Source organism: Sphingobium sp. JS3065, from assembly GCF_026427355.1.
GTDB lineage: Bacteria > Pseudomonadota > Alphaproteobacteria > Sphingomonadales > Sphingomonadaceae > Sphingobium.
This window is the reverse complement of the sequence record NZ_CP102666.1, coordinates 57672-115342: the sequence shown is the minus strand read 5'-3', so window position 1 is coordinate 115342 and position 57671 is coordinate 57672. Positions and strand designations below refer to the sequence as shown.

Sequence of the window (57671 nt, the reverse complement as noted above, 5' to 3'; positions counted from 1 at the left end):
GGTCTCTCCGCTTCAACTGCTTCAGGCGGGCGGTCATCCCTTCCGCATCGTAATTCTTCTGTCCCACAGCCACTTCACGGCACAAGACATCATGATCAAGCGCAATCCTGGCCCAAAGGAGTGAGGTTGGCACCCTGCGGTGGGACCCAATATCGAATGTATTGCACCGATTCACGATCTCGCGTAGCACGACCTCCTTTTTATCAGCTTTGACGTTTTCATCAGCGCGGAGCTTAATGAAGTTGGATCTAGTCACACCAAATGCGCTGCCGAGCCGTTGCCCCCCCTGATCGCTCATATGATAAATGAAGCCACAGATTCCGTCCGGCAGCGGCCGAGAGCAATCCGCTAAAATTTCGCGAAGGCCAGCCTCGGTTAGCGTGTCATCATCATCGTATATCATCACATATCTGCCACGTGCTATTGACAGCGCACGGGCAATCGCACTTGCCCGACCAGCATTCGGAGCAGACGATACCTTTAGGCGAGTATCCGTGATCGCGGTTAACGCTTCCGCCGATCCATCCACATCACCATCAAGGTGGATAACGATTTCAAAGTTGCCTGGGAAAGATAGGACCTCCCGTGCAAAATCACGGATAAGATCTCGTCGCCTATAGGATGGAATACAAATACTTAGCGTAGTAGGCATTGCAGCTGTAAGTCCCGATATACTCGATGCGATTTGCAGTTTTCCTATTTTGTCAGTACAATTCCACGTCAGTTTACGAAAAATCTCGACGAAGAACATTTACTCTTTTCTATGTTTTCTGCCTTATAATCTCAGATCGCTCTTCCTCGCCGGAAACACATTCTTCAAATCATAGAGAATATGACCGAGCCTCCCCCATTGCCGAATGCCATCTGCGCCAAGATTGGCAAACGTTTGATGCGCGACCGCGAGAACGATCCCGTCATAACCGCCCGCCATGGGTCTCTCGACTAGATCAATGCCATATTCGTGGCGTGCCTCATCTGCGTCAGCCCAGGGGTCATGGATATCGACTGTAATGCCATATTCCTGCAGTTCGCTCACCACATCGACGACACGGGTGTTGCGAAGATCGGGGCAATTTTCCTTGAAGGTCAGCCCCATCACCAAGACTCTTGAGCCATTCACCTGGATGCGTTGCTTGAGCATAGCTTTGACGAGCTGTTCGGCAACATAGGCCCCCATACCGTCATTCAGACGCCGCCCGGCGAGGATAATCTCCGGATGATAGCCGATCGCTTCCGCCTTGTGGGTGAGATAATAGGGATCCACCCCGATACAATGCCCTCCAACAAGCCCGGGTCGGAACGGCAGAAAGTTCCATTTCGTGCCTGCAGCGTTCAACACCGCTTCGGTGTCAATGCCCATCCTGTTAAAGATGATTGCCAGCTCGTTGATCAGTGCGATGTTAAGGTCGCGCTGGGTGTTTTCGATTACCTTAGCCGCTTCGGCAACACGGATGGTGTCCGCCTTATAGGTTCCCGCAGTAATGATTGATGCATATAGCCGATCCACCAACTCCGCCACTTCCGGGGTTGAGCCCGAGGTTACCTTGCGGATCGATGGCAGACGATGCTCCTTATCACCCGGATTGATACGTTCAGGGCTATAGCCGCAGAAAAAGTCGCGATTATAGGTCAACCCAGACCACCGCTCTAACACGGGAACGCAGTCTTCCTCTGTTGCCCCCGGATAAACGGTTGACTCATAGACAACGATATCGCCCTGCTTCAGCACCTTCCCAACTGTTTCCGACGCCTTGATAAGCGGCGTTAGGTCAGGCCGTCTATGAGCGTCAATTGGCGTTGGCACCGTTACGATAAATAGGTTGCAACCCTCGATGTCCGCTGGATCCGTCGAAAAGCGCAGGTGCCTGGCGGCAGCCAGTTCGTCACCATCGGTCTCAAGCGTGCTATCCACACCTCGCCGGAGCGCATCGATGCGCTGCTGGTTGATATCAAAGCCAACAACCGATCGAATACGACCAAACTCCACCGCTAGCGGAAGGCCGACATAACCCAGCCCAACCACCGCGATTCTGAGGTCATCCAGCGAGTTCGGGGCAACCACGTCAACCATTTCCACGTTCATTTCCCTTTATACTCCCGGAACCAAGCAACGAACTTGGCGATGCCATCGCGAAAATCTGTCGCGGGCCGGTAGCCCGTAAGCCGCTCAAGCAGCGATGCGTCAGCCCAGGTTGCGGGGACATCCCCGGTTTGCATTGGCATGTAATTGCGGATAGCTTTAATCCCGACACTCTCCTCTATAGCTTCTACGAAGTCGAGCAAACGGACCTTGTCGTTGTTCCCAATGTTGACAATACGAAATGGAGCTACGGGACTTAGCGAGTCACCTTCAATAATATCGTCACGCGATGCAGGTCGCTCTGGTACTGCATCAACCAACAACCGGATCGCGCGGACAAGATCATCGACATATGTGAAGTCGCGATACATATCGCCATGATTGTAGATATCGATTGGACGACCGTCCAACATCGCATCGACAAACTTGTATAACGCAAGGTCAGGGCGGCCCCACGGTCCGTACACGGTGAAGAAACGGAACATCGTGGTCGGCAAATTCCACAGATGCGCATACGCATGCGCCATCGACTCATTCGCCTTCTTAGTCGCCGCATAAATGGTAAGCTGCGTGTCAGCCTTTTCGGTTTCCGTAAACGGCATATCCTCATTCGCTCCATAGACCGATGAGGTTGACGCCATCAGCAGATGCTGCACGGAATTGCGGTGCGCCGCTTCCATGACATTGAATGTACCAATAACATTGCTGTCGAGATAGGCGCGGGGATTTTCAAGACTGTAGCGTACGCCCGCCTGCGCAGCGAGATGAATAATGACATTCGGTTGAAACGCATCGATGGTCGCATCGAGCAATGCCTGATCCTCGAGCATACCCTCGGTCGCAGTGAAATTATGATGTTTGCCCAAATATTCGTGGCGTGCGCGTTTCAGATTGACATCATAATAGTCCGTAATTCCGTCATAACCAGCAACAGAAAATCCTTGCTCAAGCAGGAGCTTGGAAAGATGAAATCCAATAAATCCGGCTGTTCCGGTTACGAATATTCGGCTATCGGTTGGCATGTTTTTTCGCATAAATACTACCTGATTACCAAAAATGAATTACGATGCGGACGATTGTTGTAATGAACTGTTCCAGTTATACTCTGGCACCAGATATCTAAGCATTTGAACCGATTTATTTACGTCGCCACGGCTCAAGAAGCCTTCAAGGCTTGTCAGTTCATCCGCTAGCTTTTCCCAAGGGTGAACGGCTTCGCGCGCTTGCATGATCCGTGAATGAGCAGTGGGCGCCGGATTGTCACCGATCAGGAGTTCCTCATAGAGTTTCTCTCCGGGACGCAGGCCTACCTCGACAATCTCGATGTCGCCGCCAGGCGTCACCTCATCCCTCACGGACAGCCCGGAAAGCCTCACCATCGTTTCGGCTAAATCGACGATCCGCACGGGCTGCCCCATGTCGAGGACAAACACCTCGCCGCCCAGGGCCATGCCGCCCGCCTGAATGACGAGTTGGGATGCCTCGGGTATGGTCATGAAATAGCGAGTGACCTCCCGGTGCGTGATCGTCACCGGACCGCCCGAAGCAATCTGCGCCTTGAAAAGGGGCACGACCGAACCACTCGAACCCAGCACGTTGCCGAAGCGCACCATCGTGAAGAGCGTATTCTTCTGCTCTTGCGCCCGCGCCTGGAGAATGAGCTCGCAAACCCGCTTGGAGGCGCCCATGACATTGGTCGGCCGCACTGCCTTGTCGGTGCTTACCAGGATGAAACGCTTGACCCCCACCGCTTCGGCGGCAAGCGCGCAATGCAGAGTACTGAAGATGTTATTCCGCAGACCCGCGATCGGATTGCTCTCCACCAGCGGCACATGCTTGTAGGCAGCAGCGTGATAGACGCTCTCGGGCTGCCAGCGGCGAAAGATGCGGAAAACAGAGTCTCGATCGGCGACGTCGGCAAGCTCAGGCACGATTTCGACATCATGCCCCTCCTGCGAGGCCATTTGCCGAAGTTCGCGCTCGATCGCGTACAGGAAATATTCCGACTGCTCGACGAGGATCAGGCGCCGGGGATGCGAGCGGATGATCTGACGGCAAAGTTCGCTGCCGATGGATCCCCCCGCCCCCGTCACCAGCACATTCTTGCTCAGCAAGGAGCGCCTCATCAGCATCTCGTTGGGCGCTACCGGATCGCGGCCCAGCAGATCCTCGACCTGCACGTCGCGAAGATCGCTTACCGTCACATGGCCGTCGATCAGCTGACCGATGCCGGGCAGCATCCTGACGCGGATCTTGCGCGTCTGCAGCGCCGTCACGATCTCACGGCGGCGGCCTCGCAGGGCGCTTGGAATCGCGAGCAGGACTTCATCCACCTGCCGCTCCTCCAATATGCGATCCAGCAATGACGAATGCCAGACGGTAAAACCATCAAGCTGCTGCTCGCTTAGCCGGGGATCATCGTCAACATAGCCGACCAGGACCAGGTGCGGCTCCTGCCGCAAGCTATTGGCGAGCTGTTGGCCGCCTCGCCCTGCCCCGTAGATGAGCAGCCTTCGCCTTTCTTCTCCATTTCCGCGCGCCAGATGCAGAAGATCGCTGACGACAAAACGCATGCTCAAGCGGAGGAACAGCATGAGCAGGAAGAAGATCATGGGATGGAGAAGCGATGTCGTGCGCGGAACGCCCGAAACCTGCACCCATCCGAAAATGATCGTGAGCGGCGCCGACAATAAAGCGCAGGCATAGAACAGTCTGCCGGACGCTCTGGCACCGGAAAATCGGATCAGATTGCGGTATATGCCCATCCGCCACGCCAGCGTCGCCCAGAAAAGCAACGCCGTGCCAGCCAGTGTCAGCAGCACATTTATATCATCAGGCCATTCGCCCAATCGCAGGGCGAGCGCGATCCATGCCGCGCCGAAACAAAGCACCCCATCAAGACAGAAGACCAGCCATCGCCGAGCCGAGCGCGGCAGCGACGTAAACGCCTCCAGAGCGTCAAGGATAGGATTAGCGATTTCTTTCGTCATTGCTTGCGCACCTCAGTCGATGTGCTTTCCCTGCGAAATGGATCGATGGTCAGCTGCAAGCCAGCGGCGCGGCTGAACGAAGGGCACAGATGACGCCCATCATTCGACAGTGACCGATTTTGCGAGATTGCGCGGCTGATCCACGTCCGTGCCCTTGGTGACCGCCACATGGTAGGCAAGGAGCTGGATCGGTACGCTGTACACCAGCGGTGCGATGAGCGGGTGAACCTTGGGCATGGTAATCGTCGCCAGGCAGCCGGCGCCTGCAGCCTCAATCCCGTCATAGTCGCTGATCAGCACAACCTTGCCGCCGCGCGCCTGGACTTCCTGCATATTGCTGACGGTCTTCTCGAAGAGAGGACCCGAAGGCGCGATCACAATGACCGGCACCTTTTCATCGATGAGCGCGATCGGGCCGTGCTTCATCTCGCCAGCCGCATAGCCTTCGGCATGGATGTAGCTGATTTCCTTGAGTTTGAGCGCGCCTTCGAGCGCGAGCGGATAATCGGTCCCGCGTCCCAGATAGAGAATGTCCCGCGCCGCCGCGATCTCGGCCGCAACGGTCTGGATGGTTTCCTCATAGGCGAGGGCAGCATTCAATGCCGCCGGCACTTCAGCAAGATGCCTGACGACCCCTTGCTCATCCTCCTGCGTCATGCGGCCCTTGGCGCGGGCCAGATTGGCCGCGAGCGCGGCCAGTACGGCCAGCTGGCAGGTGAAGGCCTTGGTCGAAGCAACGCCTATTTCAGGACCCGCATGGGTCGGCAGCACCAGGTCCGCCTCGCGCGCCATACTGCTCGTGGGCACGTTGACGACGACGGCGATCTTCTGCCCTTCTTCCCGGGCATGGCGCAATGCCGCCAGCGTATCGGCGGTTTCGCCCGACTGGCTGATAAAAAGCGCCAGGCCGTCGGGCTCGATCACCGGCGCGCGGTAGCGGAATTCCGATGCTACATCGAGATCCACCGGAACATGCGCGAACTGCTCGAACCAGTATTTGGCGATCATTCCTGCGTAAAAGCTGGTGCCGCACGCCACGATCGTGACACGCTTGATCCCCGACAAATCAAAGTCAGGAATCGGCAATGTGAGCGTCTCGTCAATGCGGCGCAGATAGGATCGCAAGGTTTGCGCGACGACGATCGGCTGCTCGTAAATTTCCTTGATCATGAAATGGCGGTGGTTCCCCTTGGACACCAGTTCGCCATCGACACCCGACAGGGTTACCGCCCGTTCGACAGGCTCATTATCCTGGTCGAAGATCCGCACCTCTTCGCGCGTACAGACGACCCAGTCGCCCTCCTCCAGATAGACGACACGCTGCGTCAGTGAAGCCAGCGCGAGCGCGTCAGAACCAAGATAAGTCTCTCCCTCGCCAATGCCCACCACCAGCGGAGAGCCCAGCCGGGCGCCGATCAGGAGATCGGGATGGCTGCGAAACAGGATCGCCAGCGCGAAAGCGCCCCGCAATTCGGGAAGAACTTCCCGGACCGCGTCGATGGGACTGAGGCCGGCCTCGACCTGTTCGCTGATCAGATGCGCGACGACTTCCGTATCCGTCTCGCTCGTGAACACCCGTCCGCGCGCGACAAGCATATCGCGAAGCGGCTTGAAATTCTCGATAATGCCATTGTGAACGACCGCGACCTCGGCGGTGGCATGCGGATGCGCGTTATTCGTCGTTGGACCGCCATGCGTGGCCCAGCGCGTATGCGCAATACCGATCGCGCCCTGGAGCGGAGCCGCTTCAAGCTCCCCCGACAGATTGTTGAGCTTCCCCGATGCGCGGCGCCGCTCGATCCTGCCATTGCTCAAGGTGGCAATTCCTGCGGAATCATATCCCCGATATTCCAGCCGTTTGAGGCCGTCCAGCAGTCGGGGCGCCACATCATCATGGCCTATGATACCAACGATTCCACACATGAATATTCAGCCCCAATTTGCGAGTGCTTCTTATGCACAGCATCCAATCCGATGCAAGTTGCGATTCCTTTACGGTTATTTGCGAAAACTCGGGGCCCGACCCGGTTCGTAAACAGGCATGAGGACAGCAGGGTGCAGCCTCGCCATCGCAAGAAATCTATGCCGTTGGAGCAGCCCCAACGGCTTGCGCTTCTGCTATTCCCGGCCCCTCTCCCAAGGCCTCGGCCACAAAATGAAAGGGAATCTCAATGACGACCGATCAACTATCCGCACACGCAGAAATACGGCAGCTCAGCATGACATGCAGAGCCGGATGGGCGTCCTGTTGCTTCAGCAGCTCAAATAACGACCTGCTGATGGGTCGTCGCAACATGGTAATCGACCAACGCCATTTCTGGCTGTCAGGCCGAAGCGAGAATTCCACACATCCTTTCAGTTGGGCCATCCTGGTGATGGCTTATGCGAGCCGATTGTTACAATGATAGGTAATCATGGAGGAATCGCAGCATTCATCCGTCCCCTTTGAAACATAGGCTGCGAATGCTTGTCAATTCTTCGGTTCCATACCGAACCGCTTCATAGTAGGAAGGCTCCATCCAATGACAGGGAGGTTCTCATGATTTTTCGGGATGGAGAATTTCGCCGGGCCACCAGCAACAAGCCGATGCTCTTCGACGGATGGGGATACGTCCCTTGTCCGTCGTCAGAACATTTGGCGCAACTCGCGGCGTAAATTAGCGGAGTGCGGGCCTCGTCTGGGGGTTGATGTTAGGCGGCGAGCTTGCGGTGCTGCAAGCGCCGATGTTCGATGGTCTGTCGCTTGATCCTTTCACGCTGTTGGATGATGGCCGAAGCCCTGCCGAAGTAGGCGTCGGCGGGCGTCACGTTGTTCAGGCTCTCGTGGTAACGCTGGTGGTTGTAGTGCTCGACGAAGGCTTCGATCTGGATATCGAGGTCGCCGGGCAGGAAGTAGTTTTCCAGCAGGATGCGGTTCTTGAGGGTCTGGTGCCAGCGCTCGATCTTGCCCTGGGTTTGGGGGTGCATCGGGGCGCCGCGCACATGGCTCATCTTCCGGGCCTCGATATATTCTGCCAGCTCACCGGCGATGTAGCTGGGGCCGTTATCGCTGAGCAGCCTGGGCTTGTGCAGCACCGTGGCGCTGTCGCAGCCCGAGGCCTTGAGGGCGAGGTCCAGCGTCTCGGTGACGTCCTCGGCCCGCATGTTGGTGCACAGCTTCCAGGCGACGATGTAGCGCGAGAAGTCGTCGAGCACAGTCGACAGATACATCCAACCCCACCCGATGATCTTGAAGTAGGTGAAGTCGGTCTGCCACATCTCGTTCGGGCGGGTGGTCTTGGTGTGGAACTGATCGGCCGCCTTGATCACGACATAGGCCGGGCTGGTAATCAGGTCGTGGGCCTTGAGCAGCCGGTAAACCGTGGCTTCCGACACGAAGTAGCGCTGCTCGTCGGTGAAGCGCACTGCCAGCTCCCGGGGGCTCAGCTCGGACTGTTCCAGCGCCAGCTCGATGATCTGGTCGTGGATCTCAGCCGGGATGCGGTTCCACACCCGGCTCGGCGCCGAGGGCCGATCTTCCAACGCCTCCGGTCCGCCTTCGAGGTAGCGGTCATACCAGCGATAGAACGTCCGGCGGGCGATACCGAGCTTGTCCAGTGTGCGCTTGGCGGGCAGGTGCGACTGCTCGACGATGCGGATGATCTCGAGCTTTTCGGATGCGGGATACCTCATTCGTCGTCGCCCCCATCCGCGATCATGCTTTTTTTCAGCAGACGGTTCTCAAGCGTCAGATCGGCGACGCATTCCTTCAATGCCCGGGCTTCGCGGCGCAGGTCCTGGACCTCGCCGGTGGTCGCGGCACGGGCGGTGTCACCGGCCAGGCGGCGCTTGCCAGCTTCCATGAACTCCTTCGACCAGGTGTAATACAGGCTCTGGGCGATGCCTTCCTTGCGGCATAGCTCGGCGATGCTGTCTTCCCCGCGCAGGCCATCCAGCACGATGCGGATCTTGTCCTCGGCCGAAAAGTGGCGACGGGTCTGTCGCCGGATGTCCTTCACTACCCGCTCTGCTGGGGCCTTAGCGGGCGATTTTACATTGGAGGATCTGGGCTTCATCTTCGTTCCTTCGTCACTACGACGAAGCCCAGATCCTCCTTAAATCACAACCTCAAATCTGTGCCATTGGTGCTGACGGCGGACAGGCTCGCAAAATGCGGGCAAAAGACGAATAGAGCATGATCCAAGTCAGTCTTCCGAATCATACTGTAGGAAAGCGCCAGCCGGTTCTGATCAAGATCGGCTGACCAGATGAGCCCGGCCGATCTCTGCTTACTGGTCGTAATAAGATTGAGACACGGGTTGCTGTTTCGAAGTCTTTCGCGACCCCGGCCTTTCCTTACCCGAGTCGGCCCGCTCGGGTTTGCGCCGCGAGCGTGATTCGGCAAATCAGGCGGCATTCACCCCGAAAGACAGGCAAAAAAATGGCGGCTCGCGGCCGCCACTTTTCTTACAATTGCTTAGAGGTCAGTTGCTGTCCGAGTCGTCGTCATCGGCAACCACCACGACCGCGCCGACCGCCACGGCAGCAAGACCCACCAGGGCAATCACAGGAACGCCCTGCAGCTTGCTTGCCTTCTTGGCAGGAGTCGCGGCCTTGACCTGCGTCGCCTTGGCGACAGAAAGCGCGGAAGCAGAGTTCGCCATGGCCGGTGCAGCCACCAGAGACGACGCCACCAGGCCAGCAAGAAGAATGCGGATACGCATGTCGGTTGTCCCTTTGGAAGTTGAAATTTGTGCTTTGGTATCACTGGATTCGGCATTGTGCAAGTGCGTTACCCCATTGAATGCCATTCAAACGCTTCGAATGCTGGTGCGTTGCAAGCAATCACGAATTTTGTTGCAGGATCCATCGCTCGCTACCCTCAAACCCCATGGCGCTCAGCACGCCCGAGCGATAGGCGCCTGTGTCGAGCCCGATCCGGCCCGGCCGCTCGATAATGTCCTCAAAGATCGTATGGCCATGAACGATCACCATTCCCGGTATCAGAGGCCTGGCTTCGCGGAGAAAATCATCACGAATCCAGCGCAGGTCGCCTGGTTTCTGCTCTTCAAGCGGCACCCGCGGGCGAACGCCGGCATGGACGAAGACATAGTCGCCCTCGACAATCATATCCTCAAAACTCGCGAGGAAAGCGCGATGCGCGGGTGGAACCACCTTTTCGAGCATTGCGGCCAATTCGTCATAGTCCGCCGCCTCATAGGCATTCCTCGTTATGCCATAGCTCAGGATCGTTTGCGCGCCGCCCATCCGATCGAAAAACCGTAGCGCACCGCGGTCGCCACTCAGGGCTTTGAGAAAGACCTCCTCATGGTTCCCCAGCAGGAATCGCGTCTCGGGCCGCTCTGCCTGCAACGCAATCAGATGATCGATAACTTGCGCAGACTGCGGTCCACGATTGATAAGATCGCCCAGGAAGATCAGTTCGCCTCTGGGGCCGCTGCGCGCCGCCTCGTCGGCGCCTATTTGCGTGAGGAGGCCCCCAAGCAGATCAAGATGGCCATGAATGTCGCCGATGGCGTAAAGCCTGCGTCCTTCCGGAGCGCGCACGGCAGCAGGCGGGGTCTTTGCAAATCGGGAAAGCAGTCTTTCGAGCATCAGCGGATGCTGCACCTTGATGGTTCTTAAAGGACGAGATGACAGCAATGGGTAAAGTTGACAGGGTTGCAAGCGCAAAATGGTGGAAGCGGGAAGCATTCCGCCCCATGATCATGGCAATCGCGCTTGCCGTTCCTGGTCCACTTGCCTCGGCGGACGTGTCTCCACCATTCGAAGCCATTCGCGCGGTCGATGCGGAAATGGCGCGGCTTGGCCGACGGCTCGCCGTCGCCAACGCCAGCCTGTGCGACCGGCAGGAGCCCAGCCTGGGATTGATGCTGCATACGCCTGCACAATATGCGCGCGATGTCCGCGCGGCAGCCATCCGTCATTTCCGTTTCGATGGTCCCATCGGAATAGAGGCGGTCGTGGAGGGTTCGCCGGCGGCCGCCGCAGGCATTCGCGCTGATGACACGTTGATGGCCGTGGGACCGGCGCGTTTCCCGCCTGCCGATCCTCAAGCCAGGGCGAACACCTCCGCACTGGCCGACGCCACGCGTCGCATCATGGCGCTCCCTGTCGATCGCCCGCTCACGCTTCACTTGCGTCGCGGCGGGCACGACCAGGAGCGTGTCGTCGTGCCGGAGCCCGCTTGCCGCACGCGCTTCGAGGTGGTGCTCGGCCCCGATTTCCTTGCCCAGGCGGATGGCGAAGTCGTGCAGATCGGCAGCCGCTTCTTTGCAGATTATCCCGATTGGGTCGTCGCGCCGATCGCCCATGAACTCGCGCATAATGTCCTGCGGCACCGCGAGCGGCTTGAGGCGAGAGGCGTGGACTATGGCCTGTTGTCAGGCATGGGCCGCAATGTCGGCTATTTCCGCCAGACCGAATTGGAAGCAGACATCCTCTCGGTCTCGCTCCTCGCCAATGCGGGATTCGATCCTGCTATCGCCGTCATCTTCTGGCGTGCATTCGGGCCCGCCCATGACGGGGGTATCCGCAGCCGCTCCCACCCGGCCTGGAAGGATCGCGTCAGGGTGATCGAACGCGCCATCGCAGATCTGGGGCCAGAGCGTCCGCATCGGCCCTCAATCCTGGCCGCGCGCAACAAGCCACTCGACGGCAACTGGCAGACCCTGCTGGACCATGGTCACTGAACCTCGATCGCGCGTTCGAACAATCGCGGCTTCCCGCAGGGACAATTCCTAACGCGCCATGAGGTGGATCCAAGGCCAATCCGGTAAAATCGGCCGAAGACTGGAAAACACCCTGCAAAGCAAAGGCGCCACGAACATTTTGGCCGAGGCGGCCAAATCCACAAGGAAATGACGTTTTTGCTACAAATCAGACATAATTCAGCAACGCATATGAGTCCGGGAGAGCGAGGAACATCGCTCATTCGGCCGTATGGACGTTGGCAGGACATCCTCGTCCCACGCGAAACAGTGAGGCATCCGCAACAATCAGATCGATTGTTCGCAGGCCGTGTCGGCGCTTTCGAAGCATTGGATGACTGAATGCTTGGACCCATGCGACAAATTCTTCGACATGTCCGGAACTCGCGGCTAGAATAGATCGACCCGATCCGCCTACCCCCTAGGCCCCCTTCGTGATTGGGTCCCGTGCTGGCTCCGGTCCCCCCGACGGCACGGGGAATCCCGGCGCCGGCTGCTTTCAGCGGCACTTGGCGCCGGGATTGCGACCGGGTGCCGCGACGAAACACGGCCCATTACAGGCACGGACCGGCTTCAACCACGGGCCGAGAGGCTCGCGGCGAACTGCGTAACCATCACCAGCCGCGCTCCATCGACCTCCAATATCGGGTCAACCGCGCTGCAGGCTCGGGGCTCGGTCCATCAGCAGCAAGGGGGCGACGAGACGATCGTTGAGAGCACCGAGCAAATTCGCCAGACAAGCGAGAACGAAAGGACCGCCATTCTTTCGACGGTACATGTCGACTTTCGCCGTCGGAATTGACGGCTCCTGGCTTAGCTGCAGCCCATCCTGTTCGACGTAGCTGTTGGAGCTTTCCAACGCAGAGGCATTTTCCGTCTTCCATATGCGCTCCCGCTTCCTGACTATCAGCCCAGCCTCATGCGCACGCGAGATATTGGTACCCAGCCGCTTCGCTTCGGCGACCAGCGATATATCGAGCGGCACATTGGTTGGCTTGCGAGTCTGCCCTGCAGATTCACGTTCCTACTACCCGTCGCAGCCCCCTTCACGCGCATATCTATGCCCGTGAAGGGCCATCAGCCTGCGGCCTGGCATCGAACATCCGGGATCGAATCCTTTTCAGAACCTTGACGAATGGGACATGAAGTCCTGAAATAGCGCAATGGGCAAATATGACAGCTTGGGCGCTTTCCTCAAACGCTGGAATATCCGGTACGACGCGGAAGGCGTCGAACTGACCTTCGCGCAGATCGAAGGCATCATCAACGCGCTGCTGCCCAACGCTGCGGCAAAGCCGGGCTGGTGGCAGGTCGACGGCGCCTCCGGCCGTCTGGCTCCGCATCAGCGGGCGTGGGTCGATGCAGGGTTCGACGTAATCGCCGAACCGCATGCGGAGCGCGTCTATTTCAAGAAGCGACCAAAGTGATAGTACAGGGGCTTCCGCTTGATACTGTCTCGCCGGTTGGCGTTGCGGCCCCGCGTTTCAAGGACAACAATGGTTCCAAGAAGGGTGTTGAATTGAAGAAATCGGGTATTGGCGATATCATGCGCGGTCGCGACGACCTCCTCTTCTTTTCCAGCAGCCGCTATCGCACTCACCTGTCAAATCCCTGGCGCGGCGGACAACATGTTTTCAATAGGGCAGGCTAAATGATGTTTGCGTCTCTTCTTCTCATGGCCGCAGTAACGTCATCTGAAGCGATAGGCGCGTGGAAGGTCTCAGAGAATGCGGCCGTCATGACTGACAAACGCAAATCGGAAGGGACCGTCTATTCGAAGGACGGGAACGCGATCCTATCTTTCGCTTGCTCGGATTCGAACCGCGGTAGCGCGCCAGTCCGCTTCAGGCTTATAACCGATAAATTTCTCAGTGCTCCCAGCAGCCTTCAAGGACGCGGAAAGGGGGAAATAATGTTCCAGATCGATGGAGAACCGGCGGAAACGCTTAGGTGGTATTATGGCAAGCATTCCGCCTTCACCCTGGGCATGTCCGCCGTCAATGAGTTTGGAGCCCTCCTGAACGGCGGCAAGGAGCTCCTTGCAACAGTCTCTACCTATCGCGGCCAACAAGTTCATTCGGTATTTGACATTTCCGGAGCGTCTAAAATGATTGACCGGGTCAAGCTACTGTGCCGACAGGATGCGTGATCGGGCCAATGACCCGCCTCAACGCCTGCGGTGCCGTTAGAGGCGGCGTCGGGAGCGGCTGTCCATCGGAGTGCCTGTGCAGCAGGTTCAAGATATGGGTCTTTGGTCGGAACATTCGCATCCAGCGCCATGGCCGGCCCAAAACGAATGGCGCCTGAATATCGATCAGCCGTAGCAGTGGTCGCTCGGTGATCTTTTTCCGCCCGCCACCTCTCTTAGATGCGAGCGCGCTGATGCCTCCTGGATCCGCGTGCCGAAAACGGCCAAATAGCGATCGCCGCCGTTTCATGGGGACCGCCGGCTAAGCGGTTGCAGACTGCCGCAATGCCCAAATCGGCGTCAGATCGTCGGTCGCGGACTGATAAGCCCCGGGATAGCGACTCAGCGCCGCCTCGACAGCAACCGGATCGAAGGGATTGTCAGGCTCGAAACCGTCGAACCCGCAGCGACGCATGAAAAACAGCAGATCGACCAATACGTCGCCGACCGCCCTGATCTCGCCGGTATAGCCCGCCTCCCGCAGGATGCTTGCGCTCGAGAATCCGCGGCCATCGCGGAAGCGTGGGAAATCGATCTCCACAAGACGCACGCGATCCAGCACCGGCAACAGCATCCGGACGTCGTCGCCTGCCTCGAGAAGAACCGAGGTCGCATCCTTCTGATCGAGAAACGCATCCAGGGTGACGCCGGGCTTATCTGGAGCCGGATCGTCGCGAAAACGCAAGAGATCACCCATAGATCGCCTCCTTGAACGGGTCCATTCCTACCCGGCGGTAGCAATCAAGAAAGCGTTCGCCCGGCTCGCGGATCTGACGGTAGCGCTCGATGGTACGCTCGACCGCATCGACAATGCCGGTTTCGTCGAAACCCGGACCCGTAATCCTGGCCTGGGAGGCATCTTGCGCCCCCGACCCGCCCAGGAGCAGCTGATAATGTTCGGTCCCTTTGCGATCGACGCCCAATATGCCGATATGCGCCGCATGGTGATGGCCGCAGGCGTTGATGCAGCCCGAGATCTTGATCTTGAGTTCGCCCAGATCCAGCTGCCGGTCCAGCTCGGCAAAGCGATCCGCAATCTGCTGCGCGACGGGGATCGATCGCGCATTGGCCAAAGTGCAATAATCAAGGCCAGGACAAGCGATGATGTCCGTGACGAGGTCGAGATTGATGCCCGCCAATCCTGCCGCGTCGAGCGCTTTCCAGACGGCGTGAAGATCCTGCCTGCGCACATGGGGCAGCACGAGATTCTGGACATGGGTAGAGCGCAGATCATCGAAGCTGTAGCGCTCGGCAAGATCGGCCACCACCTCCATCTGCTCCGCCGAGATGTCGCCGGCGATCCCGCCGACAGGCTTCAGGCTGATATTGACGATCGCATAACCGGGCGCCTTATGGGCCTCCACCTGCCGATCGACCCACAAAGCGAAATCCGGATCGGAGCGATCGATCGCTTCGGCGAGACCCGTCTCGAACGGCGGCGGTTCGAAATGTGCGGCGATACGGTCATATTCGGCCTGCGGGAAATCCCGGCCCAGCGTCAGGAAATGCTCGAACTCGGCCTCAACCTGGCGGCGAAACTCATCCTCGCCGAGTTCATGCACGAGAATTTTCATGCGCTGCTTGTGGATGTTGTCGCGCCGCGCATGGCGATTCCACACGCGCAGGATCGACTGGATATAGGAGAAGATCTGGCCAGCCGGGCAAAAGGGGCGAATGAGAAAGGCAATAAAGGGTGTGCGGCCCATGCCGCCGCCGGCATAGACCTCGAAGCCTCGCTCGCCCTTCTCATTCTCGACGATGCGCAGGGCGCAGTCGTGCCAGCGCAAGGCCGCGCGATCCTCCTTTGCTGCGATCACCGCGATCTTGAACTTGCGCGGCAAATAGCTGAATTCCGGATGAAAGGTGGTCGCCTGGCGGATCAGTTCAGCCCATGGGCGCGGATCGCAGATTTCGTCGGGAGCAGCGCCAGCATAATGGTCGGCCGACAGATTGCGAATGCTCTCGCCGCTGGTCTGGATCGCGTGCATTTCGACCGTCGCCAGTTCCGCGAGGATGTCGGGCGCCTCTGCGAGCTTTATCCAGTTATACTGGATGTTCTGCCGCGTTGTGAAATGCCCATATCCTCGGTCATAAGTACGCGCGATGTGCGCCAGCTTGCGCATCTGCCTGGAATTGAGCGTCCCGTAAGGAACCGCGACCCGCAGCATGTAAGCGTGGAGCTGGAGGTACAGGCCGTTCTTGAGCCGGAGCGGTTTGAACTGGTCCTCGCTCAGATGGCCCTCGATCCGGCGGCGGGTCTGGTCGCGAAACTCCTCGACACGGGCATCAACCATGGCCTGGTCATAGTCATCATATTTGTACATCAGATCGGCCTTGCGTCTGGATCAGACAACAACATGGCCTCATCAATGTCCGATAAGAAAATGAATATTAATGCGGTTATCTATAACTTTCTTTATTGCATACTCCCTGTCGCCCAGGGATCCCTGGGCAATCAACATTCCGTCTTCCGTGCTGAAACGGCGCACATTTCGTGACTGAAACAAAAGGCATTGCACCAGCCGGCCAAGCGATTAACCTGGGTTTAAAATACAATCGGAGGAGGTGTCATGATACGGAAGCTGAGTGCAGAGTTTTTCGGCACATTCTGGCTGGTATTCGGCGGCTGCGGTTCTGCGGTGCTGGCAGCGGCCTATCCCGACCTTGGCATCGGCTTTGCAGGGGTCGCGCTGGCATTTGGCCTTACGGTTCTCACCATGGCCTATGCGGTCGGCGGGATCTCAGGTGGGCATTTCAACCCGGCGGTATCCCTTGGCCTTGCGGCCGCCGGCCGCTTCGCGTGGAAGGATCTGATCCCATATTGGATCTCTCAGGTCATTGGCGCAGTGGCCGCAGGTGCGGCGATCTATGCCATCGCGTCGGGCAAGGCGAACTTCGAGGCTGGCGCGTTCGCGTCGAACGGCTTTGGCGACCTGTCTCCCGGCGGATACTCGCTGCAGGCAGCTGTGCTCACCGAAATCATTCTGACGGCGGGGTTTCTGATCGTCATCCTCGGATCCACGTCGCGGGCCGTTCCCGGAGGTTTCGCGCCCCTGGCCATCGGCCTGGCGCTCACTCTCATCCACCTGGTCTCGATTCCGGTCACAAACACTTCAGTCAATCCCGCCCGCTCCACAGGCGTAGCGCTCTTTGCCCAGACAGACGCGCTCGGTCAGCTCTGGCTGTTCTGGCTTGCGCCACTGGCCGGCGGGATCATCGGCGCCCTGATCTGGCGCCTGCTTCTTGCACCCGAAGAATCCCTGGCGAACATCGGTGGCGACAGCGCAGATCATTGAGCACAAGGGCACACACGATCTGCCTCTCGGCCTGGGATGACAGAGCCCATGCGAAACAATGCAAAGGAGTGTCCAGATGAGCCTGATAGACAGTATAATGAAGACCATTGCCGGTTCACCCGGCGATATTGCGAACCTCGCCAACTCGCTTGGGATCGATCCCAAAATGGCGGAAACAGCCATTCTGGCCCTGGCCAAGGCGCATCCCATGCAGGGGGACACGGTGGAACTTGCCTCGGCAAGCACGGGCGTGAACAGCGCGGTTCTTGGTCAAATCGTCAGCGCCATTGGCGGTGAGGGTTCGCTTGGAAATTTCGCAACCATGCTCGATGCTGATGGCGACGGCAATCCGCTTGGCGACCTGGCGGGAATGGCAGGAAAACTCTTTGGTCAAAAATAGGCCATCCCCAGACCAGACGGCGTCATCCGCCATGCCGCATGCGGGCAGCGAAAGATAGGGGGCGCATAATCAGTATCGTCCTGATCTGAATGGGCCGTGAGACGGACAAACCATAGGATGGAGGCAATTTTGGCTCACTATTTTGAAATAAAGAAGAACAAGTCTGGCGAGTTCGTTGCATATTTCAAATATAATAATGAATCCATATTCTGGACCGAAGGATATTCTTCGAAAGCTTCCGCCAGGAATGCCATTGAATCGATCCTGAAAAACGGCCCCGCCGCAGAAATTCGAGAAGCCGAATAAATCGAGCCTTGTCTCTCCCCCATCGGGGACGTCAGCAGGAGGAACATCATGGGTTGGGTCATTGCACTGATCGTGGGCGGCATTGCCGGCTGGCTTGCCAGCATGATCATGAACCGCGACGCCTCGATGGGCATTTTCTGGAACATCGTCGTCGGTTGTGTCGGATCTGTCATCGGCAACCTGATCGCCGGCGTTATCGGCATCTCCGGGACGGTCAAAGAGTTCTCGATCACGGGCCTTGTCATTGCCGTGGTCGGCGCCATTGTCCTACTCGGCATCGTGAACCTGATTCAACGCGGTAAAGTGCGATAACCCCTTCAGACTTGAGCAGCACGCGTCGAGGCAACCGCCGTACTGGCTGAAACATGGATCGCTGCTTGCCTCAGCGGCAACCCATTGGGGAGGCGCCATTCCTTCATCGGTGCTTGCAAGTTTTCAGGTTCAGCGATGGCCAGCCCTTACGGATCGCTACCCAAGGCACCCATTCCCGCACCCCGGCACGGGGAGCGCTGGCATATCTTTCGATGATCGGCGCTGCGCAACGTATCGCTCCGGTGAGGGCCGCCTTGCGGTGATCGGCTGATATTTCGAGATGGCATCGGTGCAAGCGTCGGTGTTTGCACCGATACTAAGGACGGTGCGATGAGCCAGATCACAGTAATTTCGGGGCCGGAGCGGCGGCGGGTATGGACCGACGAACAGAAGCGGCAGTTGGTCGCGGCGATTGCGGCGCCTGGGGCGAACGTGGCGGAGATCGCCCGCCGTGCTGATCTGCGGCCGAACCAGATTTACAGGTGGCGGCGACAGATAGAGCAGGCAGCGCGGGGCTTTGCCGAGGTGCAGGTGCAGGTGCACCCTGATCCGGCGCCGGCCATGGGATCGGCGATAACCGTCGAGTTCGAGCGGGCGATTGTGCGCATTCCCGCTGGTGCCTCGCCTGGACTGGTGTCGGCGGTGCTGCGGTCGGTCAAGCCGTGATCCCAGTTCCCTCTGGCGTTCGGATATGGATCGCAACGGGGCACACGGACATGCGGCGCGGCATGCGCAGCCTGGCCCTGCAAGTGCAGCAGAGTTTCGGCCGCGATCCCTTTGCCGGCGATCTCTACATTTTCAGAGGACGGCGCGGCGATCTTTGCAAGATCATCTGGCATGACGGCGTTGGCATGTCGCTTTATGCCAAGCGCTTGGAGCGCGGGAAGTACATCTGGCCCTCGGCCGTGGACGGCGTGATCGCCATTTCCCCCTCGCAGATGGCCTGCATGCTGGAGGCGATCGACTGGCGTAATCCGCAAGCCACATGGCGCCCGACATTGGCCGGATAGAAGGTCAAGATTGCCTAAAAAGCTAGGGATTCCGGCGCTTTTCTGCTATACGCGCCGGCATGGGGGACGAGGCGCAAGCACAGATCAATAGCCTTCGCGAGCGGCTCGCCGCTGCGGAAGCTGTTGCCGCTGAAGTCGCCCGCATCAAGGCGATCAACGCCGACCTGGAAGCCCGTAACGCCCTTCTCGAACTGCAGAACGAGAAGATGCGCCGCACCCTTTTCGGCCAGCGATCGGAACGCACGCGCCATCTGCTCGATCAGATGGAACTGGCCTTCGAGGAGTGCGAGACCGCTGCCAGCGAAGATGAGCTCTTGGCTGCGCTGGCAGCAGCGAAGACCAACGTCGTGCCTTTCGAGCGCAAGCGGCCCGCCCGCAAGCCCTTGCCCGAACATCTGCCACGCGAACGCGTCGTCATCGCCGCGCCCGAGGCCTGCCCCTGCTGCGGCTCGGATCGGCTGTGCAAGCTGGGCGAGGATATCACCGAGACGCTTGAGGTCGTGCCGCGCCAGTGGAAGGTGGTCCAGACCGTTCGGGAGAAGTTCTCCTGCCGCGATTGCGAGAAGATCACCCAACCGCCAGCGCCGTTCCATGTGACGCCCCGCGGGCTCTTTGGACCCAGCTTCCTGGCGATGCTGCTGTTCGAGAAGTTCGGCGCGCATCAACCGCTTAACCGCCAGCGTGATCGCTATGCCCGGGAAGGCGTGGACCTGAGCCTTTCCACTCTGGCCGATCAGGTCGGCACCTGCACCGCCGCGCTGATGCCGCTCTACCTACTGATCGAGGCCCACGTTTTGGCCGCGGAGCGGTTGCATGGCGACGATACGACGGTGCCAGTGCTGGCCAAGACCAAGACCGATACGGGCCGGATCTGGACCTATGTCCGTGATGACCGGCCTTTTGGCGGACCAGCGCCGCCAGCGGCGATCTTTCATTATTCCCGTGACCGCCGGGGCGAACATCCTGTGGGCCATCTGCGCAGTTGGAGAGGCATCCTTCAGGCTGATGCATATGCTGGCTACAACACGTTGTTCCATGCCGACCGCCTGCCGGCGCCGCTGACGCGTGCTTTATGCTGGAGCCACGCGCGCCGCTATTTCTTCGAGCTGGCCGATATCGCCGCGCAGCTCAAGAAGCGCCGCAAAAAGGCCGTCATCTCGCCACTGGCAGTCGAGGCGGTCCGCCGTATCGACGCGATCTTCGACATCGAGCGCGCCATCAACGGCAGACCGGCACAGGAGCGTCTCGCCCTTCGGCAGGAACTCAGCGCACCGCTGGTTACCGATCTGGAAGAATGGATGCGCGACAGCCGGTCGAAGCTATCGAAGAACAGCGATGTGGCCGAGGCCATGGATTACATGCTCAAGGCATGGCCCGCCTTCGCAGCCTTCCTCGACGACGGCCGTATCTGCCTCTCGAACAACGCGGCGGAACGGGCGCTCAGAGGCATAGCATTGGGAAGAAAATCCTGGCTCTTCGCTGGTTCAGATCGCGGAGGTCAGCGCACCGCCTTCATGCTGAGCCTCATTGCCACGGCGAAGCTCAACGACATCGATCCGCAGGCCTGGCTCGCCGATGTGCTCAGCCGCATCGCCGACATCCCCCAGAACCGTCTCCACGAATTGCTGCCATGGAATTGGCGCGCCGCCGAAGATCAACGCGAAGCCGCCTGATCCGCGGCCTTCACCGAATGCCTACTGCGCAACCTGTGTATAGAGACCCACGATTCCAGGCATAGCGATCGTGGCCGCCAGGCCGAATGGCACGGCTTCATCGATCGGGCTGCAGGGAGCCGGATCGTGCTGGCAATGCCTGGGCAAGGAGGCGAATTTCGGCCCGAATGTAGCTTGCTGGCGATCCCGGGGGGAAAGGCTCAGGTGGCCAGGGGAAATTTTGCCTGGCCCGCGGGGCGTTGTCTCGGCTGGTCTGGTGTCAGCCTCAGCAGGGGCTTGGTGGGATCGCTCGCCATTTACACATCCGGGCCGCACGCGCGACTTCCATGGCTCAAGGTCTCTTGCGAGCACACCATCGATACTGATCTCCCCAAACCCAATATCTGCCGGCGCTTCACGTTCTGACACAGGTCGGCGACCTCTGCTCTGTCATCATTCACCGGACCTGCCTCATACCGCGACGGTGAACGATATTCGTAGAAGCATTTTTCTGTGATAGGTATTCGCAGATCGTGAACGCTCTTCGCAACGCGGTCTAGATCAAGTCTCGCTTGAGCCTGCCCTTGCCCTGACCCGCGGCGCCTTCGCCCCTCCTGCCGGATTCGTGACAGCCCTCGTCACTTCCGAAAGTGTTCGACATGGGTCTCTGCGGTGCGCCCGAAATAGACGACGCGCCGACCCAGGAAAGAGACGAGGTATCCCGCACAGCCGGCCGCCTTCACCTTTTCGCAGAAGGCGACATAATTGTAGTCGGCAGGGTTTGCCTGCGCCCATCGCACCAGGCGCTCCACCTCGCTGGCATCGAAAGCAGCGGCGACCGGGTTGTCGGAGGGCGAAATGTCGAGCTCCAGACTATCTCCGTCAGGCAGATAGAATGTCTGCCTGTTGCGGCGATAGTCGATGGCGTACCCCTCGAAGCCGGCTGCAAGCAGTTTGCCGACGATCTCTGGAAAGCTCAGGCTTCCGTCGTGAGCAGCCTGCAGACAGGTTGCGGCAATAGACGTTCGTTCCGCGTCCATGGCGGATTCCTTTCCGGGTCATGTTGAATACGGCCGGAGGTCAGTCCACCGGGGTTGCCGTGAGACCGCGCCGTTCGGCGAGAGTTCGCAATATTTGGCCGAGCGTTTCGTGCTCATCCTCTGTCAGGACGCCGAAGAATTCGGCGTCGTTTTCATCGGCAAACGATGCCAGAACAGGAATCTTGGCTCGTCCCTCTCTTGTCAGGGAGAGGCTGTGAGCGCGCTTATCGTGTGGGCTTTCCGTCCGCTCGATCAGTCCTTTTACCAGCAGCCTATCTGCAAGCTTGCTGATCGCCCCCTTCGTCATGACCATCCTGTCGGCCAGAACCGATGGGGACGTAGGATCTCTCTCGTAAAGCGCCCGCATGAAGGACCATTCGGCCACTGTGACGCCTTCGGTCTCGACCTTCCGGGCGAACCCTTGCGAAACGGCATTCGACACCATGCGCATCCAGAACCCGGTATGATCAGCTAATTGGGAGACCGAAGGCATGAATCGCTCCATTTGTTGACTAGGAAACAATCACAATCTAGTTTCCTAGTCAACGATTATCTTGGAGCCGAAAAACATGGTCGTTTTCGCGATTGTCGCCGAGAGACGCTGTTTTACTCGCGCGCCAACCCCCTCGTTCCGTTCGATTGTCAGCCCTCAACTTTCTGACAAGGGTCGTAGCATGCGTGGACTGAGCGACGACGCATTCGGCCAAGGTGATCGAGCGTTTCGGTCCATAGCGCCTGCGTCAATTGAGCAGCGGGAAGCGGCCGGGCCATGCGAAAGGCTTCGCCAGCCCAAAGCGCCATGAAATCGGGGGATCCAGAAGGCTCCGAGGCTGCACGCAGGGGTGCGAGCGCGCCACCCGCCAGGGGAAAGGCGGGCACGTCGTTGACCATCGGGCTTTGTTCACGCATCAGGCGATTGATGATCCCTCGAGCCGGGCGGCCAGTGAACAGGTTAGTGATCGCGGTCTCGTCAGCCTGTGCGCTGCATAGCCGCTCGAGATGCACAGGCGACAGTTTCGCTTCGGGAGTGCGGAGAAAAGCCGTCCCGATCTGAACCGCCGACGCTCCCAGCGCCGCGGCGGCCACAATTCCACGCGCGTCAGCGATACCGCCCGCTGCAATGACCGGCACGGACACCGCGTCCGCTATCTGCGGTACGAGGGCCATGGTGCCGATCTGGCTGGAGACATCATCCGTCAGGAACATGCCGCGATGCCCGCCCGCCTCCGAGCCTTGGGCGATGATCGCGTCGCATCCCTGCGCCTCAAGCCATTCCGCCTCCCGAACGGTTGTCGCCGATGAAATGATCTTTGCGCCCGTCGCGCGCACGCGTTCGAGCATCGACGCCGCTGGCAGACCGAAATGGAAGCTGACCACCTGCGGGCGCCATTTCTCCACCATCTCGCAACCCTTTTCGTCAAAGGCTGCACGATGCGATGGTTTGACCTCAATGTCGGGATCGAGGCCGAGCGCCAGATAATAAGGCCTCAGCCGATCCCGCCATGCCGCCTCGCGCGCCGGATCAAGGGCTGCGGGAGCATGGCAAAAAAAGTTGAGATTGACCGGCTTGGAAGTCGCGGCGCGAATCCTGGCCAGCTCAACATCCACCTGCCCGCTGTCCAGCAGCGCGCATGGAAGCGAACCCAGCCCACCTTGCTGCGAAACGGCGATCACCATGTCGGCCATTACCGGCCCGGCCATTGGCGCCAGAATGATCGGAACGTCGATGCCGAACAATTTGGTGATCCGATTATCGGGCCAATGGGTCATATCTACCGTGCTCCTTCACGCCAGGAAAAGATCGGACGTCCTGCAAACCGGCTGATGGATCCTGCTCCTGACCCAGCCACCAGCCCGGGATCGACGAACGGGACGCCAAAAACCTTGAAAGCGGCACAAAGCTGACCGCAAACGTCGGGCACACCCGGCTTCGCTATCGGCAGTTCGGATCGCCCAGCCGTTCTGCAAGCTCGCACTGAGCCAGGAAGTCGCGCATCATGTAGATCACTGTCTCGCTATTTCCCAGGACGATTGGCGCTGGGTGGGTGGGCAGGTGCGCCCATATCAGCCCATCTTTCAGGCTGAACAGGACGGCATCGGCGAAAGGTCCAGTGCTTCTATGCATCGTTACGCTTGTTCCAGGACGGATTCCGGCACATGTTTGCGCGCTGGTTGGCCAATCACACCGTAGCTCTGGCGATACCCCATTATTCCGGCGCTTATATGATTTGTTCATTTACCTCGCAAGCCACGGGCGACCTAGACTATTTACCAGAATCGATCACCGCACTGGGCATTCGCCGCGGACGGTCAGATGAAGCGCGGGGCAGTCATTGCGCCATGGCGCATTCGACCTTTGTTGCTGCCGGGATGTCGGCGGAGCTACGATGGAAGCTCCAGCCCTTTTCCCAGGCGTCGCCGGTACAGCGAAGCGCGGACACGGCAGACTACACGCGACGTCGTGGGTCAGTCTAGACCTGGAAAAATGCCGCAGCCGTCAGCCCCTTCCATTATCCAGGACGGATCGCGCTCATCTCGCCGACGATGCGCTCCGCCAGCGCTTCGAACGGGACGGAATGACGCGGCGCCAGGCGGGACGCGGTTATCCCAAGCTCATCGGGCGATGACACAAATCCCGCGACCTTTCGGGCGAAGACGACCTTGTTTGCACCGCATTCGGTTGGCACCGCAAGGACATTCTCTCCAAAGCTTCGCCGAATGCGGGCTATCGGACCAATATAATCAGCCTCCCGGTCCCCGCAAAGATTGACCACGAGCAGGCCGCCCGGTTTCAACCGATTGTAGCAGTCGTTGTAGAAGCGCTCGGAACAAAGCTGTGGCGACTGGCCGTCCCCATCGAAACCATCGACGAGAATGACGTCGGGCCGCGACCGGTCAATCTGGACATGATCGGCGCCATCGGCACAATATATGCTAAACCGGTGATCGTCGTCAGGAATCCCGAAGCGGGCCCTCAGACCAATCACGTCAGGATCGATCTCGACGGCAACAATCCGGCTGTCGGGCAGATAATGGTAGCAGTATTTTGCAAGGGATCCGCCACCAAGGCCGATCATCTCGATCGCGCCAGGTGCCTCATGGAAGAGGAGAAATGCCATCATCATCTGCGTATAGTCGAAGATCAGCCGAACCGGATCGCTGATCCGCATCCCGCTCTGGATAATGACGGAATTGAACAACAAGGTCCGCATATCCCCAAGGTCGAAGACCAGCGGCCCGTCGGCTCCGATCGGCGCCGCCAGCGCAATGTTGATCGGCGGAGGGAACTGTCCACATTCGTCACTGTCGGGTGCTGAATAAGGCGCATAGTCACCTTGCGCGCCGCTGTCATGGGAATCAGCGAAAAGGTCGAGGACGCGCACGACATCGTCGCTGTAGACGCCCAGCCGATCCCAATCGAATTCCTGATCGGAATGGTCAGGCACGCCATCGCTCGCAGCGGCTGGTCCACGGCAAAGGACCGACGTTCACGTAGCGCAGGCGCAGGCCATTGCCAGCCGTACGGGGATATGCGACCGACCCGGTCGCCAGCGTTGTCACGGCTGAAGAACTCAGTTCCCGACGCGCTCGATAACCAGGGCTATCCCCTGGCCACCGCCGATGCACATCGTGATCAGCCCATAGCGGCCCGCTACTCGCTCCAACTCATACATCGCCTTGATGGTGATGATCGCTCCGGTCGCGCCGATCGGGTGTCCAAGGCCGATACCACTGCCGTTGGGATTGACCTTGTCGGGCGGAAAATCGAGCAGCTTGGCCACGGCGCAGGCCTGGGCCGCGAAGGCTTCATTGGCTTCGATCACATCGATGTCAGCGAGCGTCAATCCAGCGCGGCGCAGCGCGATCGGCACGGCCTCAACCGGCCCAAGTCCCATGACCTCTGGCGCGACACCGGCATGTCCCCAGCCGACGATGCGCGCCATGGGCGTGAGGCCGCGACGCCGGGCTTCCGCCCCGGATGCCAACACGAGCGCCGCGCCGCCGTCATTCAGACCGCTGGCATTTCCCGCCGTCACGGTCCCCCGGTCCTTGCGGAAAACAGGGGCCAGGGCGGCAAGATCGGCAGCGCTTACCTCGGCACGAACATGCTCGTCGCGGCTGAACGATTTGACGGTTCCGCGTCCCTTGATCTCAACCGGCACGATCTGGCTCTCGAACCGGCCTTCGCTCTGCGCCCGCGCCGCGCGCCGATGGCTCTCAATCGCCAACGCGTCCTGCATCTCGCGTGTGATATCATATCTCTCCGCGATATTCTCGGCAGTAACCCCCATATGCCCCGCGCCGAAAGGATCGGTCAGTGCCGCCGTCATCGCGTCGACCATCGCTTCATCGCCCATGCGCCGCCCCCAGCGCAGGCCTTTGACGACATGAGGCGACTGGCTCATGCTCTCCACGCCACCGGCAACGACAATCTCGCACTCCGAAAGAGCGATCATCTGCGCGGCTGAAATAACGGCCTGTACGCTCGATCCGCACAGGCGATTGAGTGTGAGAGCCGGCGTCCGGTCCGGGATGCCCGCTGCCATGGCGGCCACCCGCGAGACATACATGTCGGCAGGTTCACTTTGAATGACCTGACCAAGCACGACGTGCTGAACATCATGAGGCTGAATGGCCGCACGCCTGATCGCCGCATCTATGACAATACGTCCCAGTTCCGCAGGAGCGACGCCTTTGAGGCTTCCGCCAAAATCGCCGATCGCGGTGCGTGCTCCAGATAGAATGACGATGTCCTGCAAAATCCCGCCCCTTCCCGATTTGCCAGCGCCGCGCCGAAGCAGCGCCGCAATAAGTCATGCCAAGAATGATGTCTAAAACATCATGTTTAATCCTTAGCATTTCACAAGGCATGTGTATAGGCATGACAGCCATCGCACGGGAGCCGCCAGCAGAGCCTGGATGGTGTGCTCCCAGCCGCTCCCGCTTACGCGAGCGAACAATGATCGAAATGGAGCTGGTCGTTTCAGGCTTGGCGGCATTTGCCGCCGACGGACCAACGATCAACGTGCTGCTGCAGCATGACGGGGCTGCCCAGCGGTGCGAGGCGATGGCGCAAGTAGCCCCAATAACGCAGAGCCAAGGTCGACGAGGCCGGGAAAAAGGCGGGCGCGCGCCAACTTATACGCAGCCCAACCAGCGTTATGAAGTCGCCGACGCGAAGCACCCCAGGGATGCGACCGGGTCAGCAGCCGAGCGCCAGCCCGGCCCAACCGCGTCGCTCCCGAGCGAGCGGCCGGTCCCGCACATCAAAATATCCGGCAGCTTCACCCGCGTCTCGGAAAGAAGGCGGGCAGGGAATGCGAGCAGATTCCCGGCGCAATTTTCCGCCCTGGCGTCGCAATCACGGTGCCTTCGTGGATCCTCCGCAGAGCTGCCGCAGGGTGCTCTGCATGTAACCCAGCGTTGAAGGCGCGGCGTGTCTACGCTCCAGCTTCGAACGACCCTGAGGGGCGCAACACCTGGAACCCCTCCGGCGATGGACGCCAGTCCTCGACCATTTGGGCGGACGCCTTTCCACTCAATGGATTAGATCCGACGACCGTTGGCCAGGCACTGCCTGGGCGGCGGCGCCTGGCCTCGAGGCGCCCTATTGTCTGCGGATTACCCGGTTCGTTGGCCTGGCTCGAGAAATCAAGGGCGCGGAGCCCCTTTCTTAATAGCCAGTGTCGTTACCGTAGGTGAAACGCCGAAGCTGGCCCGAACGTTCGTTGTTCATCCGCGCCTCGCAGCGGAGACGAGTGGACTCCCGCTCAGCTGGATCGAGTGATGCCTGCGCTGCCTCAACCTTGCAATCGGCCGTTTTCTTCTTGATCCACGCGCGCTGGAGAGAGAGGATCTGGTCACGCTGGTCGGACGGGATGGAGCCCCAGATGGCGTTGATCGTCTGGGTCGAGAGGTCGAACTCTGCCTTCGCCTCGCCCAAAGTGGCCTGCTTCTGCTCGGTAAGCGCCGCCTGTTCCTGCTGCTCGGCCAGTTGCGTCTGCTGTTGCTCTTGCTGGTGCGATTGCTGCACCATCTTGTAGCCAAGGTGGCCGCCCAGGATTGCGCTCACGAACGTCGGCGCCGCATCGGCATTCTCCAGTTCGGAATAGACTTTCTCGCCATCGTCCGTCGGCTGGACATTGAAATCGATGTCCATCGTGAATGCATTGGCCTCGCGCTCGGCGCCGCTGTTGTCCGCAAGCTCGGACACCTTGTTGACCCCCTGCAATTCGCGGGTTTTGTCGGCGTCCGTGATCATCGCGTCGGGGAAGACGATCTTCAGCTTCCCCGTGCAGAATTTCTTCGTGCTGTTCGGATCTTCCTTCGAGGTCCGTACATCCTCGATCAGGAATTTGATCTGGTCGAGCGCCGCGCGGATTTTCGACTTCGAGATAACCGCACCATAGGCTTCCTGGCTACCAGCAAAGATGGTCTTCTCGACCTCGTCCTTGATGATCGAGATGGTAGTGTCCTGCCCTGCTGCCGATGAACAGCTCAGTTTTTCGCCGAATGGGCTTCCCACATTACCGCAGCCGGCCAAGCATGCGCTGGCAAGCAAAAGCCCAACAACCGAACGAACCATCATTACCCCCGTTTTTTTGAAGACGCCCCTGCCTAATCTCGTGACGGTTATGAAATTATGTAGATCGGTTCGATGCTCAGTCCCGTGCTGGATTTGACGGTCCAGCGATAGCCGGCGCAGAAGGGATCCGTACCCCCCCCAGCGGCCTGTCCTCCGATGTGGCGTCTGAGGGGATCGATCAGCCTGTCGGGCATGGTGCGGGATGGCCCCGGCCAGCGCTCACTGCGGATGAATGGTGATCAGCCAAAGGTCCGGCGGCGCCAGCATCCTGATGGGCAAACGGCTGGTGCCAACCCCGCCCGACACCACCATGGTCCGGGCGCCCTCACGATAGATGCCGCAGGCATAGCGCGTACCGTACCGGGACGGCACGTTGACGATGCCGAGGAATGGGAAGGCGACCTGCCCGCAATGCGTGTGTCCAACCAGGGCAAGCATGGGCTGATCCGGCAGCTGGGGAAAAACATCTGGCCCGTGCGACAAAACGACGCGAACCCCGCCCAGGGCCTGCATCTGCTCGAGCGTGCCGGGGATATCCGGTCTGCCGGTATAAATATCGCGCAGCCCTCCTAGTGCGAGCGGACCGCGGCGCACGGCCTGATTGTCAAGCAGACGGATGCCGATCGCGGCGAACAGGTCATGCCATTGACGCCGGTCAATGCGCGAATGGCTCGGGCTGTCGTGATTGCCCAATACCGCCACCACCCCCAGCCTTGCCCGCAAACGGGCAAATGGCGCGATGCTTGCAGCGGGCCCATAGGCGCCGCCGCCCTTCGCGTCCGCTATATAATCACCACCAAGCACGACGAGATCGGGCTTGAGCGCATTCACCTGATCCACGATGCGCGCCATGCGCTCGGGACTGTTTTCAGGCCCCACATGCGTATCGGTCATGAGCGCGAGCGTTATCGGCTGACGATGCGCGTCCTTCGGAAAGGGCAGGGCGATCTCCAGATGACGGACGACCGGCATCGCCCGGGCGTTGCCGACCAGCCGAAGGATCACCCCTCCCATCATGGCGAAGAGCAGCAACAGCGCCCCCATCAAGCGCCAGCTGAAGGGCTGTGCCATTATCCGGCCGCTTTTCGCGCCTGCGACTTTTCCCGGAATTGTTCAGCCCAGCCCGGCTTTTCTTCCTGAAGTGGACGGACGAGGCAAAGGGCATCGGCGGCCACATCCTGCGTCACGACGCTCCCCGCCGCGACGATGGCTCCATTTCCGATACGCACCGGCGCCACCAGGGCGCTGTTAGACCCGATGAAGGCGCCCGCGCCAATTTCGGTCCGGTGTTTGCGGAAGCCATCATAATTGCAGGTTATGGTGCCTGCACCGACATTGGCGCCCTCGCCTATCTGCGTGTCCCCGATATAGGACAGGTGGTTTACCTTGGCGCCTTCGCCGAGCCCAGCCTGCTTGATCTCGACGAAATTGCCGACCTTGGCCTTGCTGCCGATCGCCGCGCCGGGTCTTAGCCGGGCATAGGGGCCGACCTGTGCGCCCTTGCCGATGGTGGCGCCTTCGATGTGCGAGAAAGCATGGATGGTCACGTCCTCCGCAATCGTGACCCCAGGTCCGAAAACCACGTTCGGTTCCACCACGACATCCCGGCCGAGCACTGTGTCGTAGCTGAAGAATATTGTTTCGGGCGCGATCAGCGTAGCCCCGTCCCGCATGGCTTCAGCACGGCGGCGGTCCTGCCACAAAGCCTCGACCCCGGCCAGTTCCACCCGGCTGTTAACGCCAGCGACTTCCCAGGCCTCCGCCTCGATCACGGCACTTGGCGCGCCAGGCAGCATGACGATGTCGGGGAGATAATATTCGCCCGCAGCATTATCATTACCGATCCTGTCGAGCAGCCCAAACAGGTCGGCCGACCGAACGGCCATCAACCCCGAATTGCAAAGCGTCACCGCGCGTTCGGCAGCATCGGCGTCCTTATATTCCACCATTTTTTCAATGACGCCATCACCATCGGCTATGATCCGTCCATAGGCCGCAGCATCCGCTGGCCGGAAACCGAGCACAACCGCTCGCGGCTGGTCCTCCCGGTTGAGGCGCTCGAGCATGGCCGCCAGCGTCTCCGGCCGAACCAGCGGAACATCACCATAGAGAATGAGAATGTCGCCCGCAAAGCCGCCAAGCGCATCCCGCGCCTGCGCTACCGCGTGACCGGTCCCAAACTGCTCTTCCTGAACCACGATTCTCGCGTCCGTCTCGGCTATCGCTCTTTGGACCTGCTCGCGTCCCGCGCCGACCACGACGATCCGCCGCTCAGGCTGGAGCTCCCCGACGCTGGCAAGCAGATGCAGCAGCATGGGACGGCCGGCGACAGGGTGCAGCACCTTGTGCCGGGCCGACTTCATGCGCGTGCCCTGCCCTGCGGCAAGAATGATGACGGCAAGTGGGCGAATGAGGGTCACGATTGATCGCATCCTTTTGGAAAGGGACCAGGAATCGGAGCGTCTGTGCCATGTTTGACTTGCCATTGCCACCGCAGACGCGGCGGAAATCTCCTACGGGGGTACGAGCTCAGGATTCCAATTTTGCGATGAAGCGCGATTGCCCAGCGAATGTTTGAACAGACTGCAGGCACGCAAGGTTCGGCAAAGCCGGAACTCACCGCATCGAACGCGCCTCCATGGTCACTCACCGTCAGGAGCGACCGCCACCGCTCCCCACTGGAGGGTAGGCCGTCACCATCAGGAGTCAGCATAGGCCATGGCGCATAGACCGATTGCCGGGGCGCGGGCATCGGCCCGGCAGATCTCCCCGCTGGCCCACGAGCCACAGGATCAGCAATGCACTCGCTCCCTCGGGGCAAGCCGGCCGCGAGCGATGAGAGAAGGCAATCACGTTCCGCAAATTTGCGGGGCGTCAGGCTCATTTCCAATGAGAAGGAAAGCAGCAGAAGATCAGAATGGCTTTTGGCCAGGCCATTTTTTTGCGCTCTCGGCGGACGAGCCGTCAATTGCCCAAATGGGCCGTTGTGCTTGGGACAGCCGCAACAAAGGGGGACAGTGATCGATTCACCAATGACGGCCGCAAGGTCCAACGACGGTCAAATCGACTGTTCAAAAAGCCTCAGCGCCGCAGCCCATCTCTCATTCAGCTGCAACCATATAATTTCGCCGCGGGCCCCTCATGCTTACACGATGACGGGAGGTCCAACCCAGCTTCAGGCGCGATGGGCGCCATCGGCGTTCCCAGCTGCGATACTGATCCACGGCATCGGCGGCCTTCATCAATCGGCGGCCGACCAACCTGGCCAGATCAGATGTCACGAAAAACTGATGCGCGCGGCCAGAGCCTCCTTCAGTATCTGAAATCTCGATCCTTATGGCGACCAGCGATGATGCGGGGGCGACAAATGAGCGGCTCACAGCCTCCGCCACAATCGATCCGCTTTCTGTGACTTCCCAATCGACGTCAGCCATCCGCGCCTCTTTTCCGATTCGTATATGAATGCTATGAAATAGAGGATAGGATCATCTTTCAATCCTTTACAACAGGATATGATTGCTCCGACTGCTTATGGTTCTTCACCATTTATCAGCCAAGGCGTCTCATGTTGAATGCACAAGAGCTGGTCAGACAATATGGAGCGCACGCTCCGCCCTATGTGGAGCAGCTGATCGCCCTCGCCTTGTCCCGGCACGATGACGTGGGAGCGCTTGAATTGTTCTCGATTCTGGAGGAGGTGGAAGAGACGCTGAGACCTGGCTGGCACCCTGCTGCCCGCTGAAAATGGGAACCATCCCGCTATTCCTGGTCACAAGAACCACGGCTTGTCCTCATGAACCGCACAAGGCGGAAGCATGAAGTCAGCCCAAATATGCGTTCGCATCGCGGCTCAAGTTCAAGGCCGGCATCTTGCTGATCAAATCTGCCGGCTTTGCCTGCCCCTGGTGCCTGGAGCAGGGATGGGTTGCGATCCGATCGCGTCGGATTAGCTTTTGCCCCAGCGCATCGCGCGCAGAAGTGGGAACCCGCTTTTGCGCAGAAGCGATGCGACAACCAAGAATTAGAGCGTGCGTCCTGCGCCTGATTCAACGCATGCTCTACGCGGCACCGCGGACGGATGTCCGATCAGGAATATATTTGCTTCATTTGAGCGCTTCCCTTGTCCGCCGTCCGAGACGAAAATTGCTTCGGGCCCGCTCCGATGAATGGAGAGGAAGATCTGCGCAGACAAATCCGGCGATGAAAGCCCTTCGCTGTCCATCATTATGCTCGATCACGCCTACAAGCGCACGAGTTATCGCTTTTAGATCGCTGTTATTCATGACTGCCGCGTAGAAAATTATCATATGATAGCAAGGGAACGGACATTCTCTCTTCCCGGTCTTTATTCCTGCGCCATCGGCAGAGACTGAGATGATGACGACCAATTGCCACGCCTGTTTCGGCCTGCGCATGAACGCAGCAGGACATGCATCATGCACAAGCCGGGCCAGCGCGACGAACGAGCCTCAAGCCTTGCCGGCCTGGGCTGTCAAGGCGAGCATCCGGCGGGCGACTTCGCGCCAAAGTTCCACGCCGCCCATCTCCCCCTGCATCGCCAGGGCCCCGATACGCTCAGCGACCCGCAATGGGGCCTTGTCGCCATGGTGACGAAGCAGCGTGGCCGCCATCCCCCAGAGCTCCTGATCGCGTGTCATGCCCGTTCGATACGGTCGACCGCCAGAATGTCGAATCCGTTTCTCGTGCCCGTCACTTTCACCCGCATACCCAGCAGATGCCTGTATCGCCTCCGGATTTCCAGCCGCCACTCGCCACCATCGGGCATGCGCAAAATGGGAAAGGTTCCATTTTCCAGCAAAATGCCAACAAGGTCATATCGCATGGGCCGATGCATCATTCACATCCTATGCCGTCACCGTCGCGGTCCAGGTGGCGTCCATAACCCGGTTCGCCAACCCTGACAGGGGCCGCGCCAGCAGCGCGCGCTGAGGCACAGTTGGGAAATGCCCCTCCACCACCGGCCAGAGCCTGGCGGCGGGTCGCTACGGATTCTCCGCGATGGCAGTGATAGCCGCCGGTTTTGCGGTCATTATGGCAACCCTGCGCGTTCAATCCACCCGGATGGGCCGCGACCAACGATGCAGGAAAGGCAATCAGGCTCGCGAGAATAAAGCCGGCCCGCATGACGATCAGAATGCCCGCTGGACGGTGGCGGGATCATAAGGCCGGCAGACCCCTGCATAATCGCCGGATTTTCCGCTGAGGCTGAGATGGCCGCGAATGCGGTCGATCCGCAGCTTGGGGGAGTTGAAAACATTGACCTGCACGGTGCCGGTTATTTCATCCTGGCCCTTGACGACATCCCTGACCTCGAACCAGCCGTCTTTTCCCCCGCGGATTTTCGGCAACATGGCGCGAGGCATCCTTATCTGACCTGTCCCGTCGTCCGCCAGCTCGATATTGACCTGATCGTCAAAAGGAACGTCGCGGGTGCCGATCACCTGCCCCCAGGCCGATGCGCCGTTGCTGGCCCAAGCGGAACCGGAACTGCTGGTGATCCTGTTGGCCGAGCCATTGCCCAGGCAAACGAGATGGAGCGGAGCGGCAGCGGCGCCTGTCGCAACCGTCAACCCAAGCGTGAACGCGGCAAGCTTCAAAATCATCCTCCATGTCCCTCGCGAATGATATCGATGAATGAGGTAAATGCGAACCGTAACAAACTATTGAAGATGGGACCCCTGTTTGCGAAATGGGCAGGATGGCTCAAGCGATAGGAGCGGAGCAGTCCGTCCGCAGAGCAGCATTCCCCTGCCGCGCACCGCCTTCGTACCTGCTTTTGGATCCGGTCACGACAGGCCGTAAAGTGCCCCGCCCACCTATGCTCGCAGCGCCTGCCGCAGACCCTGGCCCTGATGCGCAAGGATGGCGGGCACGCCGTCAGCGGGGATGGCCGGCGAATAGAGAAACCCTTGTCCCAGGTCGCATCCTGCATTCATCAGATAGGCTTCCTGGGCAGCGGTTTCGATGCCTTCGGCAACGATTTCGAGGCCGAGCGAGCGGCCCATGCCGATGATCGCCGAGGCAATGACCTCCGCATCCCTCCCGCGACCGACCTGCCGGACGAACGAGCGATCGACCTTGAGGGCGTCGACAGGAAAGCGATTGAGGCAGGACAGCGAGCCATAGCCAGTCCCGAAGTCATCGAGCGCAATCCGTATCCCGCAGTCGCTCAGTCGCTGCAGCGCCTCTTGCACCTGGTCCGAACCACGGCCCAGAAAGACCTGCTCGGTGACCTCAATCTGCAGACATTGCGGCGGGAGGCTTCTAGACACCAAATGAGCGCGTATCGTCTCTGCAAAGGCCGATCGGCGCAGGTCGATGCCGCTCACGTTGAACGCCACATGGCCAAAGGGCACGCCTGCCCCCGCCCACCGTTCGATATCGTCCAGAATTCGCGCCAGCATGCGATCGCTCAACATGGCGCCCAGGGTCGGATCCTCAAATGCGGCCACAAGCGCCTCGGCGCTTCGTATCGTTCCTGCCTTGTCCCGCCAGCGGAGCAAGGCTTCAAAGCCCACGGTCCTGCCGTCGTACAGCGACACCTTGGGTTGATAATAGGGAAGGACCGCGTCGCGCTGCAGCGCGTCCCGGGCAGATGCGATCATCGCCCTGGGCTTTTCCGCTTCAATCAGCATCGCAGGCGAAAAGATCTTGATCTGGCTGCGGCCGTCCGTCTTGGCCGCGTACAGGGCGACGTCCGCAGCCTTCAATATGTCGGAACGTTTCCGTCCATCGCGCGGGACAAGGCTCGCCCCGATGCTTACACCGCATTCGACCAGCAGTCCTCGATGGCGCATCGGCGCCTCCAGCTGCCCGTAAATCCGCCGGGCAGTCTCGATCACGTCCGCTTCGCAGGCGGCGGCGATGACAAGCGTGAATTCGTCGCCGCCCGTTCTTGCCACCAGATCGTCTGCGCGGAGGGTCGCGCGCAATCTCTGCGCTACCGTGCACAGCAACGCGTCGCCGCAATCATGTCCGAAGCTGTCGTTGATGGTCTTGAAATTATCGACATCGACGATCAGCAACGCTGCGCCGGCCGATGCCTCGCCACGATCGAGAATTTTGTCCAGCCGGTCCTGCAATATGGTGCGGTTTGGCAGTCCCGTCAGCGCGTCATGCCGGGCCATCCAGATCGCCCGTTCCTCCGACACCTTCTGGTCGCTGATATCGCGCGCGACGACGACAAAGCCTTTCAATGCGGCTGCGGTCCGGTTGATGACAATATCAAACCAGGCGCTCGAACCGGAAGGACGGGTCAACTCGACAACCAGATTGGCAGGATCGGACCGGGCCCGCTCAAGCACCGCCTCAGCCCGCGCCCGGTCGCCTGCGGGAAGCATGAACAACCATGGCTCGCCATAGGCCACATCCTCTCCAAACAACTCCCGGCCCGGCGGGTTGGAAAAGATCAGTCGATGCGCCTCATCAAGGAGAAAGGTAGGATCGGGACTCGATTGCAGAATGGTGCGATTGAGCGACTGGCTGCGCTCGAGTTCGCTCAAGGCGACCATCCGGGACACGAGCATCTTGTGAAGGCCGAACGACGCGATAAAGATGGTCCATGTAAAGACCGGAAGCTGAAGGCTGATGACCGTCAGGACCGGTTCGGACACGAGCAACCCCGCGATCGCGCAGGGGGCTACCGTCGCGCAGACCATCAAGACAGCCAGCCTGGGCGTGCCGAAGTTCCTCAGGCATATCCCGCAGATCATCGCCGCCGCGGACAGGCACGCAATCGTTGCAAGTATCCAGTCGCCATTGAGGAGGCAAAGGAAGGTGCCAACGCCCACGGATGCGGACCAGGCGCAGGAAAGCAGCGCCGCAGCATGACGCGGCGGCTTCCGTTCCGCCTGAATCGCCTTCCGGCCCCGCACCAGACAGGTCAGGCGCATCACGCCCAGAACGGCTTCGAAAAGGACCCAGCCCGTGAAAACCGGGGTGGGATGGCGCCAGGCTGCGATGGCCGCGACCAACAGCGTGTTGAATACCCCGCCCATGAATATGGGCACGGAGGTGAACAGGCCGTTCTTCAGCTCGGCGGCAAGCGGAGGGGGAGGATCGAGTGGCGAGCCAAGCAGCCAGCTGACCAATTGTCCAGAATTCCGATCCATTTTTAGCGCTTTTTTCCACCCCGACCCGTCCGCTCCGCCTCCTCCGCTAAGGGAAAATCATTAACGATTCGCTCGAGCCTTCCCACGAGCCTGACCCGGCCAAGTGTCGGACTCGGGACGCGGTTAATTGCGATTGCTTGAAAAGGGCAGCGTCGTAGCCGCAGAACACATCCTTCTGCTTGTAAGCATCTGGCCGATCTCGACACGCGCCCACCGGACCGCCTCGCCCGTCCGACCGTCATAGTCGGCGGCCGATTACGGCTCTTCGTTCATTACGGCTTCAAGATAGGCCGCAACATCTTTCTGTCTCCAGACAGTCGGCGCTGTCATAGCGGGTGAACGTCTGCCCGGTCATCTGGCAGGCTCCTTGACTTAATCCCCGGTTGCAACGCTGGGCGGCCATTGTCGCCGTGCATGAAGGACACGCAAGATTCGCACGGCTTCTCCGGCCACATCATAAACCAGTATGTAGTTATGATGGGCGATCAGTTCGCGAGTTCCCGGCATCCTCCCCGGCCTTCCTAAGCCGGGGTAATCTACAAGGCGGCGCGCCTTATCGGCAAACTGGTCATCCAGCGCGATTGCAGCGATGGGGTTGTCCTGTGCTATGTATTCGCGAATGTGTTTCCGGTCGAGGCTTGCCGGGACAGTCCAAACCAGGCTCACGCCTCGCCTGCCATCCTGCGCCGGGTTGCTGCACGCCATGCCGCTGCTTCGGCTTCGACTTCATTACCGGGGATCAGATGACCGGCATTTGCCGCGTCCAATCCGATTTGAACCTCTTGCCGGAACCATGCGTCATGTGCCGCCACTTCCTGCTGGCGTTCGACATACTGGCGCATGAAGTCGCGGAGAAGCTGCGCGCCGGTGCGATCCTTGGCCTTGGCGGCTTGGGCAAACTCGCTTTTTAATGCTTCATCAACCCGAAAGGTGAATGTCGCTTCTGTCATGGGCTTCGCTCCATGTGTTACATGATTAGTGCATAATAACACACGGACGCTAGCACAGCAACAAGGTTGGGAGCCTGTTGATTGCCGCTGAGAGGTGATCTAGGCAGGACACAATTTCCACTGAGAAATGACCCATGTTGAGCTCACCCCTGACTTTGGGAGCGAGGGGTCATGGAGTGTTGGGCATGGCATTATTGAGAGTGATCCGGCGCCGGCATCTACACCGCGTGCCTGCCGCCGCCCTGTCTCCTTTCCTTCCGCGTTGTCCGGTTCAAGCCCGCCCGGCCTGGCGTCGCGGCCCGCCCACCAGCTCGTTGATGCTGGCGGCGAGCGTCTCGAGCTTGTAGGGCTTGCGCAGGATGGGAAATTCGCGCTGATCTTTCGGAACGAACTGCTCGCTGCTGTAGCCGCTGGCAAGGAGCACGGGGAGCCCGTAAACGGCCTTGATGTCCTGCGCCAGCTCAAGACCCGTCCGGCCCGGCATCAATATGTCTGAAAACACCAGGTCAACCGCGTGCCCCTTGAGCAATTCGAGCGCATCTTCCGCGCTGCTCGCCTCGAGCACCTCGCATCCCAGATCCTCGAGCAGTTGCCGCGCAAAACGGCGGACATGGTCGCTATCCTCGACAAGCAGGACATGCAGTCCCTTCGCCAGCACAATATGATCCTGCTCCTGTTTCGCGGCCGGCGGCATCTTGCCTGTGCCAGGCAGACGAATTTCCAGCATCGCGCCCTCACCGGGCGCTGACCGGAACGTCACAGAGCCGCCCGACTGCTCGGCAAAGCCATGGATCTGCGAGAGGCCAAGGCCCGTTCCCTTGCCCACCGGTTTCGTCGTGAAAAAAGGCTCAAAGACGCGCTCGGCCTGCTCGGGCGGGATGCCAGGCCCCGTATCGGCAATCGAGAGGCTCACCATCCCGGGTTCCACGGCACTGAGGTTATTCGTCGCAATTCTGATTTCGCCTCCATCGGGCATCGCGTCCCGGGCATTCAGGACGGCGTTGAGCACCGCTGTCTCCAGGCCTGTCGGGTCGATCTCGACTGGCCATAGCGCGGGAGCAAGGTCAAGCTCCAGCCTATATTGATTGCCAAGCGTGCGCTGGATCATCTCGGCAAGGGCATCGAGACGAACGCTCAGGTCGATGACCTCAGGCTCGAGCGGCTGACGACGGGCAAAGGCCAGAAGTTGAGACGTCAGACTGGTCGCGCGCTCGGACGTCTCCAGCACAGTTTGGAGATAACGGCTGCGCTTCTCCTCGGGCAGATCGGGCCGCCTCAGGAGGAGATCGGCGGTGCCCCGCACCACTGTCATGAGATTGTTGAAGTCGTGCGCGATGCCCCCCGCAAGCTCCCCAAGCGCCTGCAACTTCTGTGACTGCAACAGCGCCTCCTGGGCCTGCCGCAGCTCCTCCTCCTGCTTGCGCTTTTCGCTCGCGTCACGCGTGACCTTGGCAAACCCCCTATGCTCGCCAAGATCGTCGAAGACCGGGCTGATGACGACGTGCGCCCAGAAGCGAGAACCATCCTTGCGCACACGCCATCCCTCGGCCTCGAATTTCCCCCTTTCCAGAGCCTCCTCCAAAGCTGCGGCGGGCACTCCGCGCGAACGGTCCTCCTGCGTGTAGAAGCATGAAAAATGCCGGCCTAGTATCTCCGGGGCGTCGTAACCCTTGATGGCTTTCGCGCCCGCATTCCAGTTGGTGACGGTTCCGTCCGGACCGATCATGTAGATGGCAAATTCGCGGAGCCCTTCGACCAGCAGCCGGAACTGAAGCTCGCTCTCGACAAGCGCCTGTTCACGCCGTTGCCCGGCTGTCACATCGGCCGTGATCAGCACGAAACCGGTGAGATCGCCATGCCTGTTCCAGACCGGATCCATCACGATGTGCGCAAGAAAACCGGGGCCCGCTTTGCAAAGTTGCCAGCCCTGCGTTTCGAAGCGGCCACTGCGCGCAGCTTCAAGAGCATGCTGGGGAACCCCGGCTTCACGCTCTTGGGGTGTAAACAGGACGCTTAAATGTTTTCCTATGATCTCGCTGGCGGCATATCCTCTCGACCGCTCCGCACCGGAGCTCCAGCTCACGACATATCCCTGCGGATCCAGCATGGCTGTCGCCAGTTCGGCGCAGGAACCAAGCGGGCTATCGAACTGTTCGTTCACCTCGGACTGCTTGAAGGTGGGCTTGACCATCCTTGAACCTCGCAAAACCGACTCACCGAAACCCGCCCCTCCCCGTCAATGGAAGACTAAGGAGGATCGATCAAGCGCGGCGGCGTTGTGCGCGAGCCGTGGCGGCGGGTCTTGGCCAGCGGGATCCGATGTTTTTGCCAAAGCGCCTCGCTTGAAAACCATGCATCATCCGGCCCTGCTGACACCGGATGGAGCGCTCCCGCTCCGCATCTGGGCCTGCCGTCGCGCGCGCGCGATCGCTGCCTGCAGTTCGTGCTGACGGAACGGTTTGGTCATGCGCACGATATCGGCCGGCGTCGCATCAAGCCCGTCATAGCCAGAGACGAGGAGAATGGGCACCTGCGGATAAAGATCCGCCACGCGGTGGACCAGATCAAGCCCCGTCATGCCAGGCATGACATGGTCGGTTATGAGAAGCGCCGGCCGCAGCCCCTCCTTCAGCCTGACAAGGCACGCTTCTGCGCTTTCAACCTCGACGACCTTATACCCCTCTTCCCGCAACATTGCAGCGGTGCCCCTTCGCACCAGATTATGATCGTCCACCACGACCGCAATGCCTTCGACCTCCATCGCCACGTTCGCGATTCTGGGAGCCGGCCGCTGGGCCTCCACATCATGGGTAATCGGCAACCAGAGGCTCACCTGGGTGCCTGCCCCGGGTTCGCTGGCGATGCCGATGACGCCCCCAAGCTCCTGCACGACCCCATGCACCATCGACAGGCCCAACCCCGTGCCCGAGCCGTCGCCCTTGGTCGTGAAGAAGGGCTCGAGCGCCATCGTCCTGGTCGCCTCGTCCATGCCCTCGCCCTGATCGGCTACGACCAGCCGGACAAAGCCGTCATCCTTGGCGAAATGGCCTTCCGGGGCCGATGGATAGCTTGCGGAGATGGCGAGAACGCCACCATCGGGCATGGCGTCGCGCGCGTTGACCACAAGGTTGAGGATCGCGATTTCCAGTTGCTGCCGGTCACCCGCGACATGGGGCAGGCCGGGCGGTGCAGCAATATGGAGCTGGATCCGTCCGCCAACGGTGCTCTCGAGCAGCGACTGCATTCCCTTGAGGAGCGACCTGATGTCCATGACGGCATGCGCGAGCGGGCGCCGCCGCGCGAATGCCAGCAGCCTCTGGACAAGCGCACGGGCGCGTTCGACAGCTTCCATCGCCACCTGGGCCGGCGCGAGGGCAGCCTGTCCGGGAGACCCTGTCTGGAGGATAAGATCCAGGCTCGTCATGATCGGTGAAAGCAGGTTATTGAAATCGTGGGCGACATTCCCGGTCAATTGCCCCATCAGCTCGAGCTTCTGAGTCTGCATGAGGCTTTGATGCGCAGCTTCCAGTTCCTTGGTCCGCTCCTCGATGCGTGCTTCAAGATCGCGATTGAGCTCTGCCATTTCAGCGACCAGGCGCCCATGCGCCAGCGCTGTCGAGGCTGCCTGCGCCAGCGCCTCCAGAACGGCCATTTCATGGGCATCGGGATGGCCGATTGAAGCCCAATAAGCGCCCAGGGCCGCGACAGGCTCGCCATCCCCGATGGGAACCATCGCCATGCTCTTGACGAAGGTCGTCCGGTAGGCATCCTGCGGCACGCGCGGATCAAGGGTGATATCGGCGATGGCGGCGGATGTCCTGTTCTGCATCGCCCAGCCCGAAACGCACGTATCTTGCGGAAAGCGCTGACCTTGCCACAGCGGCTCCATCGCATCTTCCGCAAGATAATGACATGCATCGCCCTCACGCAGCACGATCGCAATGCCATCGGCATTCGCCGCGGCGCGGGCCGATTGCCGCAGGATTGCCACGATATCCCCCAGATCCCGCGCGGCCGCCAGCCTGGCCATTGCGGCGGCGGCCTGTGACCATCGCTCCGCCAGCATTACAGCGTTTAATGAGTCTCCATCATCTCCAAGGTCGCCGCATTGCGTGTTGGTGTTCTGCATGATCTACCTATGTTTCTTATTGGCCCCAATTGCCGTTCGGTCATGCCACCCTCCGTTTTTCTTCTGTCATTTTCTGTTTTTCAAACAAAGCGTTCCTGATGCTTTTCCAAGCAGTCCAGGCTCATCCCGTCGCAAGATCGCCAAGGGGGCCTGCCATAGCCCGGGCCATCGAGGCTCATCCTTTCGTCATGAGCAAGGACCACGAACACGTCCCATGTGGCGGGCGCGTGGCCTGGCTGGCCATTGGGTTTGCGGTCTTCATCCTTCCGATCTTGCGGGGCGCGCGGGCAATCGCTCAGCGCAGCCTAAGGCCCGCCATATCCGCCGCTTCTCCAGGATGACCCGGCGCATCATGCCAGGGCACCGCCGGCCTTCGAGAAGGCGCGAAACCGATCCTGGAAATTTCTCAGCGCCATGATGGCTCGCGCATCGGCCGAAACGCCGAGCGCGCGCGTCGGCGAGGGGCGTCCGAAATGATAGCCCTGGAACCAGTCGATCCCGATTCCGCGCGCCAATTCTGCCTGATCCGCCGTTTCAACGCCCTCCACCACGACCTGCGGCGCCAGCGCCCGCGCCAGTCCGACAAGATGCCGGAAGGTCGCATGGCCCTTCTCGTTTTGGCCCGCCTGCTGGACGAAGCTGCCATCGATCTTGATGATATCAGCGCATAGCGCTCCATATTGGATGATCGATCCCCGACCGGCGCCAAAGTCATCAATGGCCACCTGGCAGCCCAGATGTTGCATGAACGATACAAATTCAGCGGCCTCATCAAGGGAGGCGAAGTCGGCCGTCTCGGTGATCTCGATCACCAGGCGGCGGGCCAGCTCGGGCTCGCGCTCCAGACGTGATCTAAGCTCACGCCAGCCGGCATCCCTGCCATAACGGTGGAGTGAGGCGCTCCTCGCGGAAATGTTCACCCCCATGCGGACGTCGTCGTCCGTCTCGAGCTGGTCAAGAGCGCGAGATACCAGCCGGCGATCAAGCTCAGGGGCGAGACCCACGCGTTCGGCAGCCCTGATATTGGCCTCGCAGGAGAACAGCGCCCCATCCTCGCCCGAGACGCGCAGCAATCCCTCGAAATACAGCAAGGGCGCCCTGTCTGCAGGGGAAACGATCGCCTGCCAGACAAGCATCGCTTCGCCACGGTCGATTTTCTGAAGCAGCTCCGCTGCCCGGCTCATATCTTCGCGATAGCGAAACAGGTGCCAGGGCTGTTGGATCTTGACAGAACTGCTGTCCAGCTGCCGATAGGCACCGGCCTTGGCGGAATCGATGTCGCCATGTTCCCGGTCCAGCGCCGCGCCGCCGATTTCCGGCACGACATAGAAGCATCCGCTCTCCGAGACGATCGGATGCGACAGCATATTGCAGGCAAGGCGATGGATCAGATGGTCGGGGCGCCCCTCCCCTGCCTCCCATTCGATGACAGCCTCGATGACGCCTGCCGACTCGAGTTCCGTGACGAAGGGTCGGCGTGCAATCCGGTGCATCTCCAACCGGAGACGCTCGAAAGCTTCCTTCCGCGCCGCAAGCCCGAAACTCAACTCAATTTCCTGCAGATTGGCTATCGATGCGACCAGGAGGAACGCTGACGGAAGCGGGCCGCTGTCATCAGGGCAGATCGGCGAAATATCCAGTGCTCCCACCTCAGATCCCTCCAGCACCCATCAACATTGATAAGGATTCGCATGTCTCTGATCTACGTTACACCTCGACCATTCCTTGTCTACTATTTGATAGTGTTTTGCATTGCCATGCATCCGATGGCAGGATATGCGACGAAAGGCCCGCTCATGGACCGCGTCGAGTATCCGCAGGCCTGCCACGCAGCACTCCTGAGAGCTCCGCCGTGGATCGGCCGGCTGTCTCATCAGGACAGTGACAGACAAATGAGGACTTCTGTGGAACCCACACATTGGCAGCTGGAACTGGCGCAGGCCGACATGGAGATGGCGGCAGATGAACGGGAACGGGCTTTGAGCGACATTTGCTGCCTGGTTCGCAGACATGAGATCAGGTTGCGGGAATTGATCAGTCATCTCCTGCAGGATGGCGATGGCTCTCAAAGATCCTCGACTGTGGAAAAAAGCGACTCGATCAATACCAAGGCAAGTCCTGTAGAAGACATTCACTGCTCGTTACTGGCGCATGTCGCTTTTGCGTCAAAGATTTTACGGATCCCGGAAAACAGGACGATGGCTGAGGCAATCAATGACCATTGACGCGTCACCTGATGCTGGTGAGGATTGGGACAGTTCCGGGGCAGCTCTCACCATGATGAATGGTCGTTCATGCGTGTCGCCGACCTGCACGCCTCAAGCAGGGGGACCGGTCTCCGCCTGCCCTGGCTCAACATGATGCCGCTCCCATCCACACATACGGCCCAAGCCTTTTGCCAGGAGAACAGGGATCTTGATGCCCGACTACCGCGAACATGGATGGCCAATGCCCCCACATCTTCCTGCGGATGAAGAATGCTCAGGCTCGCACAGGCCCCAAAGCAGGCGCCATCCCGCCCATGCGTTGCTCCGGGCGGACGATTATGCCCCGGACCATTCGCCGGACCTCGCCGAGAGGTGTGAAAGACTGGTGCAGCGGGTTTCGCGCTGGAGTGGACCTGTGCTCCTTGGCCTTGCCTTCCTGGGCCTGGGATGGCTGGTGACGCGGGGCTGAGTTGGCGGCGCACGGCGCGTCAGCCATTCTTCCTGTCCGTTAATCGGAACGCGCCGCCGGACCGCAGGTTCAGGTTTCGGACCAGAGGCGCAGCAGATTGTGATAGACACTGGTAAGCTGCAGCACTGCATCCTCGTCGGCGCCATCGAGGGTCAGCTTCTGGATTGATGTGTCGAGTTCGAACAGCATGCGCCGCTGCCGATCATCGCGTATGAGACTCTGTATCCAGAGGAAGGAGGCGAGCCGTTCACCGCGGGTTACAGGCTCAACGCGATGAAGACTGCTCGAAGGATAGATGATCGCATCGCCCGCGGGAAGCGCCACGCTATGCTCGCCATAAGTGTCGCTGATGATCAGCCGGCCGCCATCATAGTCATCGGGATCGCTCAGAAACAGGGTGCAGGAGATATCCGAGCGCAATTGCTCTTCCTCGCCGAGGCTCATCACGGCGCCGTCGATGTGAAAACCATATTCCCCGCCACCGGCATAGCGGTTGAAGCGCGGCGGCAGGATCTTGCGCGGCAAGGCCGCGGCGAAGAAAAGCGGGGTCCGCCTGAACGCGGCAAGTACCGCCTGGCCAAGTTCAGCCCTCAGCGGCGATGCGTCAGGCAGCTGCTGGTTATGCTTGACCCTGGCCCCCTGCGGGCCAACCGTCTCGAGACCGTCTGTCCAATCGCTCGCATCCAGCCTGCGACGAAATTCCGCCACTTCCTCACCTGTCAGAACATCGGGAATGTGCAGCAACATGGAAGCGTCCGATACATCAAGAAATGGCGGGGGATATCCCCCGCCATTGTCTTTTGCCCTACAGGAATCAGAAACGGAAGTCGGCGCTGAACAGGAAGGTCTGCGCCTGACCAGGCGTGTAGCGGTACCCGCTCTTGTTGATTGCCACGACATACTCCTTGTCGAACAGGTTATAGGCGTTCACGCGCAGCTTGACGTTGTCCGTCAGCGCATAGGACAAGATCGCGTCCACAACCGTATATCCTTCGGTCCGCTCCGGAGTGCCCACCGCGCCATCGGTGCCGCGATGCAGGCCGCTGACATAACGGACGCCGCCGCCGACCTCCAGCCCGAAGGGCATGCGATAGGTGGTCCAGGACGTGAAGCTGTCGTCGGGCGCGTAGGTCAGATTATAGCTGCCGTCGACCGCGATTGCTGAGCCGTTCGTAACCTTGGTCTTCTGATGGCTATAACCGGCCGATATCGTCCAGTCCTCGGTGATATTGCCGACCACCGAGAGTTCCACACCCCTCACCCGCTTCGACCCGCTCTGCACGTCGGAAGGATCGGACCCGTTGATCTCGTTGAGGACCTTGGTCTGGAACACCGCGGCGTTGACAGCCAACATGCCGTTCAGCGCGGACCATTTGACGCCGGCCTCGATGGTCTTGGCCTTTTGCGGATCGAGATTGGGATTGTTGGCGCTATCGCCCGTCGCGAGCGTGAAATTGTCGCCGCCCGGCGGCTGCTGCGAGAGAGCATAGTTCACGTAGAGGCTAAGCGGTTCTGCCGGCTTGAAGACCGCGCCCAGCTTCCAGTTGAAGAGCGTGTCGCTCGCGCTCAGATCGGCCGTCGTGACGATGGAATCGATCGGCTGACCGCCGCAGGGGACGGCTCCGCGGCCCGTGCCGTTGTTGCACAGCGCCGTGCTGGTGTAGCTGGTCTTGTAGTGATCGACGCGCACCCCGCCCGTCACCAACAGCTGGCCATCAAAGAATTTCGCGGTGTCGAACGCATAAAATGCCTGCGTGTTGGTCTTGCCCCGCGAAAGAGCGCCATTGCGCGCATAGCCAAATGCGCTCGTGTCGTTCCAGTTGGGATTGTAGAGATTGGCGACAGGCAGCGCGCCCGTCGTGCTGTTGCCGTAGATCACCTGCTTTTCACCCGTGATCTCCACGCCGACGCTCAGGCTGTGCTCCACAGAACCGGTCGCAAAATCCGCACGCAGATTGAGCTGGTCGGTCAGGATGCGGTTCCTTGCGTCCCTGATCGTGGGATTGCCGCGGGTCATCACATAGGTGGACAGGTCCGCAGGATCGCCAGCCGTGATATTGGCTCCCGTCGACATGAAGGCCGTGAGCAGATAATCCTGCTCCGTTTCGCCCCAGCGGGCGATGTTCGTCAGTTTCACGCTATCGGAAAAATCATGTTCGAGGATCAGTGACGCCATTTTCGCCGTGACATTGTCATGGTCGCGCCGCGTGCCGTAAAAATTCGTCGAATCAACCGGATGTCCGACCAGCGGCTCCAGCCCCGCCTGCGGCTGCCAGCCTTTGACGCCGATCGTGGGGACATTGCCGTCCGGGATATTGTCCTGATCGACATAAAGGAAATTGAGGAAGGCGCGGGTCTCTGTTCCAAGCCCCAGCCCCAGCGACGACGCCAGCCCCAGTCGCTTGTTGTTCACATGATCACGGCCAGCAACATCGCTGTCCTGCCAGACCGCGTTCAGGCGAAAGGCTGCGTTGGGCAACGCCTCGAGCGGCTGGTTGATATCGGCGGTCGCTCGCGTCTGGCCGTCAACGCCAACGGAAACGGCGCCCGCCAGCAACGCCTCCTGGGAAGCCCGCTTGCTGACCATGTTGATGGCGCCGGTTGGCGCGGTACGGCCATTGTCGGTCCCGGCAGGACCTTTCGTCACCTCGACCTGCTCGGTGTTGAAGATATCGCGGGAGATCGAGCCCAGGTCACGCACACCGTCAACAAAGATGCTGTTCGAGGTGTCGAAGCCACGCATGCGGATCGCGTCCCCGGTCGTCGTGTTTCCATTTTCGCCGGCATAGAAAGTGCCCACGCCAGGGCTGTTGCGCAGGGCTTCCGTCAGCGTCGTCGCGCCCTGCTGGTTGAACAGCTCCTTGCTGATCACCTGAATGGTCTGCGGTGTATCCTGCAAAGGCTGGGTAAATTTGGGTGACGAAACGCGATCGACCTTGATGCCTTGCTCGTCGAGCGCCGTCTCAGTGACGGTGACGCCGCCAAGCCGGGCGGCGGGCGCTTCCTGGGCGCCGGAATCCTGGGCCATGGCTGGCGATGCTGCAAGGCCAAAACAGCTCAGCGCAAGATAGGTTGGAGCGGCGGACGCCAGCGATGCGCGGAGACGCGACAAGGACATGCAATAACCCCCTTCGGACATGGATTGGAAACAGATGCGCCGCTAATGCGAGCTATTTGCATCTAATGCAACCCCCCTAATCTCCCGTCGCGAATGCTCGTCCGATCCTTGCCGATTGTTATTTCCAAGCGCGCTGAACGAACTTTTCAGGGCGTACTGCTGCACGAAGCATCGATGCGGCACCGCATGAACCGCCCTTCTCATGGCAAGCCGCTTGCCGATCACTGCAATAAGATGGCAACAAGGCCGTGCCTGAGGCGGGCTCAACCATGCCTTCCCCGCTCAATGTCACGGCCCGCAAAGAAGGGCGCCATAGCGCTCGACAGCGAAGCCGCCCTGCACCTGCGCACAGGACAAATCCCGCCCCTGCACGGCGCATCGTGCGACCGTCCGCCCATAATGGTCGGTGTCAATCTGGCGGCAGGAAACCGCCTGTCCCACCACCAGCGATCGGAGATTGCCTGTGCTTGCATAGGGGTCCCCGGGCGTGCAAGCGCGGCCGGGCCGGCAATGGCCCGGCAGCTCCGGCGCATCGATCGAGGATAGGCGAATGCGCCTCGCGCCGCACCGTAATGTGTCGCCGTCCAGAACCTGTGGGCTGACGCACCCCACCTCTGACGTCGGGTCATGACCGGTCAAAGACCAGTCAGGCAGCCTGCCTTCGAGTTGAGTGACAACCAGGCCTATGGCAAGGCCCGCGATAATCGCTGGTGCGACCAAAGAAAGTACCCCGCGGCTCCTGGCGCCCTGCTTGCTCCGGCGGCGACGAAAGGGCCTGACTTTGGCATGCCGCCGTCTGGGCGGAGCTCCCAGCATCCTGCGGAAATCGAAATCATTCTTCATGAGGGTCTTATCTACACGCTGCCGCCGTCTGTCATCCAGTCCGTGGCAAGACCCGATGATCGCTCATTGGCGCGTCCACATGAGGCTCAACTCGGCCCATCCTCTGACAGTCTGCAGGCAATCTGCCCGGTGTGGCCAACAGGTCGACATCCAGTCGGCGTTTCCGGCTCGTAAGATGACAGCTCGTTCGCTTGCGACAAGCAGACGCCGCGATTTCCAGTCAGGGCGATGGCGCCTGAGCAGGCATCATCCGGGTCAGGCAGCCTCCGCCGACGCCATAGTCTGGCCCGGCAGTTTGCACATCTTTCAGCGGCGGTGATTACGCACATTCGAGGCCGGGCCGACGACCCGCGCCCGCATCTTCCAAGCCTTCATGTCGATAATCTCGCAGCCGGACGCGGAAATCGCCTTTCGAGCCGCCGACCCTTCCTCATCAATCGCTACCAATCCTAACCAGGCTTTGCGCGCCAGCCCTATCACACTCAACACCGCAACGATTGCACTGCAATCGCGGCACCAATCCAACAGATCGCAGGTCCCAGGAACGATCGAAACCGATTGGCCCAACTCCAGAACCGCACGAAACAGGACGAGCCTCTCGCCAACGCGCAATAGTCCCGCGTCCCCATAGGCGACCCATGTGACAAGGGTCAGAAACGAAAATGCGAGAAGCTGCAAAAGCATGATGGACAAGGTCGAAGGCGCCGGTACGTCAAAAAGCCAGATGCCCGCCCCTGCCCCGGCTACGCCGACCCAGCAAAAGGGCCTGGCAAAAGATGCAGCGATATTCCGTCTCACAAGCAATCCACGCCAACGAGGTTATGCCTATCCGAAACCGGCCCTTCGATCCTGCAAAGCATGTCAGCCGCGATCTCCGCCAAGCCATGTCCGCCTTGGCCGTCCCGCCGAGAACTCCTGCAGCATCACGGCGGATCAATGCATGCCAACTCTGATTTCGGCTGCCCCGAACCGCAAATCAACATGTATCCAGGTTCCGCCCCGACGCCGCCAGAATCGCGCCTGTCTCGCATTTGAAGAGCTTTCTGACCTCCGACACACCGGCCATCGATCAATCGATTCTTTACCAGGACTTGCCATTGTCGCTTCCGCTTGTCCACCCGCAGCATAGGCGTTGCGGACAGCGATGGGGATGGAGCGAAAGCTGCAAGATGCAAGAATTCGATTCGAAGGAATTAACGGGCAGCCCCGCGATGCATCGTGCGGCTATCGAGACGGCGCAAACACCCTTTAGTTTACGCCCCTCTTGCAACCCATTAAAAAGTCTTCAAATATCTGTGCGGATCGCGGCGGCGAGCATGTCGTTAGATATATATCTCTGTGCTTAATTATATGTTAATAAATGGTTTGCAAGATGGGGTCAGCATCGTTATCTTGCATTCGTTGATTCTATATTTCGACTGCGAAGAAGTTGGGGCGCAAAATGGTAAGTATCGATGACGAAAAAGGCTCTCTCGTATCACTGACTGCTAATATCGTGTCGGCAAATGTTTCCAACAACCCCATGGCCGTTGGAGACCTGTGCGAAATGATCAAAAGTGTTCATTCGGCCTTGTCCAAGCTGGAATCTCCGGAAGAAGAGAAAACCGCGAAGCGTGATCCTGCCGTTCCTATCCGTTCCTCCATCAAGGAGGACTATATTGTTTGCCTCGAAGACGGCAAGAAGCTGAAGACGCTCAAGCGTTACCTCAGGGCCCGATATCAGATGACCCCGGAGGAATATCGCGCCAAATGGGGACTGCCCGCCGACTATCCCATGGCTGCGCCGAGCTACACGAATCAGCGACGGGAACTCGCCCACAAGATCGGCCTGGGCCTTCGGGCCGAGCCAAAGGGGAAGCGGACCGCAACCAAGCTGCCCTCGCCGGTGGAAAAGGATGCTCCCAAGCCCCCTGCTACGTCTTCCCGCCGTAAATCAGGGCGTGCGGCGAAAGTCTAGGCGCAAGGATTTTCGTTCCGATCCCAAGGGCCTCCCAGAGCCAGCGTTCTGAGAGGCCCACAGCCACCGCAAGAACCAGGAAATTCGACGGCCCTTGCTGGGCGCCCGAGCCTGTGGCGCTTTAGCCCAAAATCCTGTTCTTTTCCTTTTGGTGCCGCTCATCGGATCCGATCCAATGAGCCACGCTGCCAGCCTTGATTCAGGCCGCCAGCGAGTCAAACAGGCTCGCCTGATTGTCCCTTTCGACGATCTCCAATTTACCCGGGACATAACAGCCCGCCGCTCTCAAGCCGCCGACCGTGCTGGCGTCGATATGAACCTGGAACGCACCCAGCAATGTGTCCCCCACCGGGCGCCCCAATCCCAGCGGCTCACAATCCCAGCCCATGGACATGAGCTGCCGGGACCAAACCAATTCCATCACCGTCGTATAGGCCGTGATACCCGTTAACAGCCCATATTCCACAAGCGCGCTCGCCAATTGACGGCTGACCATCCGCCGCTCGCGCAGGCGCAGGCCTGGCGAGATACACAGCTGCGTTACCTCCCGAATGGAAAGTCCGCTGGGCGCAGGCGTGTCACACAGGTCTGGAAATACAGAACCCAATATGTGAGGCCGATCCGTCCGCAGCAACCGCAAAGATCCCATGCGTCTATTCGTCAGGGGATCGCGTACCACCAGATATTCGGCGAATTTGTCGTCATACTCATCTGGGTCGAAGGGAAGCTCGGTTATCGCATCGACCGGAACGAGATCGCACGAAGCGCTATCTCTTTGCCAGCAGTTGGCGCAGGCGGCAGGCAGAGCCTTTCTGTCGCAGACGATGTTGACCAATCGTGGCGCAGCAATTTCTGCACTGCTGCCACCGGAAGATAGCCCAATAGGGCGATTAGCACTTCCCATCCGCCTCACTCGCTAAAATTCATGAGAAAATCAGCGCTCCGCGGTCGGTCACGCCCATCTGTCGTTCGTCTTGAAGGCAAAAGAACCAGCGCACCGTCCGCTCGAATAGCCCGCCTTCCAATTGCTTCTTCATCCTTCAAACCGGCCTCGTCGCGTCCAACCCGCACGTGTCCGGCACATGGTTAAGAGGTCGTCCTGGTCCCGATACAATTCCGACAGCCTTGATCTTCAACAGAAATTCTTTGCTCGAGATAGCCTCCCGCCCCCTATCGCCAACCGGCTCGAGAGGACAAGGCGAAAACGGTCCCAAGAGGAAATTAACCCAGGATAGCCATGGTCAACCTTAACCTTGCATAAACGAGCCGCAGCTGATGGCCGGTCAGCACACCCGATTCACCCCAGCTCGCCCATTATTGCCAGCACTATGCCCGTTCCTTGCCGATCTTATGCACATCGTGCCAGCCGCAGCTCCGGATCCGACTTCTCGCTCAGCATATCGAGAATCCCATAACTTTTAGAGCATGGTTCGTCTGCCAGGCTTTCCCTTCCCGGGCGCGGCAATCTGCGCGCGCGACCGCCCTCTTCCATTGCGTCGAGACGCTACGGCAACCCGCAATGACGGGGAGATGTGATTGTAAACGCGCGTCACTTTGCCCTAGACGATGGCACGGAGGGTTCGGCCTTCGCAAAGGATCGGAATATGAATGAGACCCTGCCGCACGAAGCATTGGTGCTCATCATCGATGACGTGCCGGAGATCGTCGATGAGCTTGTCACCATGCTTTCGCTTCTTGATATCCCTGCCATTGGGGCCGGATCCTTGCCGGCCGCCATGGCGGCGCTCGAAAGCGCGCCCTTACTCAGGGCGATTGCTTGCGATGTCAGGCTTGCAAGAGAATCGGGATTGGAAATCCTCGAGCTTATTGCCCGACATCCGCACCTATCCACCCGTGCCTACGGTTTCGTGTTCATGACCGGAGATTCCATGCGGCCGGAGGTCACCCTCGCGCACAAAGAATATCATCTGCTCTCAAAGCCGGTGCAACCACGCGCGTTCATCGAGATTTTGCAGCGAATGCTGGCTGCCCCGGACGCTTCGAATGCTTGAGCGGTTTCAGCATTTAACTGGTGGCAACCTCGCGGCTCTTCCTGGACGCCGCGCGTCCATATGTCTGGCAGTCATTCTCATTGCAACGCTGAGCCTGACACCCATATTCGGCCGGGCGCCCGCCGCTACGCTGGTGTTTTTCCTGGCCTGGCTCCTCAAACGCCACTGGGCGCTGCCGCGGATGCTGCTGATCTTCGCGGCCTTTGCGCTCGCGCACATGCAATGGGCAGGCGGCCTCCAGGCCCTGGCCGCGGCCTGCGTTTTTCTGGTGGCCCACGGATTGCGTAAATGGGTTCGCCAATCCGCCGATGCGACCCTCCTGGCGTGCTGCCTGATTTTTCCAGTCATCCTCGTCGCAGGCTGGGCGCCACTCGAAGAGGCGCTGCGTTGGGCGGCTGGTTTCGCACTGGGAGCGGCCGTGGCGGATCTGGCTGTCGCTGCGGCCTTGCAAGACAAGCGCATTTCGCCTGACGGGGAGACGGCCTATCTCGCGCCGATCGCTGCTCTTGCCGCCATCATCAACATCCTCACCATTGTCATCCTCGACATAATGGTCGGCGCCCTGGCGAGATCGGTCGATGACAAGCTTGCCCTCACCTTCGCCTTCATCGGCGAGCGTCTGACCCTCCCGGCATTTTTGATCCTGGCCCTCTTGCTCCAGCTGTACAGCCGCCAGCTCGCGCGCGCGCTGGAGGCAAGAGCAGAGGTTACGCCCGCCTCGCTCCTGCCCGGAGAGAATGCCGCAGGGAACGCGGTCGCACAGGATAGCGGATCGGTGGCTTATGAGGAAAATCGCGGCGCCTTGGTGGACGCCTCCGGGACGCCCGCCTTCCGATCAATTTCGGGCATTTGCTTCGATGCGCACGCGGGAAGGCTCGTTTTTTGCGAAGACGCTGCCTCACACCCAGGCAGCCTGCAGATTCATCCCGCCGACGCGAGCCGAGTGATCGAAAGCGTGGGCCGCGGCGACACGATCCTCACATTCCGCGCCAGGACAGGCCCGGATTTTGAGCCAATGCTACTCGCCATGAGCTGCCGGACGGGAAAATGGCGATGGGAATCCGGCATCCTCCTCCACCGCGGCGATCAGCGCCACTATTCCATGGCGCTGGCGCAGCGGGCGCGCCATGCCGACCTTGGCGCGCGCATCATGGCCATCGCCCACGAACTGCGCCAACCGCTGTTTACAATCTCGGTGGCGGCAGAGAGCCAGCGCCTCATGCTCGCCAGAGCGGACAGGTCCGACAGAAGCACAGGCCAGATCGCGGAGCGGGCGGAGCGCATCGCCGAGCAGGTGATCCGCGCCACGGCGATCATCGAGCAGATCCTCAGTTATGGCCGCACCAGCGCAAACTCGGAAGCCGAACTGGACGTGGCAGAAACATTGCGCCGATCCTGCGCGTTTCTGGCTCCCCTGCTGGAAGAGCGCGCGATCGAACTCGATTTCTCGATAGAAGATGGAAGGCACTGCACCATCATGTCGCCGGTCGAGCTGGAGCAGGTTTTCGTCAACGCTCTCCAAAACGCCGCTGACAGCATCGTCAGCAGGCGGCGCGAAGGATGGACCGGAACAGGACGCATCACATGTTCCGTAGCGACTTGCGACGGCCTTGTTTCCTGTATCATAGCGGACAATGGCGCGGGCGTAAGCCCCCGCCATGCCGAGGCCGCCTTCAACGCCTTCTTCTCCACCAAAGCGGATGAAGGGACAGGGCTCGGGCTCTTCATCACGCGCGAGATCATTCTTCGCGCGGGCGGCAATGTGAGCCTTCGCCCCTCCTTGCACGAAGGCGCGCTGCTCGCGATCGAGCTACCCGCAACGGGCCATGCCGATCAGATGTCGTCGCGCGCCAGCCGGATCGTGAACTGAGCGAGGCCATGCTTTTCCGGCGCGCGGCGGAAATCGCCGTCGCCCGCGCGCGCAATCTGCTCGAGCAGCCATAAGGTTGTCTGGTCGATCGGACCGGCAGGGCAAGGCCTTGCGGTCTCATCCTCGCACCAGATAGCAATCACGATGAATGACGGGCTAAGTTCGGCATGGACATGGACGAGACCCTTGATCTTGCTTCCATCGGCCAGCACGAATGTTCCAAATGAACTCAACAGCGCCGCGACCGTCATCATCTCCAGCAGGCCATGCCGCCCGGCAAGGGGATAATCGAGCGCATCGCCGCCCAGGCGCACTCCGACACCGCCATGGCGAACATTCGAGCGCGTGGCGGCCACCGCCTGTTGCAGCGCGCTCTTGACGTTCAGCATCGCCCCTTCCCGGTCGCGGCCAAACCAGCGGAACAGATTGAGAATGGAGGCCGCATGCTCCGTTTGCGCGGCGATCCGGTTCAATCTTTCGTCAAGTTGCGCTCGCTGCGCAGGCGGCATCTCCAGACTTTCCATGATATAGCCCAGATTGCCGTTAGCCATGGAGATGACGTTGAGCGGTTGCGCCAGGTCATGAAGCATGCCGCTGGTCACCCGCCCCAGAAGGAGATCTCGCGAGACGTCAAGAACGCTCATGTCCCTGGCTACGGGGAAGCCGCCATTGGACAATGCAAGCTGTCTCACCAATGCAGCGCCCAAGGCCCCAGCAAGGACGTTGCCCAGAGCGATCAGGGCTGCGGCATGGTCCGGCCCCACGCTGACCGACAGGCAAATGGATGCCATGGCGCCCCCAAGGCAGATCGCCCACACGGGCCGCGGCAGGAACACGGCCGCAGGCATCCTCCTGTAGGGCAGGAGTGCCCCCATCAGGAGCATGGCCACAAGGAACCAGTGATGGCCTGGCGCGCGAGCGACCAGGCCCATGATCATGAGTAAACCAAGGCACGCAATACCGATCAGCGGCCAAAGCCGGCGGCGAAGCGCCATCAAGGCTCCCGCGCATGCCGCCCCGAGCGGCGTCAGGGCAGGGAGGAACTGCGCCGTGCCCGCAATGCCAACAACGGAAAAGGTCAGGACGGGCAGATAGACGCCGCGCGGTGCGCCCCATGTTCGCAGCTCATCCCTCACAAGATCACATCGCGCAGCGGCGCGCCCCAATAGGCTCCCAATCCCTGATCGGCGCCCGTGTCGCGAGCATCCCGCAGGTCCGCCTCCGAATCGATCCGTCCGATTGTCGTCCTGATGCCCCGCTGCTGGCACAACGCCACGATTTCACGCTGTAGCGCGCGTTCCTCCCCAGGCGGCAGGGCGGCGCCGCAGCCATCCAGCCTGATCTCGCTCAGCGAAAGCATGGTCCACGGCTCCCAACTCTCAGCGGCTTCACCGCGCCTGCCCAGCGCGACATGGAATCCAGCTGCCGCGCAGCGCTCCGCCGCCTCGCTCAGGTCCAAGGCACGAAGCGTGCTTGTGGCGAGCGCGACGTCCACAAGAAGGCCACCGGGATCCACCCGCGCATATCTCGTGAGCAGCTGCATTTCGCGAACAAATTGCGCGTCGGCGAAAATGGCCGCCGAGCAGGAAAAGGCAACCGGCACCTTCGCTCGCGCCCTGGCAAGGCGACCGGCAAGGCCAAGGGCCGCCTCTGCCGCCCAGATGGTCCCTGCAAAGCTGTCATGATCCGGCGAGGCGCCTGCGCCCTCCTGCCATGCCACTGCTTCATAGCCGACAACAGCATCCCCCCTCAGCGCATGCTTCGTCCGGAATATGAACCGTCCGGGCATTCGAACCGGGCCGTCCCCGGCCCGCTGGCCCACAGAACCATCGCTCCCATTCCCGTAATTCCGGAGAAAGGCAGCGACGCGAACCGGCGTCAACGGCTTCATCAGCGTTCCGATGACGCGAAGGCCGCCAACGTTCCTCACGGCAGGGATATCGGTTCCGTCATCCACCAGAAGGATGGCCCATGACACGCCTCTTGCAGCGGCGATCGCAAGATGCGTCTCCCAATCTCCCTGGTCAGCGGTATCCACCATGACCAGATCAAAGCAACGGTCTTCGGTCCACGCTTCCCACGCCGTTGCGCTATGGCCCAGAAGGCGCAGGAATTCCGCGAGTTCGACAGCCGCCGCCCCGTCATCGATCATCAGGAGGATATCAAGCCCGCTTTTCAGAAAAATGGCCTTCAATGCTCAGGTTTAGAGGGATGTCCAAGCCGTGACCTTGAAAAGCCCCAGCTTGCAACAGGAACGGCATGAATGCTCCCCAATACCCATTTTCATGTCCCGAACGTCAAGGATTGGGAAACGGTCATATAGCATCCGGACGCAATCATGCTTTCTATATACGCAAATCCCATGGAATGACCGTCATTTTTGCGCAATTCCGGCGTTACAATCAAAATGGTTCCATCTCCATTCCCTGATTCTGCGCTGAACGGTTACTTAACCGTGCTGAACGGCGACCGTTCTATTGATTCGTAATATTCATGCCCGTCGGGCGGATTTTTGCGTATGCGCAAAGGGGGGCCGAATGCGCCTGGGAATGCGGGCTAGAGTGACGGTTTTCGTCGGGCTGATGGTTGCGGCCTGTTTTCTGGTCCTCGGCATCAGGGAGCTGACGCGCACACCGCCGTCTCCGGCACAGGCTGCCAGTCCGTCCCGCCAAGCTGCGGCAACGGCGCCGTCGCCTGTATTTCTCTCGGCCGTGCGGCCCATCAGGACCGGAGAGACAATCACCGCGGACATGGTCCGCAACAGGCCAGGCGATCCGCAGCGCTATCCCTATGCCGCGACAGCCCCCGAAGTGATCGGCAAGGTCGCCACGCGTGACATCGCAGCCAACATGCTTGTGGCGCGCGACGCAGTGGGCGCTGAGACGAAGCTGGCTATCCGGGTGCCCATCGGCATGCGCGCGGTCAGCATCGACACCACCGCCGAAATCGCGGTGGCCGGGCTGGTAAGGCCAGGAGACCGCGTCGATGTCCAGGTGATCTATCCGGGCGCCGACGCCATCAGCGGCGCACGCGGGATGGGCCGAAGCCGCGCCGAAACGCTCCTCCAGATGGTTCAGGTCCTCGCTGTCGGCGAGCTTGTGGTCGGGACAAACCAGAAGACCGGCCCCGACGGCCAGCAGAGCACGCCGCAGCCTCCCGCCCGCACCGTCACCCTTGCCCTCACGCCCGAACAGGTCTCGACCCTGTCGCTCGCCAAGAGCACGGGAGGCCTCTATCTTTCGCTTCGCAATCCCATCGATGATCAGAAGGTCGCCGTGGCCGCGATGACCTCCAGGCCCTCGCTCGCCGCACCGGGCGAGCGCGACGCGACAGCACCGCCACCGCGCGCTGCCGCGCAGCCCAAACGCGCTGCGCGGCAGCCGTCGCACGCCATCGAACTGCTCGTGGGAGACC

52 protein-coding genes (2 of these 52 cut by a window edge) are annotated in these 57671 nt (G+C 60.2%); 15 read left to right on the top strand and 37 right to left on the bottom strand.

Annotated elements, in window-relative coordinates:
* The 8 genes from NUH86_RS22550 to NUH86_RS22515 all read right to left on the bottom strand — a co-directional run.
* On the bottom strand, nucleotides 1-751 hold the 5' portion of the coding sequence (locus tag NUH86_RS22550; RefSeq protein WP_267253148.1) for a glycosyltransferase family 2 protein. The gene continues 146 nt to the left of window position 1, outside the view; only the first 751 of its 897 coding nucleotides appear in the window; the start codon lies at nucleotides 749-751; the stop codon falls past the left edge of the window.
* Between the two features lie 24 nt (nucleotides 752-775).
* Nucleotides 776-2071, bottom strand: a complete 1296-nt coding sequence (gene tviB / locus NUH86_RS22545; protein ID WP_267253172.1) for a Vi polysaccharide biosynthesis UDP-N-acetylglucosamine C-6 dehydrogenase TviB — start codon at nucleotides 2069-2071, stop codon at nucleotides 776-778.
* 8 nt (nucleotides 2072-2079) lie between these two features.
* A complete protein-coding gene (locus NUH86_RS22540; protein WP_267253147.1) occupies nucleotides 2080-3102 on the bottom strand; it encodes an NAD-dependent epimerase/dehydratase family protein in 1023 nt (340 codons plus the stop codon).
* Between the two features lie 39 nt (nucleotides 3103-3141).
* Nucleotides 3142-4845, bottom strand: a complete 1704-nt coding sequence (locus tag NUH86_RS22535) for a polysaccharide biosynthesis protein (RefSeq protein ID WP_267253171.1) — start codon at nucleotides 4843-4845, stop codon at nucleotides 3142-3144.
* A gap of 324 nt (nucleotides 4846-5169) precedes the next feature.
* Nucleotides 5170-6993, bottom strand: coding sequence for a glutamine--fructose-6-phosphate transaminase (isomerizing) (gene glmS / locus NUH86_RS22530; protein ID WP_267253146.1), 1824 nt, complete (start codon nucleotides 6991-6993; stop codon nucleotides 5170-5172).
* Between the two features lie 768 nt (nucleotides 6994-7761).
* A protein-coding gene (locus NUH86_RS22525) for an IS3 family transposase (protein ID WP_416365398.1) occupies nucleotides 7762-9125 on the bottom strand; the annotation gives its coding sequence in 2 pieces (ribosomal slippage) (nucleotides 7762-8775 and nucleotides 8778-9125; 1362 coding nt in all).
* Between the two features lie 408 nt (nucleotides 9126-9533).
* Nucleotides 9534-9836: a hypothetical protein gene (locus NUH86_RS22520; RefSeq protein WP_267253145.1), complete on the bottom strand. Its 303-nt coding sequence runs from the start codon at nucleotides 9834-9836 to the stop codon at nucleotides 9534-9536.
* Between the two features lie 58 nt (nucleotides 9837-9894).
* A complete protein-coding gene (locus tag NUH86_RS22515; RefSeq protein WP_323749049.1) occupies nucleotides 9895-10680 on the bottom strand; it encodes a metallophosphoesterase family protein in 786 nt (261 codons plus the stop codon).
* A 92-nt stretch (nucleotides 10681-10772) separates the two neighbouring features.
* Between NUH86_RS22515 and NUH86_RS22510 the strand changes: the two genes are divergently transcribed.
* Entirely contained in the window at nucleotides 10773-11762 is a 990-nt protein-coding gene (locus tag NUH86_RS22510) for a M48 family metallopeptidase (protein WP_267253144.1), read from the top strand.
* 667 nt (nucleotides 11763-12429) lie between these two features.
* Here NUH86_RS22510 and NUH86_RS24790 read toward each other — a convergent pair.
* A complete protein-coding gene (locus NUH86_RS24790) occupies nucleotides 12430-12765 on the bottom strand; it encodes a type II toxin-antitoxin system CcdA family antitoxin (RefSeq protein WP_323749048.1) in 336 nt (111 codons plus the stop codon).
* 178 nt (nucleotides 12766-12943) lie between these two features.
* Between NUH86_RS24790 and NUH86_RS22500 the strand changes: the two genes are divergently transcribed.
* Nucleotides 12944-13207: a toxin-antitoxin system, antitoxin component gene (locus NUH86_RS22500; protein ID WP_196227565.1), complete on the top strand. Its 264-nt coding sequence runs from the start codon at nucleotides 12944-12946 to the stop codon at nucleotides 13205-13207.
* A gap of 485 nt (nucleotides 13208-13692) precedes the next feature.
* Nucleotides 13693-13929, top strand: a complete 237-nt coding sequence (locus NUH86_RS22495; protein WP_196227564.1) for a hypothetical protein — start codon at nucleotides 13693-13695, stop codon at nucleotides 13927-13929.
* A 301-nt stretch (nucleotides 13930-14230) separates the two neighbouring features.
* Here NUH86_RS22495 and NUH86_RS22490 read toward each other — a convergent pair whose 3' ends face one another.
* Both NUH86_RS22490 and NUH86_RS22485 read right to left on the bottom strand, forming a co-directional pair.
* On the bottom strand, nucleotides 14231-14665 hold the full coding sequence (locus NUH86_RS22490; protein ID WP_267253143.1) for a DUF934 domain-containing protein: 435 nt from the start codon (nucleotides 14663-14665) through the stop codon (nucleotides 14231-14233).
* Nucleotides 14658-16292 (bottom strand): nitrite/sulfite reductase, encoded by a 1635-nt coding sequence (locus NUH86_RS22485; RefSeq protein WP_267253142.1) that lies wholly within the window; start codon nucleotides 16290-16292, stop codon nucleotides 14658-14660. The genes NUH86_RS22490 and NUH86_RS22485 overlap by 8 nt, the downstream gene beginning before the upstream one ends.
* Before the next feature lie 246 nt (nucleotides 16293-16538).
* Here NUH86_RS22485 and aqpZ point away from each other — a divergent pair, with 246 nt between their 5' ends.
* From aqpZ to tnpC, 7 genes are all read left to right on the top strand, one after another.
* The gene (gene aqpZ / locus NUH86_RS22480; RefSeq protein ID WP_196227562.1) at nucleotides 16539-17264 is read left to right on the top strand and encodes an aquaporin Z; all 726 of its coding nucleotides are present in this window, start codon (nucleotides 16539-16541) and stop codon (nucleotides 17262-17264) included.
* Between the two features lie 76 nt (nucleotides 17265-17340).
* Entirely contained in the window at nucleotides 17341-17664 is a 324-nt protein-coding gene (locus NUH86_RS22475; RefSeq protein WP_267253141.1) for a hypothetical protein, read from the top strand.
* A 129-nt stretch (nucleotides 17665-17793) separates the two neighbouring features.
* The gene (locus tag NUH86_RS22470) at nucleotides 17794-17970 is read left to right on the top strand and encodes a YegP family protein (protein ID WP_196227714.1); all 177 of its coding nucleotides are present in this window, start codon (nucleotides 17794-17796) and stop codon (nucleotides 17968-17970) included.
* Between the two features lie 48 nt (nucleotides 17971-18018).
* The gene (locus NUH86_RS22465) at nucleotides 18019-18282 is read left to right on the top strand and encodes a GlsB/YeaQ/YmgE family stress response membrane protein (RefSeq protein WP_267253140.1); all 264 of its coding nucleotides are present in this window, start codon (nucleotides 18019-18021) and stop codon (nucleotides 18280-18282) included.
* A 330-nt stretch (nucleotides 18283-18612) separates the two neighbouring features.
* On the top strand, nucleotides 18613-18948 hold the full coding sequence (tnpA, locus tag NUH86_RS22460; protein WP_267251095.1) for an IS66-like element accessory protein TnpA: 336 nt from the start codon (nucleotides 18613-18615) through the stop codon (nucleotides 18946-18948).
* A gap of 62 nt (nucleotides 18949-19010) precedes the next feature.
* Nucleotides 19011-19292 (top strand): IS66 family insertion sequence element accessory protein TnpB, encoded by a 282-nt coding sequence (gene tnpB / locus NUH86_RS22455; protein ID WP_061940009.1) that lies wholly within the window; start codon nucleotides 19011-19013, stop codon nucleotides 19290-19292.
* A gap of 59 nt (nucleotides 19293-19351) precedes the next feature.
* The gene (gene tnpC, locus NUH86_RS22450; protein WP_267251094.1) at nucleotides 19352-20965 is read left to right on the top strand and encodes an IS66 family transposase; all 1614 of its coding nucleotides are present in this window, start codon (nucleotides 19352-19354) and stop codon (nucleotides 20963-20965) included.
* 617 nt (nucleotides 20966-21582) lie between these two features.
* On the opposite strand, the gene NUH86_RS22445 is transcribed toward tnpC, so the two are convergent.
* The 19 genes from NUH86_RS22445 to NUH86_RS22355 form a co-directional block, all read right to left on the bottom strand.
* The gene (locus tag NUH86_RS22445; RefSeq protein ID WP_196227559.1) at nucleotides 21583-21984 is read right to left on the bottom strand and encodes a DUF1398 domain-containing protein; all 402 of its coding nucleotides are present in this window, start codon (nucleotides 21982-21984) and stop codon (nucleotides 21583-21585) included.
* A gap of 40 nt (nucleotides 21985-22024) precedes the next feature.
* Nucleotides 22025-22477: a MarR family winged helix-turn-helix transcriptional regulator gene (locus NUH86_RS22440; protein ID WP_267253139.1), complete on the bottom strand. Its 453-nt coding sequence runs from the start codon at nucleotides 22475-22477 to the stop codon at nucleotides 22025-22027.
* A gap of 149 nt (nucleotides 22478-22626) precedes the next feature.
* Nucleotides 22627-23754 carry an NAD(P)H-dependent flavin oxidoreductase gene (locus NUH86_RS22435; protein WP_267253138.1) on the bottom strand — a complete coding sequence of 376 codons (1128 nt, stop codon included), beginning with the start codon at nucleotides 23752-23754 and terminating at the stop codon, nucleotides 22627-22629.
* A 740-nt stretch (nucleotides 23755-24494) separates the two neighbouring features.
* Nucleotides 24495-25430: a spermidine synthase gene (locus NUH86_RS22430; protein WP_267253137.1), complete on the bottom strand. Its 936-nt coding sequence runs from the start codon at nucleotides 25428-25430 to the stop codon at nucleotides 24495-24497.
* A 126-nt stretch (nucleotides 25431-25556) separates the two neighbouring features.
* Nucleotides 25557-26744: a beta-ketothiolase BktB gene (gene bktB / locus NUH86_RS22425; protein WP_196227555.1), complete on the bottom strand. Its 1188-nt coding sequence runs from the start codon at nucleotides 26742-26744 to the stop codon at nucleotides 25557-25559.
* Nucleotides 26745-27658: 914 nt separating this feature from the next.
* The gene (locus tag NUH86_RS22420) at nucleotides 27659-28510 is read right to left on the bottom strand and encodes a hypothetical protein (protein WP_267253136.1); all 852 of its coding nucleotides are present in this window, start codon (nucleotides 28508-28510) and stop codon (nucleotides 27659-27661) included.
* Between the two features lie 279 nt (nucleotides 28511-28789).
* Entirely contained in the window at nucleotides 28790-29614 is an 825-nt protein-coding gene (locus tag NUH86_RS22415; protein WP_044663598.1) for a metallophosphoesterase, read from the bottom strand.
* Nucleotides 29615-29640: 26 nt separating this feature from the next.
* Nucleotides 29641-30933, bottom strand: a complete 1293-nt coding sequence (gene glmU / locus NUH86_RS22410; protein WP_044663599.1) for a bifunctional UDP-N-acetylglucosamine diphosphorylase/glucosamine-1-phosphate N-acetyltransferase GlmU — start codon at nucleotides 30931-30933, stop codon at nucleotides 29641-29643.
* A gap of 738 nt (nucleotides 30934-31671) precedes the next feature.
* Nucleotides 31672-32004, bottom strand: a complete 333-nt coding sequence (locus NUH86_RS22405) for a hypothetical protein (RefSeq protein WP_157009883.1) — start codon at nucleotides 32002-32004, stop codon at nucleotides 31672-31674.
* 1035 nt (nucleotides 32005-33039) lie between these two features.
* Complete coding sequence (locus NUH86_RS22400; RefSeq protein WP_196227551.1) at nucleotides 33040-33228, bottom strand: DUF6961 family protein; 189 nt, start codon at nucleotides 33226-33228, stop codon at nucleotides 33040-33042.
* Nucleotides 33225-33413 carry a DUF5818 domain-containing protein gene (locus NUH86_RS22395; RefSeq protein WP_267253135.1) on the bottom strand — a complete coding sequence of 63 codons (189 nt, stop codon included), beginning with the start codon at nucleotides 33411-33413 and terminating at the stop codon, nucleotides 33225-33227. The genes NUH86_RS22400 and NUH86_RS22395 overlap by 4 nt, the downstream gene beginning before the upstream one ends.
* A gap of 11 nt (nucleotides 33414-33424) precedes the next feature.
* Nucleotides 33425-33715 (bottom strand): excalibur calcium-binding domain-containing protein, encoded by a 291-nt coding sequence (locus NUH86_RS22390; RefSeq protein ID WP_267253134.1) that lies wholly within the window; start codon nucleotides 33713-33715, stop codon nucleotides 33425-33427.
* Nucleotides 33716-33720: 5 nt separating this feature from the next.
* Entirely contained in the window at nucleotides 33721-34194 is a 474-nt protein-coding gene (locus NUH86_RS22385; protein ID WP_267253133.1) for a hypothetical protein, read from the bottom strand.
* A gap of 213 nt (nucleotides 34195-34407) precedes the next feature.
* The gene (locus NUH86_RS22380; protein ID WP_267253132.1) at nucleotides 34408-36702 is read right to left on the bottom strand and encodes a putative bifunctional diguanylate cyclase/phosphodiesterase; all 2295 of its coding nucleotides are present in this window, start codon (nucleotides 36700-36702) and stop codon (nucleotides 34408-34410) included.
* Between the two features lie 372 nt (nucleotides 36703-37074).
* Nucleotides 37075-37407, bottom strand: a complete 333-nt coding sequence (locus NUH86_RS22375; RefSeq protein WP_082165920.1) for a type II toxin-antitoxin system RelE/ParE family toxin — start codon at nucleotides 37405-37407, stop codon at nucleotides 37075-37077.
* Entirely contained in the window at nucleotides 37365-37652 is a 288-nt protein-coding gene (locus NUH86_RS22370; RefSeq protein WP_048574873.1) for a CopG family ribbon-helix-helix protein, read from the bottom strand. The genes NUH86_RS22375 and NUH86_RS22370 overlap by 43 nt, the downstream gene beginning before the upstream one ends.
* A 271-nt stretch (nucleotides 37653-37923) precedes the next feature.
* Nucleotides 37924-39843, bottom strand: a complete 1920-nt coding sequence (locus tag NUH86_RS22365; RefSeq protein WP_196227546.1) for a hybrid sensor histidine kinase/response regulator — start codon at nucleotides 39841-39843, stop codon at nucleotides 37924-37926.
* Between the two features lie 165 nt (nucleotides 39844-40008).
* On the bottom strand, nucleotides 40009-41781 hold the full coding sequence (locus NUH86_RS22360; protein ID WP_323749047.1) for an ATP-binding protein: 1773 nt from the start codon (nucleotides 41779-41781) through the stop codon (nucleotides 40009-40011).
* A gap of 350 nt (nucleotides 41782-42131) precedes the next feature.
* On the bottom strand, nucleotides 42132-43328 hold the full coding sequence (locus NUH86_RS22355) for an EAL domain-containing protein (RefSeq protein ID WP_267253131.1): 1197 nt from the start codon (nucleotides 43326-43328) through the stop codon (nucleotides 42132-42134).
* A 144-nt stretch (nucleotides 43329-43472) separates the two neighbouring features.
* Between NUH86_RS22355 and NUH86_RS22350 the strand changes: the two genes are divergently transcribed.
* Nucleotides 43473-44006 (top strand): hypothetical protein, encoded by a 534-nt coding sequence (locus NUH86_RS22350; protein ID WP_196227544.1) that lies wholly within the window; start codon nucleotides 43473-43475, stop codon nucleotides 44004-44006.
* Between the two features lie 520 nt (nucleotides 44007-44526).
* Here NUH86_RS22350 and NUH86_RS22345 read toward each other — a convergent pair.
* From NUH86_RS22345 to NUH86_RS22330, 4 genes are all read right to left on the bottom strand, one after another.
* Nucleotides 44527-45204 (bottom strand): Fe2+-dependent dioxygenase, encoded by a 678-nt coding sequence (locus NUH86_RS22345; RefSeq protein WP_196227543.1) that lies wholly within the window; start codon nucleotides 45202-45204, stop codon nucleotides 44527-44529.
* Between the two features lie 67 nt (nucleotides 45205-45271).
* Complete coding sequence (locus tag NUH86_RS22340) at nucleotides 45272-47575, bottom strand: catecholate siderophore receptor Fiu (RefSeq protein ID WP_267253130.1); 2304 nt, start codon at nucleotides 47573-47575, stop codon at nucleotides 45272-45274.
* 288 nt (nucleotides 47576-47863) lie between these two features.
* Entirely contained in the window at nucleotides 47864-48391 is a 528-nt protein-coding gene (locus NUH86_RS22335; RefSeq protein WP_082165933.1) for a thermonuclease family protein, read from the bottom strand.
* 333 nt (nucleotides 48392-48724) lie between these two features.
* On the bottom strand, nucleotides 48725-49111 hold the full coding sequence (locus tag NUH86_RS22330; RefSeq protein ID WP_146001553.1) for a hypothetical protein: 387 nt from the start codon (nucleotides 49109-49111) through the stop codon (nucleotides 48725-48727).
* A 748-nt stretch (nucleotides 49112-49859) separates the two neighbouring features.
* Here NUH86_RS22330 and NUH86_RS22325 point away from each other — a divergent pair.
* Nucleotides 49860-50375: a MucR family transcriptional regulator gene (locus tag NUH86_RS22325; RefSeq protein ID WP_082165919.1), complete on the top strand. Its 516-nt coding sequence runs from the start codon at nucleotides 49860-49862 to the stop codon at nucleotides 50373-50375.
* 199 nt (nucleotides 50376-50574) lie between these two features.
* On the opposite strand, the gene NUH86_RS22320 is transcribed toward NUH86_RS22325, so the two are convergent.
* On the bottom strand, nucleotides 50575-51210 hold the full coding sequence (locus tag NUH86_RS22320; RefSeq protein ID WP_048574867.1) for an acyl-homoserine-lactone synthase: 636 nt from the start codon (nucleotides 51208-51210) through the stop codon (nucleotides 50575-50577).
* Between the two features lie 769 nt (nucleotides 51211-51979).
* On the opposite strand from NUH86_RS22320, the gene NUH86_RS22315 reads away from it, so the two are divergent.
* Both NUH86_RS22315 and NUH86_RS22310 read left to right on the top strand, forming a co-directional pair.
* Entirely contained in the window at nucleotides 51980-52387 is a 408-nt protein-coding gene (locus NUH86_RS22315) for a response regulator (protein WP_048574866.1), read from the top strand.
* Nucleotides 52380-54257 (top strand): sensor histidine kinase, encoded by a 1878-nt coding sequence (locus NUH86_RS22310; RefSeq protein WP_082165917.1) that lies wholly within the window; start codon nucleotides 52380-52382, stop codon nucleotides 54255-54257. Before NUH86_RS22315 ends, NUH86_RS22310 begins: the two co-directional genes overlap by 8 nt.
* Here NUH86_RS22310 and NUH86_RS22305 read toward each other — a convergent pair.
* Nucleotides 54221-55393 (bottom strand): hypothetical protein, encoded by a 1173-nt coding sequence (locus NUH86_RS22305; RefSeq protein ID WP_048574864.1) that lies wholly within the window; start codon nucleotides 55391-55393, stop codon nucleotides 54221-54223. The two genes, NUH86_RS22310 and NUH86_RS22305, sit on opposite strands and share 37 nt — an antisense overlap.
* Entirely contained in the window at nucleotides 55390-56409 is a 1020-nt protein-coding gene (locus NUH86_RS22300) for an EAL domain-containing protein (RefSeq protein WP_267253129.1), read from the bottom strand. Before NUH86_RS22300 ends, NUH86_RS22305 begins: the two co-directional genes overlap by 4 nt.
* A gap of 409 nt (nucleotides 56410-56818) precedes the next feature.
* On the opposite strand from NUH86_RS22300, the gene cpaB reads away from it, so the two are divergent.
* Nucleotides 56819-57671 carry the 5' portion of a Flp pilus assembly protein CpaB gene (cpaB, locus tag NUH86_RS22295; RefSeq protein WP_323749046.1) on the top strand. It continues 38 nt past the right edge of the window, so the window shows 853 of its 891 coding nt (coding positions 1-853); the start codon lies at nucleotides 56819-56821; the stop codon falls past the right edge of the window.

Excerpts from the sequence above, each read along its gene's own strand:
- NUH86_RS22315 (WP_048574866.1), top strand. The coding sequence starts at position 51,980 with ATGAATGAGACCCTGCCGCACGAAGCATTGGTGCTCATCATCGATGAC.
- NUH86_RS22325 (WP_082165919.1), top strand. The coding sequence starts at position 49,860 with ATGGTAAGTATCGATGACGAAAAAGGCTCTCTCGTATCACTGACTGCT.
- NUH86_RS22370 (WP_048574873.1), bottom strand. The coding sequence starts at position 37,652 with ATGACAGAAGCGACATTCACCTTTCGGGTTGATGAAGCATTAAAAAGC.
- NUH86_RS22415 (WP_044663598.1), bottom strand. The coding sequence starts at position 29,614 with ATGGGGGCGCTGTTGCTGCTCTTCGCCATGATGGGAGGGGTGATCCTT.
- NUH86_RS22440 (WP_267253139.1), bottom strand. The coding sequence starts at position 22,477 with ATGCCTTCGGTCTCCCAATTAGCTGATCATACCGGGTTCTGGATGCGC.
- NUH86_RS22340 (WP_267253130.1), bottom strand. The coding sequence starts at position 47,575 with ATGTCCTTGTCGCGTCTCCGCGCATCGCTGGCGTCCGCCGCTCCAACC.
- NUH86_RS22490 (WP_267253143.1), bottom strand. The coding sequence starts at position 14,665 with ATGGGTGATCTCTTGCGTTTTCGCGACGATCCGGCTCCAGATAAGCCC.
- NUH86_RS22350 (WP_196227544.1), top strand. The coding sequence starts at position 43,473 with ATGTCTCTGATCTACGTTACACCTCGACCATTCCTTGTCTACTATTTG.
- NUH86_RS22400 (WP_196227551.1), bottom strand. The coding sequence starts at position 33,228 with ATGACACGCGATCAGGAGCTCTGGGGGATGGCGGCCACGCTGCTTCGT.
- NUH86_RS22360 (WP_323749047.1), bottom strand. The coding sequence starts at position 41,781 with ATGCAGAACACCAACACGCAATGCGGCGACCTTGGAGATGATGGAGAC.
- NUH86_RS22380 (WP_267253132.1), bottom strand. The coding sequence starts at position 36,702 with ATGGATCGGAATTCTGGACAATTGGTCAGCTGGCTGCTTGGCTCGCCA.
- NUH86_RS22475 (WP_267253141.1), top strand. The coding sequence starts at position 17,341 with ATGAGCCTGATAGACAGTATAATGAAGACCATTGCCGGTTCACCCGGC.
- NUH86_RS22385 (WP_267253133.1), bottom strand. The coding sequence starts at position 34,194 with ATGATTTTGAAGCTTGCCGCGTTCACGCTTGGGTTGACGGTTGCGACA.
- NUH86_RS22435 (WP_267253138.1), bottom strand. The coding sequence starts at position 23,754 with ATGACCCATTGGCCCGATAATCGGATCACCAAATTGTTCGGCATCGAC.
- NUH86_RS22495 (WP_196227564.1), top strand. The coding sequence starts at position 13,693 with ATGTTCCAGATCGATGGAGAACCGGCGGAAACGCTTAGGTGGTATTAT.
- glmS (WP_267253146.1), bottom strand. The coding sequence starts at position 6,993 with ATGTGTGGAATCGTTGGTATCATAGGCCATGATGATGTGGCGCCCCGA.
- NUH86_RS22485 (WP_267253142.1), bottom strand. The coding sequence starts at position 16,292 with ATGTACAAATATGATGACTATGACCAGGCCATGGTTGATGCCCGTGTC.
- NUH86_RS22510 (WP_267253144.1), top strand. The coding sequence starts at position 10,773 with ATGATCATGGCAATCGCGCTTGCCGTTCCTGGTCCACTTGCCTCGGCG.
- NUH86_RS22465 (WP_267253140.1), top strand. The coding sequence starts at position 18,019 with ATGGGTTGGGTCATTGCACTGATCGTGGGCGGCATTGCCGGCTGGCTT.
- NUH86_RS22345 (WP_196227543.1), bottom strand. The coding sequence starts at position 45,204 with ATGTTGCTGCACATTCCCGATGTTCTGACAGGTGAGGAAGTGGCGGAA.
- tnpB (WP_061940009.1), top strand. The coding sequence starts at position 19,011 with ATGCGCAGCCTGGCCCTGCAAGTGCAGCAGAGTTTCGGCCGCGATCCC.
- NUH86_RS22390 (WP_267253134.1), bottom strand. The coding sequence starts at position 33,715 with ATGCGGGCCGGCTTTATTCTCGCGAGCCTGATTGCCTTTCCTGCATCG.
- NUH86_RS22335 (WP_082165933.1), bottom strand. The coding sequence starts at position 48,391 with ATGCTGGGAGCTCCGCCCAGACGGCGGCATGCCAAAGTCAGGCCCTTT.
- tviB (WP_267253172.1), bottom strand. The coding sequence starts at position 2,071 with ATGGTTGACGTGGTTGCCCCGAACTCGCTGGATGACCTCAGAATCGCG.
- tnpC (WP_267251094.1), top strand. The coding sequence starts at position 19,352 with ATGGGGGACGAGGCGCAAGCACAGATCAATAGCCTTCGCGAGCGGCTC.
- NUH86_RS22300 (WP_267253129.1), bottom strand. The coding sequence starts at position 56,409 with ATGATCGATGACGGGGCGGCGGCTGTCGAACTCGCGGAATTCCTGCGC.
- NUH86_RS22375 (WP_082165920.1), bottom strand. The coding sequence starts at position 37,407 with ATGGCGTGCAGCAACCCGGCGCAGGATGGCAGGCGAGGCGTGAGCCTG.
- NUH86_RS22365 (WP_196227546.1), bottom strand. The coding sequence starts at position 39,843 with ATGGTCAAGCCCACCTTCAAGCAGTCCGAGGTGAACGAACAGTTCGAT.
- NUH86_RS22535 (WP_267253171.1), bottom strand. The coding sequence starts at position 4,845 with ATGGGCATATACCGCAATCTGATCCGATTTTCCGGTGCCAGAGCGTCC.
- NUH86_RS22395 (WP_267253135.1), bottom strand. The coding sequence starts at position 33,413 with ATGCGATATGACCTTGTTGGCATTTTGCTGGAAAATGGAACCTTTCCC.
- NUH86_RS22500 (WP_196227565.1), top strand. The coding sequence starts at position 12,944 with ATGGGCAAATATGACAGCTTGGGCGCTTTCCTCAAACGCTGGAATATC.
- glmU (WP_044663599.1), bottom strand. The coding sequence starts at position 30,933 with ATGAAGTCGGCCCGGCACAAGGTGCTGCACCCTGTCGCCGGCCGTCCC.
- NUH86_RS22405 (WP_157009883.1), bottom strand. The coding sequence starts at position 32,004 with ATGGCTGACGTCGATTGGGAAGTCACAGAAAGCGGATCGATTGTGGCG.
- aqpZ (WP_196227562.1), top strand. The coding sequence starts at position 16,539 with ATGATACGGAAGCTGAGTGCAGAGTTTTTCGGCACATTCTGGCTGGTA.
- NUH86_RS22445 (WP_196227559.1), bottom strand. The coding sequence starts at position 21,984 with ATGGACGCGGAACGAACGTCTATTGCCGCAACCTGTCTGCAGGCTGCT.
- tnpA (WP_267251095.1), top strand. The coding sequence starts at position 18,613 with ATGAGCCAGATCACAGTAATTTCGGGGCCGGAGCGGCGGCGGGTATGG.
- NUH86_RS22540 (WP_267253147.1), bottom strand. The coding sequence starts at position 3,102 with ATGCCAACCGATAGCCGAATATTCGTAACCGGAACAGCCGGATTTATT.
- NUH86_RS22310 (WP_082165917.1), top strand. The coding sequence starts at position 52,380 with ATGCTTGAGCGGTTTCAGCATTTAACTGGTGGCAACCTCGCGGCTCTT.